A 43,885-nucleotide genomic window follows, 5' to 3' on the forward strand; every position below is an offset into this window, starting at 1 on the left:
GCAGCATGCAGTAGGTACACGTAGTGGCATAGGTAATTGGTATTAATACACCAGTGTTCATGTTGTTTAGTTATAATAATATTTTACCGCTGTGTTCTCTGTGATCTCAGTGGTAAAATATTACCTGAAAGGGCTTGAAACGTATTGCCTGAAGGGCATTGACATAACAGCACAGGCCGATGAATAAAATGAATACGGCCTGTTAAATTTAATAACACGCAATCATTAGGGCTGTAGGCCCGACATGTATTGCTGGAATTAGTGTATTACCCCCATCGCTTGTAGCACTTGCCAACATGTGTTTGTTTTTAATGGTATTAGCGTAACTACGTTTTCCCAGGGGTAGAATGATAAGCCGCTTGAAACCTATTGCCTGAAGGGCATTGACATAACAGCACAGGCCGATGAATAAAATGAATACGGCCTGTGATATAAGCAGTATATAAATCAGGGCTGTAAGCCCGACACATAACCAGAAAGATAAGAGGATTGATAAAATGGAAGAGTAGCACAAAACTTTAAAGTTTTATCAAAAAAGATACGCATCACTATTGAAGAGCTTACCTCGTTCTGCTAGCGTACTAAAAACAGATAGCCTTTCCCTCTCAAAGTCTGAATCTCAATATTATCATCTTCGCTAAAGTAATTTCGGAGTTTTTTAATGTACACATCCAGGTTACGAGAGTTAAAGAACGAGTCATCGCCCCATATTTTTAATAATAACTCTTTACGTTCAATGATCTGGCTGCCTTTTCCAGCCATCATTTTTAATAATTCCCCCTCTCGATTTGATAGTTTAATGTTTGCTGTTGGTGTTTGCAATTCAAAGCGTTGAGGGAAATAGGTGTATAAGCCAATCGCTATTTTTTTCTGTTGCGAAGCGCTGTCGGGCGCTGTTAGCTGTTTTAGCAGTAATTGATTCTTAATGCGAATAATGAGTTCTTCAATGCTAAAAGGTTTACGCATGTAATCGGTTCCCCCAGCTTCAAAGCCTTTAACAAGATCTTCTGTCGCCACTTTGGCGCTTAAAAAGATGATGGGCATAAGGGGATATTGCTCTTTTATACGCTCACACAGTTCATAACCATCGGTATTGGGCAGCATAATATCAAGCACACAAATGTGTGGTGTAAAATTACTAAAATGTCCCATCACTTGTGATCCGTCAGTTTCCCATACAACATCAAACCCTTGCAGGCGCAAGGTGTCATTGACAATCTTACCCAAACTGGGTTCATCCTCTACGTATAGTACTTTTGTTTTCATGGTTAATTTAGATTGTCACCGAGGACTAGTGAGTGTATGGTGTTAATTGCTTTCTGATACAAAGATAAGGGTTTTAGTCACGGCAATTGCATTTAAAAGTTGAATCCATTTAGGATTCTCGAAAAATCAGGCAGTAATCCACAGATTCTATCTGGCCATATTCATGTTAAACCACATTCGTGGTTATTAATTACAATCCTGAGAGGATTGAATACGATTAGCCCTGTACTATAAGTGCAGGGTAATGATAGATGCTGATTTGCAACAACCACAAGGTGGTTGAATTTTAAATGCAATTGTCATAGGGTTTTAGTTCACCAGTTTTGGGAACTTAAGAATGAACCGACATCCGCCTTCTTTTAGGTTATTGACTGTGATGGAGCCTTTGTGTTGTTTCATAAGTAAGGCTGCAAAGCTTAATCCTAAACCGTGGCCTTTAATGTTGTGTTTATTGCCTGTAGGCACCCTGAAAAACTTCTCAAATATTTTTTCAGTATACTCTTTTTTAATGCCTGGCCCGTCGTCACTCACTGTAATAAAGGTGCCATCTTTATCTTCTAATAATTGAATGTTAATGCTAACACCTTTGCCTCCGTATTTCAAACTGTTATCCACCAGGTTTTTAATAATGCCTTCAAGGTAAACCTTATCCACATAGTTTTTTATTGGTGCTGGGGGTGTGGTACATGTTATAGTGGCATTCTGACCCGCGTATAATATTTGAAGTGACTGGTTCGCCTCTGTAATAAAGGTATTCATATCTGTTTCTTCAAGTTTAATTTCTTGGCTTCCGCTTTCGAATACAGAATGGGTGAGCACTCGTTCGGTTAACTGATCCAGTCGTTCCATTTCACGTGATACCATGTTTAGATATTCTTCTGTAGTGGCGGCATCGCCTTGTAAACCGAACTTTTTTAGAGCCTCAAGTGCAACTTTAGCAGTAGCAACTGGAATTTTTAACTCATGCGTTATGTTATTAATAAAATCAGAACGAAGCGTGTTTAGTTTCATTTGTTTAACGTATCCACGATAAGTAAAAAACAAGGCAAAACCAGTGAGACATAAGAGAATGAGTGCAAAAAGTAGTTGAGGAGCAATAACACTTAGTAGATAGATATAGTAGTTAGTAAATAAAATCGCTATCTCCCGATGTTTTAACTCCTTGTTGTATCGCTCAAGGTAGATGGTCGATTCCTTGGGCATTAACACCTTGTTTTTAGGTAGATATTCGATGTTAATGTTGCTGTCTTTAATTTTAACACGCATCGTAAACATCGACTGGAACAGTTTTAGATCGGCCTTTTTTATTTTGTCGCTATTGCTATTTAGGTATGAGTAGTAGTTGGTACGAATGCCATAGCGGTGATGAAGCTTCAATGTGTTATTTATGATTAAGTCAATGTTTTCATCGGTTTTAGGGTAAGGGTATTCTTGTGTTATGTAATTGGTGTAATGCTTTACCTCTTCGGGGTACTCATTAATAAGCTGCACCATGTCTCTTACCAGTGCTCGTTTTTTGTCAGGATGAAAGCCTAAGTGACTCAAGTCTATTTTTTCGGGGTGTAAGGTGTCGGGGTTTAATAGTATGGGACCTATTTGGTTAATAAACATCTGTTTGTTATTGTAATCGTTCACGGTGGAGCGCCAAATCTGTATCAAGTCTTTTTGAAAAACTTGTTTCTCATTGTCGTACTGTGTGCTAAGCCAGTAGCCAACAAAAAGGGTTAGCACCACCTGGCTGGTGACCATTAAAAAAATATAACGCAACCTTTTATTATTCAAATACTTTTTTTGCATGCTATAGTTTTTTTTGTTCTTAATAGACTGAACAACAGTGTAAAGAAAAGGAAAAATACAGCAGTTATTTGAGTCTGTTAACCTTAATTAACCTTGATTGGGCAAGTATTAACCCATATATGGCTTGATAAATATTTCTTTTGTACTATTAGCCTTTTGCTACTATTTAAATAAATATAAAGTACCTGGTTGAAAAATCTTAAAAAAAGTATATGTACCGATTACTCTTCATACTCTTCGCAATTGCAGCAAGTACCTCTAGTTACTCACAAACAAGTGTTGTAACTGGTTTGGTCATCGATTCCAAAGAGCGCCTGCCTTTACCTGGCGCCACCGTATTACTAGATGCATTAAACGATTCGCTACCACCCCAAGGCACCATTACGTCTATCGATGGTGTTTATAACTTCAATGTAGCACCAGGAAAGCACATGCTTCAGGTATCATTTATGGGATTTAGAACATCCAAAATGAATATTACCGTTAACGATTCTGTCTTTCAGGTACCAACCATTACTTTAATTGAAGACCATGAGATGCTGGATGAGATACAAGTGGTCAGCAATCTGGCACCCACCTTTCAGCGGGGTGATACGCTTGTATACAACCCCGAAGCCTATAAAGTAAGTCTGGATGCCACTACTAGCGATTTACTATTGAAAATGCCCGGTTTTTATGCCGATGGCGATAAGATGATGGCCATGGGCGATACCATTAAAGAAATATTGGTGGATGGCAAACGTTTTTTTGGCAACAATGTGAAAGAGGCCCTGGAGAACATACCGCCCGATATGATTAAAAAAATTGATGTGTTTCAGTACAAGAGTGACGAAGCCAAATACTCGGGCTTCGAAGACATGAACGGGGGACAAACCATCAACATCATCACCAAAAATCAAAAGAACTCCATGTTGGTGGGTGAGGTGGCTGCCGGCTACGGTAAAGACGACCGTTACGTGGGCGAGGGAAAGCTCAACCGTTACAGCGAAACCCACCGTTTTAACCTCAATGGTCGCCATAACAATGTCAATGCCCCGGTAAAGATAAATCGTGGAGGTGGAGGAGGAACCATATCTGGAAACGAGAGAGAACAAACACAGTTGGGTGCTAATTATGGTTATACCGGAGAGCAGGATTTTAACGTGCGTTATAATTTTAACGATAATCAAAGTGAAAACTACAGTAGTAATTCACGTGAGTTTGTAGCAGGAGCCTTGGCTGGTCAATACAACAGCAACGAGCGACGCAGTAATTCAAGTTTGCAGGGACATAATGCGGGTTTGCAATGGACCAATCATGCCAGTGAAGCTTTTAAGTTGACGGTGTCGGCTAATATGGGTCAGAACACCAATGAGAACCAAAGCCTCAACTTGTCAGAAACCTATCAGAATGATGTCTTACTGAATAAAAACACAGGTGTCAATAGTAACTTGGGAGAATCCAATACTTTTGGTGGACAGGTCAATGTCATCCGTCGCCTCAATGAAAAAGGCAGTGCTTTTTCGGCTAATGCCGGTGTGAACGTATCTCAAAGCACGGGGCGAGGGAAACAATGGTCGGAGACCATTAATAGTGCTGGGGAAACAGTGCAAGCCATTAATCGGCAGGCGGAGAGTAACAACGATGGCAGTACCTTCAAAGCCGGTTTGACTTATAACCATGCTATAAGTGAGTACAGTCAATTGAACATGGGCTATAGCATCAGTCAGCGCCAGGGACAGTCACAAAAACAAAGCTTCGATTATGATGAAGACAGCCAGAGCTATAGTCGCTTGGATAGCTTAACTTCCAGTGATTTTAACAATGTGAGCACATCACAACGCGCCCGCCTGGCTTTTAAAACAGGTGGGGAGAAAACAAAGCTATACCTGGGACTAGCCCTTTCGCAAAATATGATTCAAAGTGAAGAGGTGTTTCCCGAAGTGGAACAGCTTAAGGAGACCTTTCGCTTTATTGAGCCACAGGTGAAATATTCGTATAAACAAAGTAAAAAAATCAATTGGCAGGCCAGTTATGGCATGTCGAGCAGTAACCCATCCTTACGAAGCCTGCAGGATGTGGTGGATGTCAGCAATCCACTTAATATATCTACTGGTAATCCCAACTTGAAATCATCGAGCAGGCACCGGGCTCGGGTATCCATGCGCCGTTCGAGTCCTCAAAAAGGAGTATTTACCTCAGTGAATTTTACAGCAAGCCTCACCAACGATATGGTGGCGCAAAATCGTGTGGTGGCGCAAAACGATACAATCGTACTGGGCGAGTACTTCTTACCTGCAGGTGGGCAATTCAGCCAGCCGGTTAATCTGGATGGTAATTACCGCCTGGGGCTTGATTTTACAGCAGGCCTTCCGGTTAATAAGCTAAAGTCTAAACTAAATATGCGCTCAGGGGTGAACTACAGTCGCATGCCGAACCTGATCAATGGAGTAGTGGATTATTCCAAACGCCTGAATCTGAGCCAGAGCTTTACCTTAGGTTCCAATATCAACGAAAAGATTGATTTTACTATTCGTACCTCCAGTAACTATTCCATGGTAGATAATCGGGGAGGTGGCAGTTCACAATCCAACTATTTTACGCAAAACAGTGGACTTAACCTCTATTATAATTTTTACAAGAAGTTTATCTTCAAAACCAATACCAGCCATAGTTACACGGGTGCATCAGGTAGTCTGGCCAGTAATAACCGTTTCAATCTGAATGTGGCACTCAGCTCCAAGTTGTTCAAAAACAACAAAGGCGAAATCATCTTTACAGCTTACGATCTGACCAATAATCAGGATGAGCTGAGAAGGACTGTGGATGAATTCTCTATAACGGAGTCATACAGTCCTACCTTGAATCAGTTTTACATGTTTAGTTTTGTATATCGGATATAATTGTTCTATCGCACGTGTCGCCCCTTCAGGGCTAATAGGTAATATATGTTTATAGATAGGCCTTCGACCTATTATGTTGCATATCACACCTTCGGCGCTGTTTATTTGAAAAGTTGTATTGCCCTTTTTGCCTGTAGGGCAAACACGTATTAGCACAGGTTGTTGAGCCATGCGAAACGACCTGTGTGCATCCATGCAACATCAATCACAGGGCTGAAGGCCCGACACATGAGTACACGTGACGGATCGTTTTATAATGAAACGTGACGCTCCTACAGAGCTAAATGTTATTGAAATGTATTTCCGATAGGCCTTCGACCTATCCTTTTACGTGTCGCTCCGTTGGAGCTACTTACTCTCAACGTGTGTATAAATTGATTAATGTAATACAGCCTATTGCCTGAAAAGCCTGTGCGCTACCAACGAATGGACCGTAGGGCTGTAAGCCCGTCACATAATGTTGAATATATTGTGATATCAATCCCAAACATAGTCCTCATCATATTCAACATGGTATTGTTTAAAAAATTCCCTTAGTTCATCTTTAAAGTGTGATTCTTGATGATGTGCTTTCTGATTTTCTATGTATTTTTTTACAATAGGTACTTTGGATGAGCTAACAGAGAAAATTCCATAGCCATCTTGCCAAAAGAAATTTGGAGTTCCATTGGTTTTCATCCATTTTGATGAGGATGACTTTATATTAGATACCAATGAAGCTATGCTGATAATCCGTGGCAAAGTGCACAGAATATGTAAATGATCAGGATTGGCATAAATGGCCTCAGTATACGATTTTAATTCAGATAGAGTACCAACAATGTATGCCTGTAGTTTAGTTCTTACCCTTTCAGTAATCAATGGTTCAATATGTTTGGTAGAGAAAATTAGATGGATATATACTTTAGATAGTGATTGTGACATAATAATAGATTGTTAATATGAGAAGAAAAGTTATGAAATTGTGTTGAAGTTGTCATGTATTATTTACATTTCGTGGTTTTAATTTGTAAGGGATGTTAACGCTAAATGAAGCGTTACTTCTTAAAAGTGTCCCCCCTTCAGGGCTAATCGGTAATATATGTTTATAGATAGGCCTTCGACCTATCCTGATACGTATCGCTCCGTTGGAGCTGCTAATGCACAATTCAGCATATTAAATTGATTGATGAGTCCACCCTGTTGCCTGAATGGCAATCACATATTAGCACAGGTTATTGAACGCAGAGAAAATGGTCTGTGTTAATCGGTATAATTTAAATCCTAAGGCTGAATGCCCGACACATGAATATACGTGATGTTGTTTTGTGATGAAATGTGTTGCTCCTACAGAGCTAAATATTTTTGTAATGTATTTCTGATAGGCCTTCGACCTATCCTGTTACATGTCACACCTTCGGCGCTGTTTATTTGAAATAGTTGTATTTCCCTTTTTGCCTGTAGGGCAAACACGTATTAGCACAGGTTGTTGAGCCATGCGAAACGACCTGTGTGCATCCATGCAACATCAATCATAGGGCTGAAGGCCCGACACATCCATTTAAATATTTTATACCTGCAATCCGAATGGTGTAGCTGGTGTGAATTTTAAAAGAGGCTGTCCGAAAAATTAGCTGCACCATAAGAACTTCGTTTTATGTTTTGTAAGAAGTAAATATCTCTAGATGCTCTTTTACTGGCCATCCATAACGAGATTGGTTCAATAAAGGGAAACTATATAATTGGCTCTACAATTGCGAATTTATATTCGTTAGTAAGTTTGTTCGTCGTCTAATTGTATACCTGTAATTATATCATTTTCATCAATGTAATTTTACTTACTAATGAGGTGAACTTGAGAAAAAGTGAGGTAAAAGTGAGGTGTTTCCAAGCGCACATATCTGGTGTAAATGTGATAAAAATAGTATCCTTGTATATCATAAATCGCTAACACATCCTTATGTATATTGTTGAAAATTATCTGACTGCAGTTATCTTCTGTGTGATAACAATGATTTGTTGGGGCTCCTGGGCCAATACACAAAAACTGGCATCTAAAACATGGAGTTTCACCCTTTTTTACTGGGATTATTCAATAGGAATTGTATTACTGAGTTTGTTATTTGGGATTACTTTGGGTTCTCAGGGCGTGGACGGTCAGGGCTTCTTTGAAAACCTGCTGCAAAGCTTTCCAAAGATTTTAATGTATGCTTTAATTGGAGGCATCATATTCAATCTGGCCAATTTGTTATTAGTGGCTGCCATCGATTTGGCGGGTATGGCCATCGCTTTTCCTATTGGTATTGGTTTGGCACTGGTGCTGGGCGTATTCATTAACTACTTGCCGCAACCCGAAGCTTACAATTCCTTTTTCTTATTTGCAGGTGTTGGATTGGTAACCATTGCAATTATTATAAACGCGATTGCCTATAAACGTATTTCAAAGGGAGGAAAGTCCACCAAAGGAATTGTACTTTCCCTGGTAGCTGGTTTGCTGATGTCATTCTTTTACCGTTTTGTGGCTGATTCGATGTCGCCATCCTTTGCCAATATAGAAGCAGGTACTTTAAGTCCTTATACGGCTGTGTTTGTTTTTTCTATTGGCATCTTCTTATCAAGTTTTGTGTTTAACTATTTCTTTATGAAAAGGCCAATTAGTGGGGATGTCGTTTCATTTGCCGATTATTTTAAACAAGGTAATGCCAAACTACATTTAACTGGTGTATTGGGAGGTGTGATCTGGTGCTTGGGTATGCTGCTGAGTATCATGTCTGGCGAAAAAGCCGGTTATGCTATTTCATATGGATTAGGTCAGGGAGCTACACTTGTTGCAGCAATATGGGGTGTTTTTGTCTGGAAAGAATTTAAGACTAGCCCAAAGGGAACGAATGTGTTGTTAGTCTTTATGTTTTTGAGTTTCATTCTTGGATTAACATTAATCATCATTGCCAAAAACAGTTGATATGGGAAAAATAGTCGTTATAGGAAGTAGTAATACTGATATGGTGGCCACGGCGTCTTCAATGCCTTTGCCCGGACAAACTGTTCATGGAAACAGCTTCACTGTCATACAAGGAGGTAAAGGCGCTAATCAGGCAGTGGCAGCAGCACGAGCTGGAGCACATGTTACTTTTATAGCTAAAGTGGGAGATGATGATTTTGGGAAACAAGCCATTGCAGCCTATGAAACGGAAGGCATTGATACTTGTCAGATAGAAATTCAAAAGGGCTGCTCAACCGGAGTGGCTGTTATTACTGTTGATGAGTCTAGCGGTGAGAATTCAATTGTGGTGATAGGTGGTGCCAATGCCACATTTCAGGCAGAAGAGCTGGATGAGATTGAGGCTGATATTGAAGAGGCTGATATTCTGCTGGTTCAGCTGGAAATACCCCTTGCTGTTGTTGAAAAGGCCTTGAGAATGGCTCATAAATACAAGGTGCAAACAGTATTAAATCCGGCGCCAGCCATTGAGTTAAGTGATGAGTTGCTTGGTTTGGTTGATATTCTGATACCTAATGAAACAGAAGCAGCATTGCTCTCAGGGATTACTGCTGAGAGTGAAGAATCCTTAAACTTAGTTTTGGATAAGTTATTACAGCACGTCAATGAAGCGGTTATATTAACACTCGGAAGCCAGGGTGTTGTTTATCGTTCCAAAGGAGGTGCTCCTATTCATATTAAAGCTAACCAGGTAAAAGCCATAGACACAACAGCTGCCGGAGATGTATTCTGTGGCTACCTGGTGAGTTTTTTGTCGGAAAACAATGCCATTGACGAGGCAATTAAGCTGGCCAATAATGCGGCCGCCATTTCAGTCACCAGAAAAGGGGCACAACCATCTATTCCATTTATTAAAGAATTAAAATAATGCTATGATTCGATTGTTATTTATAATATCGCTGACCTTCGTTTTTGCTGGATGTGCTTACCAAGAGGCGAGAGAAAATTATCAGTATTTAAAAGTCAAAGATTACCAAGATGCCGTTTATGCCTCCTGGATTGGACAGATAATAGGTAATACCTACGGATTAGGCTATGAGTTTAAATTCATCGATGAGCCGGGACCAGATATATTTCCATATGGTTATGATTTTACACTGGAGGACTTACGAAAACACAATGGAGCTTATTCTGATGATGATACAGATATTGAATACATGTATCTGACACAAATGGAGAAGAATGGTATTGAACCATCTTATTATCATTTAGCTGAGGCATGGAAAGCACATGTAAAGGAACGCATTTGGTTTGCCAATCGTATGGCAGTCACTTTGATGCATGCCGGGCATTATCCACCTGTTACTGGTCATAAAGATTTTAATTCGGAGTGGTTTCAGATTGATCCGCAACTGGTTAATGAAATATGGGCCATTGCAGCACCTGGTATGGTTGATTATGCCGTGGCCAAATCAAAATTTGCAGCACGTATCACCAGTGATGATTTTGGTCTTGAGCCAACATTGCACTATGCTGGCATGTATAGTGCTGCATTTTTTGAAAAAGATATTAATCGTCTTATTGAAATAGGAAATGAATCTCTGGCGCCTAAAAGTCATTTTGTACAAGCTGTTGAATTTGTAAAAGAGCAATACGCTTTATATCCAAACAACTGGCAAGAAGCACGCAAAAATATTTGCGATAGATACTATGTAGTAGAAGATTACAACCGTCACTCATGGGCAGCTGTAGATGCAACGCTAAATGGGGCATTGGGTATTATGGCTTTGCTGTATGGGCAGGGTGATTTTCAAATGACTTTGGATTATTCATGTGCCTTTGGTATGGATGCAGATAACCAGGCAGCTACCATGTGTGGTTTGTTAGGGGTGCTTAATGGGTTTGAAAGCATACCTAAAGACTTGATGTTTCCATTGGATGATGTTGATTGGGAACTTCCATTCAATGATTCATATAAGATGATAACGCGCGAAGGCCTAGATGATGCCGGAATCATTGAACTGGCTGAACGAACAGCTGTACAGGGCGAAAAAACAATATTAGCACATGGAGGTGAAGTAATTGAAAGGAATGGAGAGGCCTATTATAAAATTCCCGTCAATGCAATGTTTGTTGCACCATTTGAATTAAATACCATTCCAATGCAAGCATTAAAAGTAGGTGAAAATTTTGCCTACCCTATTTATATCGGCGGAAATACAGGTGAAATAAGTTTGACTATAAGTGGTGATTTGCCTAAAGGAATAAGCTTAATAAATAAAGAGTTGCAGGGTGTCCCACAGGAAGCAGGAAGCTATTCCTTTGCTGTGATGGCAGATGATGGAAATGAACAAAAGTCAATAGAGGTTAAGCTTGAGGTTTTTGATGGTAACAAGGCTCTAAGTGCACAAACGATTCTGTTTAGTGAACAAGCTGTTGAGCATTCGATCGAAATAATTCGAGATGGTCAGGTGAAAACCAGTTACATGAGTCTAAAAGGGAATGATGGGCAAGAAACAGATTTTTATGGCTATATGTGGTCTGAAGCACAGGAGATTTCAACAGTCATTTATAACACTGGAAAGCCTCATGAGTTTTATGGATGGTTTACCTCCTTTGCAGTGGAGTATCTCGTTGAAGGAAAGTGGAGAGTCATTGAAAATGCTATTGTTGAACCATCTCTTAATCTGGATAATTCACAATGGTTAAAACCGGCATTTCAGGATTATATCATCTCTTTTGAGCCTGTTAAAACCAAAGGTATCCGTATAGTTGGTTTATCAGGTGGTATCGAAAAGGATGCTAACAATGCGCATCTGGGAATGGAGTATGCCACCAGTATTGGTGAGCTAGAGGTTTATTAGCCTGAGTTCGATTTAAATTTCAGAATTCAGATTATCATAAAGAATTGATATACAGGGCTAGCTTTGCAGGGCTAGCGAGCTAGCTCTAAAAATTTAACGCAGTAGATTAGTTTTTTATGACAAAGCATAGATGTTTCCCTTATATACAGAGATTTTCTTCCCCAAAAAAATATTCAAAATAGCCCTCTATTCTTTCATGATTTTCGGTTGAAACTCACAATTTATAGGCGATCTGAAACAGAAATTTTACGTCGAACTCAGGTTATTAGTCTGTGGTTTTTTTATATCTTGGTCAAAGCCAATGAAACCAAGCGCATGAATCGTATAGTTAGCATCTTATTATTAATATCATCTGTTTCTGTATTGTATGCTCAAAAACTGGGTATTCCCGAAATAGAATATTTCAACCGAAGACAGTATGGCGGAGCTACACAAAATTGGAAAGTATCTCAGAGTGAGAATGATTTGATGTATTTTGCCAATAATAATGGATTGGTAGAATATGATGGGGTTAAGTGGCAATTGCATCGTCAGGTAGGAGGTGTTATTCGCAGTGTCAAATGCATCAATGAATACATCTACATCGGTACACCAAATGATTTTGGTTATTTTAAATACGATTCATTACATCACTTGTCTTATACATCATTAGCCAATAGTGAAGAATTAAGAGGACTAAGGGATGTTTGGACAATCAATGAATGGAATGATAAGGTAATTATTCATGCCGAAGGTGGACTTATTATTATTGAAAATAATGAAGTCTTAAAGGTTGTTCCGAGTATATCCCGTTTTGTTTCCTGTTTTGTGGTTAACGATATGTTATTGGTGCACGATGAGCAAGAAGGTTTAATGGAGCTTCGGGGTGATGATATTTATCCTATTTCAGGCGGTGGTTTCTTTGCCGAAATGAATGTTTCTTCCATAATGTCATTATCTCGTCGTGAATTGCTTATCGGCACAATGAATAATGGTGTTTTTAAATGGGACATGAACAAGGTTACTCCTTGGGACGGTTCTAGTAATGAGTTGTTAATTGATGCCAGTATTTTTTGCGGAACGCGGTATAATGAAGAATTATTGCTTTTTGGAACCATACAGAATGGTGTGGTGATCACTGATAATAAGGGTGAGCTGGTGATGGAGATAGATAAGGATAAAGGACTGGCAAATAATACGGTTCTTGGTATTTTTGTCGATAAGGAAGGTGGTGTTTGGTGTGGTTTGGATAATGGTATTGCCCGAATTAGTCTGAATAATAATGTATCATTTTTAACCGGTTACTATAATTTAGGAACAGGGTATGTGCAAGAGCAATATGAGGGTGAGTGGTTTTTTGGTACCAATCAGGCATTGTATAAAATAACAGATGAGGGCTTTAGAAATCCATTAAAAGATAGAGATGATTTCATTAAAATAAATGGAACAGATGGGCAGGTTTGGAATTTATATAAAGAAGATGGCAATCTTTTGTGCGGACATAATTTAGGCGTGTTTGAGATTGTTAATAACCAAAGTAAACTTATTACCCCCTCATCAGTCAATGGGGTGTGGAATTTTCTTAAAGTGCCAGGGCATTCTGATTTAATGATTTCTGGTACGTATAATGGCTTAATTTTAATGCAAAAGATAAATGGCAGATGGACTTTTAAACGTCACCTCGAGGGGTTTAGTGAGTCGTCGCGCTATATAGAATGGGATGATTTAGGTCGATTATGGGTTTCTCATGGTAATCAGGGAATTTTTTGTTTAAGCTTATCGGACGATTATAATGTTGAGAAAGTTAGGATGTATACGGCTGATGATTTCCCAGGTAATAGCTCATTGGTTGTGACACGGATAAACAATCGAACAACACTAATTGGAAATAATGGCTTGTTTATCGTCGGAAAAAATGGTGAAGTAAAAGATTACGATGAATTGGATCATTTTTTTGCGCCTCATCAATACCCATCGATTATAAAAGAAGATCGCTTTAATAATTTGTGGTTGTTTTATCGCGACTATGTTGAGGTGCTGCGCTATCTGGAGGATGGAACATACACGAAAATTTCTTTACCATTTATTCCGCTTGAAAGAAAATTGGTCACCAATTTTGAATCGGTTTATATTGCTGACCATGAAAATGTGTTTTTTGGAGTTGAAGATGGTTATGCTCATTATGTGATGCAGGACCACTATAATTATAGAATACCCTTTAATGTGCACTTGCGTTCTTTTACAGGCCGTAAGGATAGTATTCCCTATGTTCTTTTGCAAAAAGAGAATGGCAGCAATGAGCAATTGCAAGTGCCGGTTTATTCATTCAAACAGAATCATTTTGAGTTTAAATATGCGGCCAGCTTTTATGGTGATAAAGCTGTAGAATATTCAACATTCCTGTCTGGGGTTGATAATGCACCCGCAGGTTGGACAAGTTCAAGCTCTCGTCAATTCACAAAGCTGCGCGAAGGAGATTATGTTTTTACTGTTAAAGCGCGTAACCGCTTTGGAGTACAATCCATACCATTGTCCTTTAAGTTTACAGTGTTACCACCTTGGCATCGGCATGTCTATGCCAAGGTTGCCTACCTAGTTTTCATTCTGATAATTGCATTTGTTGTCACTTATATATTTAATCGACGCATTGAGGTAAGTAAACAGAACGAGAAGTTGAAAGCTCGTGAGCGTTATAAGGAAAAAGAAGAGCACTTGACTAATGAGGCATTAAGGGCTGAGAAAGAAATGATAAAAATGCGCAATGATAAGCTCAGAGGTGAAATGAAATTCAAAGAAAAGGAACTGGCTGGTTTAACAGTGCATATCATTCAAAAAAACAATTTATTATCGGAACTGCAAGGGCAGCTGAAACGTATCAAACGGATCAAATCAAACGATGAATCGGATCGTAAAATCGATAACCTGATAAAGAAAATTGATAAGGATATTGATAATGAAACTAACTGGCAGATGTTCGAAGGCCAGTTTGAACAAGTGCACCAGTCCTTTTTAAATCGTTTGGTTGAGAAATTTCCAGATTTAAGTGATAAAGAAAAGAAATTATGTGCCTATATTAAAATGGGTATGGCATCAAAAGAAATTGCTTCGCTTATGAATATCAGTACGCGATCGGTCGAAAATAACCGTTACAAGCTACGTCAAAAGCTAGGCTTACAATCTGGAGATGATCTATCGGAGATTATAACCTCAATTTAATTATTTAATGCGATAGAAAACAGAAAATACAGAACGGTTAAAGTCAACCGTAATACCTGTCATTTTCATTAAATCTTTTTCAAGTTCATAAGTGTATTCAAGTCCAACTCGTTTATAGTTTACGCCAGCTGACGCAAAAAAACTTGCAGCACCTTTGATATTATAGCTTTTCAATTCAGCACCATCTATTATTCTCTTAGTAATTTTGGCATTAACAGGTATTTCATAGGCAGCACCTCCTTGAATGTATGCCGACCAATTAGGTCTTGATATTATGTAATTACGCATGGCAATTGGCATTTGTATGGTATAATAATCAATGATGCTTTCAATATGTGAGTTGGTCTCGCCATCTCCGTATATAACACGTTCGTTAGCTGCTAATAACATTGGTGCACAACTAACAGACCATATATTCCTTTTGCCGAATACAACCTCCATGTCAACACCTGCTTGATAGCCTACCCCATTAATCGTTTGTTCCTCATACGTAATAAACCTACTGGGGAGAAGCATGCTGTATATGTTAATTCCCACTTTAGATCTAAATCTGAAATTTGATTTGTGTCTGACACAAACCACATATTCTGTGTGAGTTTCAGAAACACGTTTGTTATAGGCATTAAATAAGTCAATAAGATCTGTAGCTGTATATTGTAGGTTTTGAAAGTAACTAATGTCTAATTTAGCCTTGTTTAAGGCGTTGATAAGTTGAGAGCGAAATGTAAAGTCATTTTTGGTGGTCTTATTCGATGTTGTAATTGTTGGATCGAACATGGTTCCCGAATGTAACTGATCTTGCTTCTTCATATACATTAGGTATGCTACTTTACTATTATCCACCGAATAAAAGAATTTATCACCTTGAGTTGAAGGTAGCATATATAAGTTGGCATCTCCTTCAATGAGTTGCTGCATCAATACAGAGTTAGTTTCAAATCTTAGCAGAGACTGATCTTTTTCTTTATAGATTGAATCTATGAATACGGGTGCGCGATAGAATTTAATGGTATTAAAAACAACAAGCTCACTAATTTGATCGGCTTCTATTTTATTTATTTCCCCATCGGGTTTTAGGCGATATTCAAAGAAGTCTGGAATGGTATTCCATTTTCGTAATAGAAACTGACAGTTTGTTTTTTGGTTTAATCTGTTTGTAAAATAGCCATCCAATAATTGCTCTTGTGCCAACATTCTTAAGCTAAAGGCAAGGTATAGGATTAAAAATAGCGTTTTTTTCATAAGTGTGCGGTCCTAAAATGTATATTATAAAGAAATAACTATAGAATTAATTAACAAAAGGTGAAAGCTTATTTCTTTCGTTTTGATACAAAACAATGTTAAAAAGTGTAATCCTAGCATCTAAGTGTAATAAATACAATAATGAGTGTTTGTAGGGTTGTTTTTGAGATGGATGAAATATTCTAAATGGCATAAAAAGAGATATATGGAATTTTAGAAGTGAGGTAAAAATGAGGTGTATAGTGTAGTAGTATGAGTTCTTTGTGAGGCCTGTTAATTAGCATTCGTTAACAAATGGCTTTAGGTTTGTTCCATCAAATAATTTAAAATCCATTTATTATGAAACATGTATTAGGGATTTTTCTCTTTCTGCTGGCGATAACAAGTCAGGCTCAAAATTTAACTGTTACTGGTACAGTAACAGATGCCTCTGATGGCTTGCCTCTTCCAGGCGTAAGTGTAGTTATCAAAGGTACGACCACTGGAACAGTGACGAATGTTGACGGTCAGTATCAATTAATGGCTAATCAAGGCGATGTTTTGGTTTTCTCATTTATAGGAATGACTGCTCAGGAAGCGACAATTACTTCTGCGACAATAGATATTGCTCTTGAAGAAGATGCTACCGATTTAGATGAAGTAGTGGTTGTTGGTTACGGTGTTCAAAAGAAAGCTCTCGTAACGGGTGCAAATGCCAATGTAAAAGGGGAAGCATTAGCTGAACTAAATACAGGTAATGCTATGGAAGCACTACAGGGGTTAGCTCCTGGTGTGAACATTACCCGTAACAATGGTTCACCTGGTGCAGGTACCAAAGTGACCATTCGTGGTATTGGTACAATTGGCAATGCGAATCCACTTTACATTGTTGATGGAGTGGCAGTAGGTAATATTGATTACCTGAATCCATCAGATATTGAAGCCATTGATGTATTGAAAGATGCTGCGTCAGCAGCCATCTATGGTTCTCGTGCGGCTAATGGGGTTATTCTGGTGACTACCAAGAAAGGTAAAAAAGGTGCTAAGCCTCAAATAACCTACGATGGTTACTATGGTGTGCAGAATATTTACAAGACGCTACCAGTGTTAAATGCTCAAGAATATATGTATATTTTTGATGAAGCACGTTCTAATGAAGGATTGACGCCATTTGATTGGGAAAATAAGATTGTAAATGGTAATGTGTACATGGGAAATAATTTCCCTGGTGACTTGGGAACAGAGTATGGTCAGGAAGTTTGGGATAACTTGGAAAACGGTTGGGAAGGAACCAACTGGATTGATGAAATGACGCAAGCTGATGCCCCTATGTCAAGCCATTCTGTTAATATTACAGGTGCTGCTGAGGGGGTTATTTACTCAGGAGGTTTCTCGTATTTTGATCAAACAGGTATTATTGGTGGTGATATTACTGATGCTGGGTACAAACGTATGACCGGACGTTTAAATACTGAATTTGTGGTACTGAAAAATAATCAGGGCGATTTACTAACTGTCGGTGAGAACTTTACCTATACGAATACCGAGAATCGTTCAGTGGCAACAGGTAATATTTATTGGAATGACCTACATAATGCATTGGTTACTAATCCGTTAATGCCTGCTTACTGGTCCAATGAAAATATAGATCACAGAACAGGTGGTTTTGGACCTACATTAGAAGGTGTCTCGACAGGACAGCATAACCCAATTGCCAACATGTATTATAGAAGTAATTTCAATTGGGGTAAAGGAAATACTGTAGTTGGAAATGTATATGCTATTTTACAACCGATTAAAGGTTTAAAAATACGTTCTTCTTTTGGCATTGATGCCTGGTTTGGAAATAGCCGCTCTTATTCACCGACCTATGAGTTGGCAGAGCGTTATCAGAATACTGTTGATGGTGCGCAGCAAGATATGTACCAGGGTGTTAACCATACGTGGACCAATACTGCTACTTATGATTTCAGTATCAATAATCATCGTTTTTCAGTTTTAGCTGGTACTGAAATGCTAAAGAATGAATTGAACTTTAATGTAGGTGGTCAAAAGCGCAATTTAGCCTATGATGACCCAAAGTACGCCTACCTTGATAATACAAACAATCCGACTGAAGTAAGTGAAATTGGTACATGGGGTGCTGATTATGCTGCTCAGGGTGGTGGTTTAATGTCTTATATGGGACGTGTGTCATATAACTTTAATGAAAAGTATATGGCTGATTTTACCATGCGTGCTGATGGTTCATCGAACTTTGCAGAAGGTAATCGCTGGGGCTATTTCCCATCTATTTCTGCCGGTTGGAACTTTACTGAAGAGTCGTTTATGCAAGATTTCGACTTCTTAACTTATGGTAAGTTAAGAGTTAGTTGGGGGCAAAATGGTAATCAGGCAATTGATAATTTCCATTATACATCTAATATTTCGTATGTGGCGCAGGGGTATTATTTTGGACCAAATAAAGACATACCGCAGCAAGCAGCGAATCCTGCTAACGTGCCAAATCCTGATGTTACTTGGGAGACCTCGGAACAGATCAATATTGGTTTAGATACGCGATGGTTAGATTCACGTTTAGGGCTGACTTTTGACTGGTATAAGAAAACAACTGTAGACTGGTTAGTACAAGCTCCAATTCTTGGTACTTTCGGAGCAGGTGCGCCTTGGATTAATGGTGGTGATATTGAAAATACTGGTTTTGAATTGGTCTTGTCATGGAATGATAACATTGGCGATTTCAAATATGGAGCAACAGTTACAGGTGCTTACAACAAGAATGAAGTCACAAAACTTGCCAATGCTGAAGGTATTATTTATGGAGCAGGTTCTGTTTTATCCCAAGGAACGTCTGATATTGCTCGTGTAGAGGTTGGACATCCAATTGGTTATTTTTATGGTTATGAAACGAAGGGGATTTTCCAAAACCAGGATGATGTAGATAATTATGTAACGGCTGATGGAACAGCTATCGTAGTTGAAACAGAAAAAGATACACCACGAAAGCCTGGTGATGTTCATTTTGTTGACCAAAATGGAGATGGCGTGATTAACGACGACGATAGGGTAGAGCTTGGGTCTCCGCTTCCTGATTTTGAGTTAGGGCTTCAGTTAAATGCTGAGTACAAAGGTGTTTTCGTGAATACAACATTAACAGGTAAATTTGGTCATCAGATCATGCAATCCTACCGTTCGTTTGCCGATCAATTGGATCAGAATTATACCACGCAAATTTTTGGTCGCTGGCATGGTGAAGGTACATCAAATAGATTACCTCGTTTAACTTACAATAGTAATGCGAATACGCAGTTAATCTCTGATATTTATATGCATGATGCAGACTACTTGCGAATCAATAATTTAACGGTTGGTTATAAGTTCGATCGTATGTTGCGTGATATAGAATGGATGAGTGCTGCCAAAGTATATATATCGGTTAATAACCTGTACACATTCACAGGTTATGACGGAATGGACCCAGAAGTAGGTTACGGAGCTGATTCATGGTCGAGTGGAGTTGATTTGGGTCTTTATCCATTGCCTCGAACAGTGATGTTCGGTGTGAATGTAACTTTCTAATTAAGTCACTTTTGTTAGTATTTTAAAAAAGAATAGAATTATGAAAAAGATAATATATTCAATGGTAATTGGGGCGATGGTGCTGCTAAGTGGCTGCGAAGATCACCTGGATACCGAAAATTTATTTGATAAGAACCTTTCGACGTTCTATAAGACACCAACAGATATTGAAGAGGCGATGAATGGTGTTTACAATGCCTTATTTGTTAATAGTCCACATAGTAACGAGCACTTGGCAGCTAACTTGTTAAGTGATTTGATGCTTGGTGGTGGCGGTCCTGATGATAAATCGGCCAAAGATGTTGATAAATTTGTTGATCCACAGGAAGATACTTATAAGGATTTATGGGTGGAAACTTATAATGGCGTAGGTAGAGCGAATGCGGTGATTGAAGCTGTTGCAGATGGTGATTTTACTCGTTATTTTGAAACAGCTGAAGAAGCCGAGGAATTTAAGAATAATACCCTGGGTGAAGCTTATTTTATGCGAGGCTTTTTAATGTTTCGTGCAGCTCGTTTCTTTGGTGGTATGCCTTTGATTCCAACTACAGAATCTGATCGTTTGGTACCACGTTCAAGTTTTTCAGAAACATGGGCTTTTATTGCAGCTGATTTCAAAACAGCTGCCGAAACTTTACCTAAGAAAAAAGCAAATGAATATACACTAAATACCTATGGCCATGCCAATGTTTGGGTAGCCAAGGCATACATTGCACGTGCTTATCTATACTATACGGGGTATATGACAAATATAGAAAAACAGACAGCAGATGCATTACCTTTACCAGAAGGTGGAAGTATTTCAAAAGCTGATGTGATTGCACACCTGGAAGAAGTACGCGATGATAGTGGTTATGAATTGGCAAGTGATTATAGGAATTTATGGCCATATTCATATGTTAATCAAAATGCAAAAGACTATGATCCCGAAGGAACACACCCTGTATTACCATGGGCTGAAACAGAAGGATTAGAATGGGTCGGTCAGGATGGACCTAATTCTACAATTGGTACAGGTAATAGTGAGGTGATGTTTGCGATGCGTTTCGGTTTGGCAGATTGGAGTTTTGGACAGAAATTTAATAACCGTGTTCCTTTATTCTTTGGAATTCGCGATCACTCAATGGTACCTTTTGGACAAGGCTGGGGATGGGGACCAGTACACAACGTATTCTATGGTAATTGGCCAGATGAAGATGTCCGTAAACAAGGTTCAGTTTTAGATCTTAATTCAAAAGATCCTAATTTAGGAATTGATAGCTGGAATATCGGTAAAGGCGATCATAATACAGGATTAATGAACAAGAAGTATACTACCCTTCAGCATTCTGGTCCTGATGGAGTAAAGGGTATGTTCTACTACCTGTTTAATATGGTGCATGGTGATCCATTCCAGTTGTGGGCTGCTCAAGACTTCTATTATTTACGATTCTCAGATGTGTTATTGATGCACTCTGAATTAACCGAAACAGCCGATGGTTTAAATGACGTGCGCTCACGAGCCGGATTGGAAGATGTCGCATACTCATTAGATGTACTTAAGCGCGAGCGTTCATTTGAATTTGCTTTTGAAGGTGTTCGCTGGTTTGATTTGGTACGCTGGGGGGATGTTGAAACAACAGGTAACTATTACGGGATTGAAGCCGCTGTTAACAACTCAGGAACGGATGCTACCTATAGTGTTCAGTACCGTGCTGAGACTAAAGGGCTGGTGCCTGTTCCAGAATCAGAAGTAAGATTATCTAACGGGGTCTATAACCAAAACCCAGGATGGTAAACGATTGTAAATTTTAAAATCTAGTCAAATGAAAATTAGCAAAATATTAGGTTTGATAACAATGGCAATCCTGTTGGTCTTTTCAGCATGTGAGCCCATTGAGGATAGAGATGTTCTAAAGAATAGCTTTGATCCTTCCAATATTGACTTAGCTGTTGTGCAAGCTACCAATGGAGGTAATAAGCTGTCGATTCAAATGAACACAGAAGGTGTTACAGGCTATTGGGATTATATCCTTGATAAAAAATACACCGATCGTGTGGAAGTCGTATTTCCTTTTACAGGAACACATGAATTTACATATTATGCGACTACCCCGTATATGCCAAACAATGATCCATCTGAGACAGAATATGTTTCTAAAACCGTTTCTGTTGAAATTACCCAATTAGATGAACCTTTGCCACAGGCTTACTATGATTTAGTGGGTGAAGATTTAGCTGGTAAGACATGGGTATTCGATGGCGGACCTACTCCTGATGGTCGTCTATGGTGGTTTATGTCAGATCCTACTAACCCTTGGGGTATCTGGTGGAACGCAGGTGGAGACTGCTGTCCTCCGGCAGATGCGGCTGGTAAAATGGTTTTCGATCTCGATGGAGGTCCTAATTATACTTATTATGCGGATGCTGCAGGAGCACCAGTTACAGGAAGTACTTTTAAATTTAATGGAGACTATTCTAAGATAACCATTGAAGGAGCAGCAAATCTGCTTGGTTCCATGGAAGGTGGAGGTAATGGCGGTGTTTTTGATATTGTTGAATTCACTGCTGATAAAATGGTATTACACGTACCTAATGCAGCCTGGTCAACAGGATGGACATGGGTGTTTGTGCCAGAACAATAGTTTTAGTTAACAAATAATTGCTGATAAAGGGGCTTTACAGCAAAAGTAAAGCCCCTTTTCTTTTACCTCTATCTGTTTTTAATGTTTCGACTAATAGCAATAGTATTCTTAAACTGTACATTTCTAAATGGCGGGCTAAGCCAGGGATTCTTGCGAGTTAATGATAAAGATATCGTCAACGATGATGGTCCTATTATTATCCGTAGCATTGGAACAGGCAACTGGATGATTCAGGAAGGTTACATGATGCAGTCGACCGATGCTGGCATCAATACCCACACACAGTTTCGAAACAAACTCAATGAAGCCATGGGGGTGGAGAGAACCAATGAATTCTATGATTATTGGTTACAACATCATTTTACCAAAGCCGATGTTGATTCAATGAAGGCATGGGGCTTTAATGCTGTACGCCCGGCTTTACATTATAAGTGGCTTACATTGCCTATTGAAGAAGAAGAGACTACCAATGGCACCATTAGAAATACATGGCTCAATAAAGGATTTGACATGCTGGATGAGTTGGTTTCATGGTGTGAGCAGAATGAAATGTATGTCATTTTTGATATGCACGGTACTCCCGGAGGTCAGGGAAAAAATGCAGATATAAGTGATTATGATTCAGCTTTACCATCCTTATGGGAGAGCAAAGATAATCAGGATAAATTAATTGTTTTATGGAAAAAAATAGCTGAACGTTATAAAAACAATCCATGGGTTGGTGGTTATGATATTATTAATGAGCCCAACTGGAATGTTGATGGAACTGGTAATCCTAATGGATGTGGATGCGAAAGCAACAAAGCGATATGGGATTTGCATCAACGACTAACCGAGGCTATTCGCGCAGTTGATGATAAACATATCATCTTTATATCTGGCAACTGCTGGGGAAATAACTACAATGGATTCGATAATCACATCTTAAACGGTTATGATGATAATACCGTTTTAACCTTTCATAAGTACTGGAATAGTAATCATCAAAATGCCATACAATGGGCAATTGACATGCGTGAGCAATACAATATGCCTTTATGGATGAGTGAATCAGGTGAGAACTCAAATCACTGGTTTGCCGAAGCAATAGAATTATTTGAAAAAAATAACATTGGTTGGTCATGGTGGCCTGTTAAAAAAAGCCGGCTGAACAATGTATTAAAGGTGACCACCAATGACAATTACCATGAATTAATTAATTCGTGGAAAGATGGCCAAACACCATTGTCAGCTGATGAAACATACAAAGCTATTATGGAATATGCTATGGCTCACGAAATTGATAACTGTACAGTTGCTCCTGACGTTATTTTTGCCATGAGTAATGGAAGTAATAGTACAGCTACCCAAGCTTATGCTCAACACTCAACAGGAGAGTGGATTCAGTGTGTCAACTATGATCTTGGAAAAGACGGCTTTGCATATCACGATGCTTTATCGGAGAATATTCATGAAGGTGATAATAAATGGGCCAAGTGGAATACAGGTAATTACTACCGAAATGATGGTGTTGATATAGGAAAACACGGTGGCGACTACTATGTTGGATGGACCGAGGCCGGCGAATGGTTACAATATACGATACGGGTTGATGAGGCCGGCCAATACAATTTAGAATTAATAAGTGCTGCTGCTATTCAAGGAAGTCTGGTTAGTATCACTGTTAATGGTGTAGAACAAGCGTCAAATATTGAATTGCCAAGCACTGGAGCCAAAGAAAATTGGCATAATTCTGTAATTACAAAACTAGAATTACTAGCAGGAGAACAAAAAGTGAGAATTAAATTCAACTCTGGGGGGACTGACATAAAGGCTTTTAAACTTATTAAGATATAAAAATGCAACAAGCGATTTTCAGATTAATTATACTGTTCTTCACTTTATCAATCCTGGGATGTTCCGAGGACGAAACAAAGTCGGCATACGTGCCTGATTTTTCCATTTCACCGCATCCAACAGATGGTAATGTGTTTGTTTTTGAAAATACCACTGAGGGAGATCACTTTTACTGGCGATGGAACTTTGGAAATGGCGACCGTACTGATCGCGAGCCGATTGATGAAAATACAATCAATAGTTTTTACCCTGAAAAAGGAACTTTTGACGTCACTTTAACCATCTGGGGTGATCAAACAGACCTAGCCAATAATAAAAGTGTCACTAAGCAGGTAACAGTTGATGAAGATGTGTTTAGTGCAGATTTTAGCATTGAAAGTGTGGCAGGAAAAACGAATTCATACCAATTGGTAAATACTACAACAGGAAGTTTTGAAAGTGCTGTCTGGTTGGTGCAGGGCAAAGAAATTGAGGATAATGGGCAAGCCTATGAAGCTTATTTTCCTTTTGAGGGAAAGTATGATGTACAATTAAGAATAGCAAGTAACACATACGAGAATGCGCTTACTAAAGAAATAATAATAAATGCAGATGATGACGAGTACCGGTCGCATTATGAACTTGTATGGAACGATGAGTTTGAAGGTACAAACATCGATGTGGACAAATGGAAATTTGAAACAGGACAGCATGGCTGGGGTAACAATGAATGGCAAAACTACACCGATGGTGCAAATGTGGAAGTTGCTGATGGGACCCTTAAAATTATTGCTAAACGTATTGGAGAAGGACAAAAAGTGGGTGATTATACGTCCACAAGGATAAATGCAAAGGCGTCGCATACTTATGGGATTTTTGAGGTACGTGCGATGATGCCTGAAGATAAAGGGCCAGGTCATTGGCCGGCTATCTGGATGTTAGGTGAATCCATTCAAAATGGTACCTCCTGGCCGCTATGTGGTGAAATGGACATCATGGAGTACGTAAGTTGGGATCCCAATACAACGTCTAGTAGTATTCATATTCAAAGTAATAACCATGCCAATGGAAATCCCATTGGTTCTGGGCATTTGCCTTTAGAAACAGCTGAAGAGGCCTTTCACATTTATGGGCTTATATGGACAGATAGTTTTGTACGTTTTTATCGTGATGATATTGAAAATACCATTTTAACCTATAATAAGCCTGATGAAGCGACGAAGGATAACTGGCCTTTTGACGATCCGTTTTATTTCCTCCTTAATATAGCCGTAGGTGGCGATTATGGAGGTGTTCAGGGAGTTGATGATGCTATTTTTCCAGCTACCATGGAGGTGGATTATGTAAGGGTTTATCAAATGAATTAAAAAAATACGAATGGGCTTTTCAAAACAGAGTATTACTCTGCCAAAGCCAAAGGTTCTTTAATGTAGTTAGCTTGGTTAAACGATAGGCTGCAGAACTTCTTAACGAAGGAGCTATGTTGTCAGAAAAGCTCATTCGAAAGGCTAACATTTCATTATTGATCTAAAGTACATTGAGCCTTTGGTGATTTTTAAAGAAAGAGAATCATTAAATTGTTTATGCCAAAATCAAGTGATATGAAACTTTTTTACTTCGTTCTTCTGATGATTTTTTTAGTCAGTTGTAGCTCTAAATCAGGCTATCAACTTGTTTGGAGTGATGAGTTTGATTATGCAGGATTACCTGATTCAAGCAAATGGAGTTACGATGTCGAAGGCAATGCCTGGCAGTGGGGTAATAATGAGTTACAACACTATACAGCCAATCGTTTAGAAAATGCCGTGGTTAAGGATGGACAGCTTCATATCATTGCACATAAGGAGGATGGGTTTAATCGTTCCTATACCTCTGCTCGCTTAGTAACGAAAGGGAAAGGAGACTGGCTCTATGGTCGCATTGAAGTAAGGGCAAAAGTAGCAAGTGGGAAAGGAACCTGGCCCGCCATCTGGATGTTGCCAAGCGATTGGGAATATGGGGGTTGGCCTGACAGTGGAGAGATTGACATAATGGAATATGTGGGATATGCTCCCGATTCCTTGTTTTTTACAGTACACACGGGTGCCTATAACCATGTTAAAGGAACCCACAAAGCTAATGGTGTTCTGGTGCCTGATGCAGAACATGATTATCATGTTTATGCACTTGAGTGGACTGCCAGTAAGTGTCTTTTTTTCCTGGATGACGAAAAGGTTTTTGAGTTTAAAAAAGAAGAAAGAGCCACGTCTGCTGAATGGCCTTTCGATAAGCGCTTTCACCTAATAGTAAACCTTGCTGTAGGTGGAAACTGGGGAGGGAAGCATGGTGTTGATGAAACCATTTTTCCTTGTGAAATGCTGGTTGATTATGTGCGTGTATATCAAAAAGATAAATAAATATTCAGTAAATATAGAACGATGAACAACAAACTGTTTTTTACGCTAATTGTTTCAGGTCTGATTCTTTTTCAGGCATGCAATACACCTGCTGGGCAGGGTGACGAAATAGATGACAAGGTAGAAGCTCTTTTGGCTCAGATGACACTGGAAGAGAAAGTGGGACAGATGAATCAATACAATGGTTTCTATGATGTAACAGGACCTGCACCTGCTGAGGGTGATGCGAAACATAAATATGAACACATAAAAAATGGTTGGGTTGGTTCCATGTTAAATGTACGTGGTGCTGCTGAAGTACGTAAAATGCAAGCTTTGGCTGTTGATAGCTCGCGATTGGGTATTCCAATGATATTTGGCTTTGACGTCATTCATGGGCACAAAACCTTATCTCCTATTCCATTGGCTGAGGCAGCCAGTTGGGATTTAGCAGCCATTGAGAAGTCAGCACGTATTGCTGCTATTGAGGCATCGGCCGAAGGTATTAACTGGACTTTTGCACCCATGGTTGATATCTCACGTGATGCCCGCTGGGGGCGTGTGATGGAAGGCGCTGGTGAAGACACCTATCTGGGTTCTAAAATTGGTGTGGCGCGTGTTAATGGTTTTCAGGGCGATGACTTGAGTGCCAATAATACCATCGCGGCTTGTGCCAAGCATTTTGCTGGTTATGGTTTTGCCGAGGCAGGTATGGATTATAATACGGTTGATGTAGGTATGGCGACCTATTACAATGTGATATTCCCACCATTTAAAGCAGCTGTTGATGAGGCTGATGTAAAAACGTTTATGAACTCATTTAACATTGTTAATGCTATTCCGGCAACAGCCAATAAACATATTCAGCGCGATATCTTAAAAGGCGATTGGGGTTTTAAGGGTTATGTTATTTCTGACTGGAGTAGTGGTCGTGAAATGATTGACCACGGTTATGCACGCGATTTAAAGCATGTAGCCGAGTTGGCCGCCAATGCAGGTTCTGATATGGATATGGAATCATATGCTTACGTTAATCATTTGGCAGATTTAGTGCGTGAAGGTAAAGTTAATGAGGGTGTTGTTGATGATGCTGTTCGTCGTATTCTTCGTGTTAAATATGAGTTAGGCTTATTCGATGATCCGTTTAAATATTGTGATGAAAAGCGCGAGAAAGAGTTGATTTATCATGCTGATCATATGGAAGCTGCTTTGGATATGGCGAAGCGCTCAATTGTGCTGCTTAAAAATGAAAATAATATTCTGCCGCTAAATAAAGACAAAAAGATTGCTGTTATTGGTGCTTTGGCCGATGATAAAGATAGTCCGCTAGGTAACTGGCGTATGGCTGGCGAGGATAATACGGCCATTTCTGTATTAGAAGGTTTAGATAACTATGGTGTAAAATACAAGTATGCCGAAGGTGGTAAGTTAATTACCGGTCCAACGGCCTTTCCTTTCGAGTTGGAAGTAAATACAACTGATAAATCGGGTATTAAGGAAGCGGTCAATTTAGCCAAACAGTCTGAAGTTGTAGTAATGGTGCTTGGTGAGCATGGTTTGCACAGTGGCGAAGGAAGAGGACGCGCTAATCTTGGTTTACCGGGTGTTCAGCAAGAGTTGTTGGAAGCGGTTTATAAAGTGAATAAAAACATTGTTTTAGTATTAATGAATGGTCGCCCATTAACCATAACCTGGGCTGATGAGCATGTGCCGGCAATTGTAGAAGCATGGCAACTGGGAACACAAACCGGTAATGCTGTTACGCAGGTATTGTATGGCGAATATAATCCTTCGGGTAAATTGCCAATGACCTTCCCTCGTCATGTTGGTCAGGTGCCGATTTATTACAATCAGTTCCGTACGGGGCGTCCAGGACCAAAACATGAAGTATTCTGGCCGCATTATATGGATGAAAGTGAAAAGCCATTGTATCCGTTTGGTTATGGTTTGAGTTATACTGAGTTTGATTATACGAATCTTAAGGTAAATCTTAAGGCTAAAAACCAGGTTGAAGTTTCAGTTTCGGTTACAAATATCGGAAGTAAAGCAGGCGAAGAAGTGGTTCAGCTTTATATAAATGATAAGGTAGCAAGTATTGTTCGACCAGTAAAAGAGTTAAAAGGTTTTGAGAAGATAAAACTAGAGCCTTCACAAACAACAACAGTAACATTTATGCTGACTGATAAAGAGCTGGGTTTTTATAATAATCAGGGAGAATATCTGGTTGAAGCAGGTGATTTTGAGGTGATGGTTGGCACCAGTTCTGTTTCAGGTCTTAAAGATAAATTCACACTAGAATAATACACTTAGAGAGTCCGGTAAATGCTTATTTAGACGTAAATAGGAAAAATGAAAACAATGAATAATCGCAGATTCTAATTCATACCGGACTCGTTTCTAATGCATTTGTATTTAGGGTATAATAAGTTGTAAAAGCTTTGTTAATCAGGAAATGTTATCAATCGTTATTCTAATTGGTAACATTTCGTGCATAATGACAATTGGTCTTTGAGTTATTTTTGGTGTACAATAATAAAACGATAGCGTGATGAAATATTGGCTAGTATTAAGCATTTTGTTTTTGGGGATAGTTGTTTCTGCCCAAAATCAAGGTGAGATTGAAAAGCAAATTGATGAGATTATTAAGGAGCTGACACTGGAAGAGAAAGTAAAGATGTGCCATGCACAATCGAAGTTTAGCTCACCAGGAGTGGAGCGTTTAGGTATACCTGAAATATGGATGTCTGACGGTCCGCATGGAGTACGTGCCGAAATCGAATGGGATAGCTGGAGCTACGCTGGCTGGACCAATGACTCATGCACGGCTTTCCCGGCATTAACATGTTTAGCATCTACTTTTAATCCTGATTTAGCATACAAATATGGTGTTGCTATAGGTGAAGAGGCAAGATATCGTAAGAAGGATATACTGCTTGGGCCAGGTGTTAATATTTATCGAACACCGCTTAATGGACGTAATTTCGAATACATGGGTGAAGATCCTTATCTGGCTTCAGTGATGTGTGTGCCCTATATAAAAGGGGTTCAAACAAACGGGGTTGCTGCTTGTGTTAAACATTATGCCTTAAATAACCAGGAGGTGTGGCGAGGACATATCAATGTGAAAATAAGCGATCGTGCTTTACATGAAATCTATTTGCCGGCCTATAAAGCTGCCGTGCGGGAAGGTGGAGTTTGGTCGATTATGGGAGCCTACAATAAATACAATGGCCAGCATACCAGTCATCACGAAGTTTTAATCAACGGTATACTTAAAGGGGCCTGGGCATTTGATGGAGTTGTGGTTACCGATTGGGGAAGTGCACACGATACGCGTGAAGCTGCATTAAATGGATTGGATATTGAAATGGGTACCGGAACTGACGGACTAACTTCTTCAACAGAAAATGCCTATGACCACTATTATCTGGCCAAACCATTTTTGGAATTATTAAAAAGTGGTGAAATTGATGAAAGTGTAGTGGATGATAAAGTGCGTCGAATTCTGCGCTTGATGTATCGCACCAACATGGATAAAAATCGCCCCTTCGGTCGTAAAGCCAATCAGTTGCATTTTAATGTAGCACGCGAAGTAGCTCAGGAAGGAATTGTTCTGTTGAAGAATAATAAAAGTTTCTTACCCTTAAATCCTGAAACCACTCAAACCATTGCTGTAATCGGTGAGAATGCTACCCGAATGATGACTGTTGGTGGTGGCTCATCTGAATTAAAAACCGTGCATGAGATTTCACCTTTACATGGTATTCAACAGCGTTTCACCAATGCCAATATTATTCATTCAATGGGATATGCATCAGGCCCATCACAATATGGTCGTGTGATACCTTCTGATTTAGATCAGGATTCGTTAAAACAAGCAGCCATTGAAACCGCTAAGAAGGCTGATGTTGTGTTGTTTGTTGGCGGACTGAATAAGAACCATGAGCAGGATTGCGAAAATGGCGATCGAAAAAGCTTAAATCTACCTTTTGGTCAAGATGAGTTGTTAGATGAAATCGTGGCCGTAAATAAGAATGTAGTCGTTGTTTTGGTAAGCGGTAATGCTGTGGCAATGCCATGGCAGGCGAAAGCTAAAGCTATTGTGCAGGCTTGGTATCTGGGAAGTGAATCGGGGTATGCCATTGCTGATGTATTATCGGGAGATGTGAATCCATCAGGTAAATTGCCATTTAGCTTCCCTGTTAAGCTGGAAGACAATGGCGCTCACGCTTTTGATGAACTATCTTATCCGGGCGATGGAACCGACCAGGTTTATAAGGAAGACATATTGGTTGGATACCGTTGGCACGATACAAAAAAGATAAAGCCACTTTATGCTTTTGGTTACGGCTTGTCGTATACCACGTTTAAAATTAATTCTGCCTCAGTTAATGCTGAGGAATTTAAAGCTGGGGATGAAATAAGTCTATCAGTTGAACTGAGTAATGTAGGTCAAATGGCAGGTTCTGAGGTTCTACAAGTATATGTACGTGATGAAAAATCATCGGTGATGAGACCGCATAAAGAGCTTAAAGGATTTAAAAAAGTACAACTGGCAGCTGGTCAAACACAAACAATCGAACTATCTGTAGCTGTTGACTCGTTTGCTTTTTATGATGAGAACAACAATGATTGGAAGCTGGAAAAAGGTAACTACCAGTTATTAATTGGAACAGCTTCGAATAATATTAAGAAAACCATAAAAGTAGCAGTTAAGTAACAATTAACTACTTTTATTAATGCGGCAAATATTACTTGTAACCTGTTGTAAGAGGTAAAGTTGGAATGAGAAGATAGCGTGGAGAGGAGACAGATGTTCAAAATGCTCATATAAAATAAGCATTTGATCGAATAGTATTTGTTGGCATTGGATTATCTATTATTTTTTGAAAAATAAATTTAGAAATCGAATATATAATGAATTTACCTCAACAACTTAACACTTCCCAGCTTTATTCTCTTGTAGTAGTCCGGGTGCTCCTTGGCTGGTACCTTCTCTATGAAGGATTGGCCAAATTATTCAGCCCTTACTGGTCTGCTTTTGGTTATTTAAAAAGCTCGCAAGGATTCTTAAGTGATTTTTTCACAAGCCTTGCCGACAATTCACAGGCCATTGAAGTCATCAATTTTCTTAATATATGGGGCTTAATTGCCATTGGCCTGGCATTAATTTTAGGTATTCTCGGTAGATTTTCTACACTCATGGGAGTGCTTCTTCTCTCATTGTATTACCTGGCGCATCCGCCTCTGCTTCATGTTAATGAAGTGCTTGTTACCAATGAAAACACATTGTGGGTCGATAAAAATCTGATCTTCATAGCAGTATTGCTTGTGTTGTATTTATTCCCGACAAGTAAAGAAGTAGGGTTCGATCGTTTTATCTACCGTAAAAAGGCTTAATAATGAGTGATGTAAAGAAGTTTTCAAGAAGAGATGTTGTGAAAACCCTGGCAACGATTCCTGTATTAGGGGCCTTGGGGTATGGAGTTTTAAAAAAGATAGATTCCCAAAAGAAAAAAGTATATAACATAGCTGACGACTTGGGTTTAAACCTATACGATGAACCTGAATTAATCAGTTCTAAAGGCGGGCAAACCATCAGACTTGGAATAATTGGCACAGGAGGGCGTGGTAAATATTTACTTGAGGCTGCCGGTTTTGCTCACCCTGATACTGTTAAGCATTGGCGCGATCAATTTCAAATTAATAAGTCAGATACGCGTTATGGCGATTACATGGGCCAGGATGATTTAAATATTGAAATACGCGGGGTTTGCGATATTTTTGATGTGCATGCCGAGCAAGCTTTATTGTCGGCCAGTAATGCTGCAAAAGCTACGTCTTTGGACGAAGTATCGCCAGGGGTAACGCGTTACCGCAATTATCGTGATTTGTTGAAGGCACCAGATATTGATGCAGTTATTATTGCGACGCCCGATCATTGGCATGCACAAATGGGTATTGATGCGGCTAAGGCAGGTAAACATATCTACATCGAAAAGGGTCTGACACGAACGGTTGAGGAAGCTTTTGCTCTTCGGGAAACCGTTAAAGAAACAGGCGTGGTGTTTCAATTAGGTCACCAGGGGCGTCAAACGGCTAGTTTTAATAAGGCCAAGCAGCTGATTGATAAAAACATCTTAGGTAAAATATCTCTTATTGAGGTTTGTACCAATCGCAACGATCCAAATGGAGCCTGGGTATATCCCATTCATCCCGAGGCCAATGAAAATACCATTGACTGGAAGCAATTTACCGAACCAACAAAACATCATCCGTTTAGTGCTGAACGGTTTTTCCGTTGGCGTTGTTGGTGGGACTATGGTACGGGCTTAGGTGGCGATTTGCTAACACATGAATATGATGCCATCAATCAGGTATTACAATTGGGTATTCCACATTCGGCGGTGGCGTCTGGAGGAATCTATTTCTTTAAAGACGGACGCGAAGTACCTGATGTTTTTCAGTCTGTATTTGAATATCCGGAGCGTGATTTAACAATGGTGTACAGCGCTTCATTGGCTAATGAACATTATCGTGGAAAAGTAATTATGGGGCACGATGCTACAATGAGAATGGAAAATAAGCTGGAGATTTTTCCCGATAATCGTTCAACGCAATACCGAAAGCAGTTGGATGCTGGTTTAATATCTTCCAATCAAGCAATGATTACCTACGAGCCAGGACGAAATACGCTGGATGGAACAACATCAGCAACAGAACAATACTTTGCCAGTCGTGGCTTATTGTACACACATGTGCAAGGTAAGCGAGTCAATACTGCTCATCTACACATTAAAGAGTGGCTCGAATGTATCAGGCAAAATAAACAGCCAAGTTGCAACATAGATCAGGCTTTTGAAGAAGCCATTACAGCCCATATGGCGACCATTGCTTACCGTGAGAACAGGAAAGTATATTGGGATGCTGACAAAGAAGAGATAATATAAGTACCCAATAAACCCGATTATTAATCACCCTTAATATTATAACATGAACAATAACAAGAAACGGCTTGAAATGGATCGACGTCAATTTTTAGCCAACGCAGGAATAGCTACAGCCGGTTTGGTAATGATGCCATCAATGGCAGCGGCTCAAAGGCGTCGTAAATCGAAAAATGGAAAACTAAATATTGCTGGTGTTGGAGTTGGCGGTAGAGGTTTTGGAGTGCTCAAGGCAATGGAAAGTGAAAATATTATAGCCTTATGTGATGTGGATTGGAAATATGCCAAAGGTTGTTTTGAATATTTTCCTGAAGCAAAACAATACTGGGATTGGCGTAAGATGCTCGATGAGATGGGTGATGAGATTGATAGTCTAGTGGTGGCTACTGCCGACCATACGCATGCCATCATCGCAGCAACTGCTATTACAATGGGTAAGCATGTATATGTCGAAAAGCCATTGACTCATACGGTATACGAATCACGATTGTTAACCAAGTTAGCGGCCAAACATCAGGTGGCTACTCAAATGGGTAATCAGGGAGCATCAGGCGAAGGTGTTGCATTAACCACTGAGTGGATTCAGAATGGTGAGATTGGTGAAATACGCAAGGTAGAAGCCTTTACCGACCGTCCTATTTGGCCTCAGGGTTTAAATAGACCAATAGAAGAACAAGCAGTACCAGATACCTTTAATTGGGATTTATTTGTTGGACCGGCAAAAATGCGCCCATACAATGAAATATATACACCATGGAATTTCCGCGGTTGGTGGGACTTTGGTACAGGTGCCCTGGGTGATATGGCTTGCCATATTCTACATCCAGTTTTTAAGGGTTTAAAGTTAGGTTATCCTACCAAAGCACAAGGTAGTTCATCATTATTGTTAACCGATGCAGCTCCTGTTGCTCAAAAAGTTCGTTTAGTATTTCCTGAGCGAAAAAGTTTGGCTAAAGTGGCCATGCCTGAAGTGGAAGTGCATTGGTACGATGGCGGTTTACAGCCGCTTAAGCCCGATGGTTGGCCTGCAGGTAAGGACATGAATAATCAGGGTGGTGGCGTTCTTTTCCATGGCTCTAAAGATACTTTAGTATGTGGTTGCTATGGTCGCGATCCTTGGTTGTTATCAGGACGTGTGCCTGATGTGCCAAAAACAGAGCCTCGTATTTCTCTTAGCCATGAAATGGACTGGGTACGTGCTTGTAAAGAGAGCCCAAAGAATAGGGTAGAGACATTATCGCCTTTTAGTGAAGCAGGACCTTTTAACGAAATGGTGGTAATGGGAGTATTGGCTGTTCGATTACAATCGCTTAATAAAGAGTTGAAATGGGATGGCGAAAACATGCGTTTTACCAATATTGGTGATGATGAAACCATTCGAACCGTTATTAGCGATGGATTTAAAATTCACGATGGCCATCCAACTTTTGACAAAGAATGGACCAAGCCGAAGAATGCCAATGCTTTTGCTCAGGAGCTGATCAAACACAATTATCGTGATGGTTGGACTTTACCTGAGATGCCTGTATAATAAACTAAGTAACCATCTCCCCTCGCATTAGGAGAAGTATCATAATTCCCCTCTTCTGAAAGGAGGTACGACAGGGGAGTGGTTCAATTTTGTTAATATGAACTTTAAAAACTATAAAATGAAATACCTATTAATATTCGGATTGATAATGGCAATGTTTTCATCATGCTGTGATAAATCACAAGAAATAAATACTTTAACTAAGGAAGAAAAAGCTGATGGCTGGCAACTGTTGTTTGATGGTAAAACATCAGATGGCTGGCGCAACTATGGTAAAACAACTTTCCCTAATGGCTGGGAAATCACAGAAGATGGCACGATTCATTGTCCTGGCTCAGGGCGTGGTGAAGCTGGTGGTAAAGACCGTGGTGATATCTTATATGGCGATAAAATGTTTGGGAATTTCCATTTGAAATTAGAATGGAAAATTTCGAAAGGTGGTAATTCAGGTATTTTCTATCTGGGACAAGAAAACGATTCCTTAGATTATATCTGGAAAACAGCTCCTGAAATGCAAGTTTTGGATAATATTAACCACCCTGATGCCAATGCAGGTATCGCAGGTAACCGTCAGGCTGGCTCTCTTTATGATTTGTACCCGGCTGTGCCACAAAATGCCAAGCCTGTAGGCGAATGGAACCAAGTTGAAATTAAGGTTTACAAAGGGGCTGTTTGGCATATTCAAAATGGCGAAACAGTGGTTGAATATCATTTGTGGACACCTGAGTGGAACGATTTAGTAGCAGGTAGTAAGTTTCCTGCATTGAATCCAGCCTGGGCCGATGTGGCTTCTGAAGGTTATATTGGTCTTCAGGATCATGGCGACGATGTATGGTTTCGTAACATTAAAATTAAAGAATTATGATGCGTTTAACACTCATACTTGCAATCACTCTTTATTTTTTGCCTCATGTAAATGCTAAAAAAGTGGAAAAGAACATAGGTATTCAACTATGGTCGGTGCGCGATGATATGAAGGCAGATGCCGAAGGTACCATCATGAAGTTAGGAGAAATAGGTTACTCATTTGTTGAAGCAGCTGGTTATGGCGATGGTAAATTCTATGGAATGGAACCACTCGCTTTTAAGAAGTTGTTGAATGATAATGGACTTCAATTTACTGCATCGCATTGTGGTCAGGCATTGCCTGATGAAGCCAATTGGGAAAAGGTGATGCAATGGTGGGATCAATGTATTGATGCGCATGCTGAAGCTGGTGTTCAATATATTGTTCAGCCTTTTATGGATAAAAAGGGCTATGGTTCACTGGAAGATTTAAAGCGTTATTGCGACTACTTTAATGTTATTGGTGAAAAGTGTAACGCAAAGGGTATTCGATTTGGTTATCACAATCACGATAAGGAATTTGAAGAAGTAGATGGTATCATCCGATACGATTATATGTTACAAAATACTGATCCGGAGAAAGTCATGTTTCAGTTAGATTTGTATTGGATAATGGTAGGTGAGAAAGATGCCTTAAGCTATTTCAAAAAATACCCTAAGCGCTTTGAGCTTTGGCATGTGAAAGATGAAAAAGAACTGGGCGAAAGTGGTAAAATGGATTTTGAGCCTATCTTTAAGAAGGCCTCAAAGTCGGGTATGAAAGAGATTATCGTTGAAGTGGAGCGTTACAATTATGAACCATTGAAAAGCGTTGAAAAAAGCCTTGAATTCTTAATGAATGCCAGGTATGTAAAATAGTCTGTCTTAAAATTTAGTTTGTATGAAGAGGTTGCCTGATTTAGGCAGCCTCTTTGTATTGAATCTTCTATTTGGTTTATTCCTAAACAGGGATAAGATTACTATAGAATATTAAAGCTATTTGCTTTTTTTTAGCTGTCCCGAAGGGACTTAAAGTAAATAACCACCGGTAAAACCGGTGGATAATAACAAGCCAGAATACTTTCAGCCCTGAAAGGGTTAAATTTAAATATTACTTCAAAAAATAACGCTCCTCAATTTCAATTCCATGCTCCATCAATAAACTTCTGTATTCTTCTTCGAAAGACTCATTCCGATGATGTTCCTGCTGGTTTTTAATGTAGTTAATAAGCTTATTTTTATCATTATATGAATAGGTTAATGCTGCATAGCCATCAGCCCACCCTTTGAAATAAGGAAAAGAGGTAGAGCTTTTTAGCCAAATTGAAGTAGCAGTCTTTAAGTCTCTAACGATGTCGGCTAAGGCAATACTTGGATGAAGACCAAATAGTATGTGAATATGCTCTTCCATACCATTTATTCGATACAAATGACAGTTCTTATTTTTAATAATACCCCAAATGTATTTGAAGAGCTTATCATTTTCGTCTAATGAAAGAGTCTTTTGACTGTATTTAGTTCTAATGACAATTTGATAGATTATCTGTCGATAACTTGACATGCTGTTAGTTAATGGTTTATAAAAGACAATTTAGCGTATATTCTGGTACTAATCAATTTGGTTCAACCCATTCAGGGCTGATTTGTGTGGTTTAAGTTCCCACTGGTTTCACCAGTGGTTATTAATAATTGTGTCCCTTCAGGACATAAGTCCTCTTGAAATTTTATCTTAATTGGGAGTTTCTGTTTTATCGTCATTCTAATGGTATGAGGCATTTTTTAAACTCAACAATCGCTCATGCAAGTGGTTGTAAAGAAAGAATAGTTCTTTAAGTCGCTCATGCAAGTGTACAGGACTGACAACTGGTTCTGAACCACCTTCTCGCAAATGATCTGAATGGATGATCGGTTCTTTAAATCCTTCTCGCAAGTGGTCAGAACAGATAAACGGTTCTGAGTAACCTTCTCGCAAGTGAACGGAATGGATGAATGGTTCTTTAAGTTGTTCTCGCAAGTGGTCGAGTACGTTTATTCGTTCCTTAATACGCTCCTGCAAGTAGTCAAGTCGATCAGGCAGTTCTGTTCATCGCTCTAGCAAACGGTCAGAGTGGTTCTGGAGTTTTTAATTTTCAAATCATCAAATAAGCCATTCACCAAATCAACATTTAAAAACTATCTTTGCAAAAAAAACAGCATATGACAACTCGTAAAGTACGTGTGCGCTTTGCACCAAGTCCAACCGGACCATTACACATTGGTGGTGTTCGTACCGCATTGTTTAACTACTTGTTTGCCAAAAAGCATGGTGGTGATTTCATCCTTCGTATTGAGGATACTGATTCTACTCGTTTTGTTGAGGGGGCTGAAGAGTACATCAACGAAAGTATGGAATGGTTAGGTATGACCATTGATGAAGGCGTGAAGCAAGGTGGAGAATATGGACCATACAAGCAAAGTGAGCGTCGCGAGATTTATAAGAAATATGCCGACCAACTGGTAGAAACCGGCTGGGCTTATTATGCTTTTGATACCCCGGAGGAGTTGGATGCCTTACGTGCTCAGGCAGAAGCAGAGAAAAAGACTTTTGCTTACGATATGCATTCGCGAAGCAACATGAAAAACTCATTATCATTATCTGAAGATGAGGTGAAGCAACGCATGGAAGCAGGTGAGCCTTGGGTTATCCGCTTTAAAATGCCTGAAGATACTGATGTGCAGACTAATGACATGGTGCGTGGTTCTGTTACTTTTAATACCAATACTTTAGATGATAAAGTACTTTACAAAAGTGCCGATAAGTTACCAACATATCACCTGGCAAATATTGTGGATGACCATTTGATGGATATCTCACATGTTATTCGTGGTGAAGAGTGGTTGCCATCGGTGCCATTGCATATCATGTTGTATCGTGCCCTTAAGTGGGAAGAAACCATGCCACAATTTGCTCACTTACCATTAATCCTTAAACCAACTGGTAAAGGTAAATTATCGAAACGTGATGGTGATAAAGGTGGTTTTCCGGTTTTTCCATTAAACTGGCAGTTGGAAGATGGCATAGCCATGGGCTACCGTGAAAGTGGCTATTTTCCTGAGGCAATGGTTAACTTGTTAGCATTGTTGGGATGGAATCCAGGTACTGAGCAGGAGTTGTTTTCAATGGATGAATTAGTTGAATTGTTTTCCATTGAGCGAGTTAATAAATCAGGTGCGCGCTTCGACCCTGATAAAGCCAAATGGTTTAATCAGCAACATCTGGTTCGTAAAGATGATGCCGAGTTGGCTGAGCTTTTTCAATGCGAACTATCAGAAAAGGGAATGAAGGCAGAGCCTGGCTTTGTAGCACAAGTAGTTGGTTTGGTAAAAGAGCGTGTCAACTTCGTGAGTGAGTTATGGGAGCAAACAGCCTTCTTTTTTGAAGCGCCGGTCGAGTATGATCCGAAGGTGGTTAAGAAACGTTGGAAAGGCGATGTGCCTGCTTTTATGACTGAATTAACTGTTGAGCTTGAAAAGGTAAGCAGTTGGAAGGCTGATGATATAAAAACGGCTATTTCAGGGCAAATAGAAGCTAAAGGACTGGGTTTTGGTTTGGTAATGAATGCTTTTCGTTTGGCACTTGTTGGTGGTGGTTTTGGGCCTGATTTAATGACGATCGCAGAGATGATTGGTCAGGATGAAACAATTAAACGTGTGAACGCTGCTGTAGAAAACTTACAATAATATAGGGCCGTCAATCAGGCATCCGTTTGGTTGACGGCTTATTCAGTCTCTATGCACATTGAAATATCTGATAAACGGTGGTCCTTAAGAGAAATAAGGAATAAGGTTCGGCGTCGAACCGGGTATTTCAAACGTCAATATCTAAAACAGTATCCTGATATAAAGGATGTTGTTTACATCAGAATTCCGAAAACAGGGAGTACTAGTTTGGTCAATGTTTTAAAGGGCCAGGGCTTGTTATACCTGAATAATGAGAAGGCCATTAATTTCTATTTCCCTCAAAAAGGTTTTGTATCGTTCGGCCCGTTAAGTTATGAGTACTTGCTTAATAAAGGAATGATATCTCAGTCGTATCATGAAAATATGCATGTGTTTACTACCGTGCGGAATCCATTTGCGCGTACAGTCTCAACCTTTTTCTACTATAAAAAGATAGGTTGGCTCAATCAGAACATGAGTTTTGACGCGTATACAGACTATATAAAACGCATAGAACTAAACGAACTGGATAACTTCTATGATTCTTTTCGCGGACACATCTTTCCACAATACAAGTTTTTATTCTGTAATGGTGAACGATTTGTTCATCACACCATGAGGTTGGAGTCGATTAATACTGATATTAGGGAGTTAGAGTCAATGATGAACTTTAACCTACATCTTCCTCACTTGAATAAATCAGTGTTCGAAGATTATCGTAATCTTTACTCCTCACAAAGTATTTCTAATGTACTCTCTGTTTATGAAAAAGACTTTGAACTATTAGGGTATAGTAAGGAACTTTAGAAAAAATCATAAAAAAATTCCGCATCCTATTCAGGTACGGAATTTTTTTAGTCTTACTTCTTATGTCTTTTATCTTCTGTCTAACATTACTTTTTCTTCTTCGCCCACGAATCTTTCAAAGTAACGGTCCTGTTAAAAATCACTTTATCTTCCGTCGAATCTTTATCAACACAGAAATAGCCTAAACGCTGAAACTGGTATCTGTCAATGCCATCAGTAAATTTGGTACTGGCATCTTTGTAGTTTGGCTCAATGTAGCAAGTGTTGATTACCGATAGAGAATTCGGGTTTAAGAAATCCAAAAACTCTTTGTCTTTGTGTCCATCAGGTGATTCATCCATAAACAAACGATCGTACTGCTTTACCTGAATGGCTTTGGCATGTTCAACGCTTACCCAATGAAGAGTACCTTTTACTTTGCGGTTACTTCCTTCCATGCCACTTTTGGTATCAGGATCGTAAGTACAGTAAATCTCAGAAATCTCACCATTCTCATCTTTCTTGATGCTTTCACATTTTACGATATAGGCATTTTTCAGGCGTACTTCGCGGCCCACATCCATTCGGAAAAATTTACGAGGTGCATTTTCCATAAAGTCATCACGCTCTATGTAAATCTCACGGCTAAAAGGCAGTTTACGGCTACCCATGCCTTCATCTTCAGGGTTGTTGATGGCTTCCATCCACTCCACTTCTCCTTCAGGATAGTTGGTGATAATTACCTTAACCGGGTTTAAGACAGCATACACACGCGGTGTTTTTTTATTCAAGTCTTCACGAATGCAGTGCTCCAGTAGAGCCACGTCAATAACATTCTCGCGCTTGGCAACACCAATTTGATCAGCAAACTTTCGAATAGACTCAGGTGTGTAACCTCTTCGACGATATCCTGAGATCGTTGGCATACGAGGATCATCCCATCCGGCCACATAGTTATCATTTACTAATTGAAGCAGCTTGCGCTTACTCATAACTGTGTAGTTGAGGTTTAAGCGGGCAAATTCAATTTGTCGTGGTTTTGGCAATGCTTTTAACTCTGGTTGAAATTCAAGAATTTGTTCCAGAAACCAGTTGTATAATGGGCGGTGTACTTCAAATTCAAGCGTACATATTGAATGTGTAATACCTTCTTTAAAGTCGCCTTGTCCGTGTGCAAAATCATACATTGGGTAAATACACCAATCATTGCCTGTGCGATGATGATGCGCATGAATGATACGATACATCAATGGATCGCGCATGTGCATATTAGGTGATGCCATATCAATTTTGGCGCGTAGTACACGTTCACCATTCTGAAACTCACCTTTTCGCATACGCTCAAACAGGTCAAGGTTTTCTTCAACACTATTGTTGCGATTCGGGCTTTCCTTGCCAGGTGTTGTTGGAGTTCCTTTCTGCTCTGCAATTTCTTCAGCACTTTGGTCATCAACGTATGCTTTGCCGTTTTTTATAAATAGCACAGCCCATTGATACAGTTGCTCAAAGTAATCAGATGTAAACTTTGGCTCATCATTCCATTGGAAACCTAACCAATTAACATCTTCCTTGATAGAATCTACGTATTCAGTATCTTCTTTGGTTGGGTTGGTGTCATCAAAGCGCAAATTTGTACCACCCTTATAATGTTTTCCTAAGCCAAAGTTCAGGCAGATAGACTTGGCATGACCAATATGTAAGTAACCATTAGGCTCAGGAGGGAAACGCGTTAGTACAGCACCTCCGTTTTTATTTTCACTTAAATCATTATCAATCTCCTGATGAATGAAATTCGTTTTTGGCGTTTCGTTCAATTCCATCTGCTCTCTATTTTGTCTTAATTATAGTATTTACAATAATTGATGTGTGTACATCTTGTACAAAAGTAATTGTTTTTCGACTTAAAAATCTGATGATTCGGCGATAAAAGGTTATTTTCGCCAAAAAAATAGTGCAACAATGGAAGAGAAGCAATTGATTGGCGTGATTGAGTTGGAAGAAATGGAGTTTTATGCGTATCACGGTTGTTTTAAAGAGGAGCAAGTTGTTGGTAATCGATTTTTGGTTAAGGTGACTTTAGAAACGGATTGTTCGACAGCTGCTGAAAGTGATAACATCAACGACGCCCTTAATTATGTGACTGTATACGAAATTGTGCGTGAACAGATAATGCAAAACTCCCATTTGCTTGAGCATTTGAATAGACGTATTATTGATGGTATTTATGAGCGTTTCCCGGAGTTATTAAAGGCATCGGTAAAAGTGTCAAAGATGAATCCACCAATGGGCGGACAAATGAAATGTGTAAGTGTAACTTTTAGCCGATAGTGATGACCGACGGAATAAAAAAGAAAGAGTGCCCACGTTGCGGAACCGAGTTTTTTTGTCACGCCGATAGTGACGCACCATGTTGGTGCATGAGTTATGATATAAATCCTGAAAATCTTAAAGTGTTGGGCATTAAATATAAAGGCTGTATTTGTCCCGAATGCTTAAAATTATATGGACAAAAGAGGAAATAAAAATTTGCTCAGCAAATAATTTATTGCTTATTTTGCATCCCGAAACACAACGGTTCCTTGGCCGAGTGGCTAGGCACTGGTCTGCAAAACCAGCTACGGCGGTTCGAGTCCGCCAGGAACCTCTATTAAAGATGGTAAAAAGGTGATTTTCAGTCAAATGAAAATCACCTTTTTTCGTATTGGAAATATTTTGGAAACAACCTCATGTTTTTGAATTATTTATTTAAGCAATATATTTCCTCCCTTATGCCCTTTTGAAGGTGTAAGTCAAATAAAGGATTTAATTGCGTGCTAGGCATAAGGGAAAGATAAACCGTTTAGTTTTTATAATCTTTATGGATGAATCATTAAATTACCATTTGCTGAGACGATCTTGTCTTCTGTATTCAGGAGTAGTATTGACGGTCTCATAAACTGGTTTTATAAATGTGTTTCGAGGTTTAACCTAAAAAGAAACAGTTATGAAAATCGGTTATGCAAGGGTATCTACCAAAGATCAGAATTTGGAGATGCAAATTGAGGCGTTGGGAAAAAATGGTTGTACTAAAAATTTTCAGGAAACGAAAAGTGCCATAAAGGAACGGCCAGAATTAGAAAAGATGTTAGAACATACCAGAGAAGGTGATGTTGTGGTTGTTTGTAAATTAAATTGGCTAGTACGTTCTCTAAAGGACCTTATCGATATGGTATCTTCCTTCCGCGAAAATGGTGTTGAATTTATTAGTTTGAATGATTGTATAGACACTACTGCAGTACAGGGTCGTTTGACCTTTAATATTTTTGCAAGCTTTGCAGAGTGCGAAAGGAACTTATTCGTAAAAGAACACTTACAGGGTTTGAAGCAGCCAGATTGCGTGGTAGGATTGGTGGACGTAAGAAAGGTCTAACTCTTGAAGCAATGAAAACTGCTTATGCTTGCTACCAACTTTGACAAGATAAGAATCGTTCCATAACTGATGTTCTTAAGGGGACTTCTATAAATTAAAACTTTGACATACAGATGTGTATTAGTATTTTCAGGCGATAAAATCAGCCGA

At 39.3% G+C, this 43,885-nt stretch carries 30 protein-coding genes and 1 tRNA gene; 24 read left to right on the forward strand and 7 right to left on the reverse strand.

The window, feature by feature from the left end:
• Positions 1 to 573: 573 nt before the first annotated feature.
• Both JIV24_RS15680 and JIV24_RS15685 read right to left on the reverse strand, forming a co-directional pair.
• Positions 574 to 1,266 carry a response regulator transcription factor gene (locus tag JIV24_RS15680; RefSeq protein WP_143304033.1) on the reverse strand — a complete coding sequence of 231 codons (693 nt, stop codon included), beginning with the start codon at positions 1,264 to 1,266 and terminating at the stop codon, positions 574 to 576.
• 309 nt (positions 1,267 to 1,575) lie between these two features.
• Positions 1,576 to 3,063, reverse strand: coding sequence for a sensor histidine kinase (locus tag JIV24_RS15685; RefSeq protein WP_200466010.1), 1,488 nt, complete (start codon positions 3,061 to 3,063; stop codon positions 1,576 to 1,578).
• Positions 3,064 to 3,275: 212 nt separating this feature from the next.
• On the opposite strand from JIV24_RS15685, the gene JIV24_RS15690 reads away from it, so the two are divergent.
• Positions 3,276 to 5,945, forward strand: coding sequence for an outer membrane beta-barrel protein (locus JIV24_RS15690; protein ID WP_200466011.1), 2,670 nt, complete (start codon positions 3,276 to 3,278; stop codon positions 5,943 to 5,945).
• A gap of 477 nt (positions 5,946 to 6,422) precedes the next feature.
• On the opposite strand, the gene tnpA (JIV24_RS15695) is transcribed toward JIV24_RS15690, so the two are convergent.
• Complete coding sequence (tnpA, locus tag JIV24_RS15695) at positions 6,423 to 6,869, reverse strand: IS200/IS605 family transposase (RefSeq protein ID WP_200466012.1); 447 nt, start codon at positions 6,867 to 6,869, stop codon at positions 6,423 to 6,425.
• 1,015 nt (positions 6,870 to 7,884) lie between these two features.
• Between tnpA (JIV24_RS15695) and JIV24_RS15700 the strand changes: the two genes are divergently transcribed.
• The 4 genes from JIV24_RS15700 to JIV24_RS15715 all read left to right on the forward strand — a co-directional run bounded on the left by JIV24_RS15700 (position 7,885) and on the right by JIV24_RS15715 (position 14,924).
• A complete protein-coding gene (locus tag JIV24_RS15700; RefSeq protein WP_200466013.1) occupies positions 7,885 to 8,886 on the forward strand; it encodes a GRP family sugar transporter in 1,002 nt (333 codons plus the stop codon).
• 1 nt (position 8,887) lies between these two features.
• Complete coding sequence (gene rbsK, locus JIV24_RS15705; protein ID WP_200466014.1) at positions 8,888 to 9,793, forward strand: ribokinase; 906 nt, start codon at positions 8,888 to 8,890, stop codon at positions 9,791 to 9,793.
• Between the two features lie 4 nt (positions 9,794 to 9,797).
• Positions 9,798 to 11,729, forward strand: a complete 1,932-nt coding sequence (locus JIV24_RS15710) for an ADP-ribosylglycohydrolase family protein (protein WP_200466015.1) — start codon at positions 9,798 to 9,800, stop codon at positions 11,727 to 11,729.
• Positions 11,730 to 12,044: 315 nt separating this feature from the next.
• Entirely contained in the window at positions 12,045 to 14,924 is a 2,880-nt protein-coding gene (locus JIV24_RS15715; protein WP_200466016.1) for a LuxR C-terminal-related transcriptional regulator, read from the forward strand.
• Here the strand turns inward: JIV24_RS15715 and JIV24_RS15720 are convergent, their stop codons facing one another.
• Entirely contained in the window at positions 14,925 to 16,166 is a 1,242-nt protein-coding gene (locus JIV24_RS15720) for a hypothetical protein (RefSeq protein WP_200466017.1), read from the reverse strand. It lies immediately after the preceding gene.
• Between the two features lie 339 nt (positions 16,167 to 16,505).
• On the opposite strand from JIV24_RS15720, the gene JIV24_RS15725 reads away from it, so the two are divergent.
• The 13 genes from JIV24_RS15725 (at position 16,506) to JIV24_RS15785 (ending at position 36,720) form a co-directional block, all read left to right on the forward strand.
• Positions 16,506 to 19,724, forward strand: a complete 3,219-nt coding sequence (locus JIV24_RS15725; RefSeq protein ID WP_200466018.1) for a SusC/RagA family TonB-linked outer membrane protein — start codon at positions 16,506 to 16,508, stop codon at positions 19,722 to 19,724.
• Positions 19,725 to 19,764: 40 nt separating this feature from the next.
• Entirely contained in the window at positions 19,765 to 21,501 is a 1,737-nt protein-coding gene (locus JIV24_RS15730) for a RagB/SusD family nutrient uptake outer membrane protein (RefSeq protein ID WP_200466019.1), read from the forward strand.
• 28 nt (positions 21,502 to 21,529) lie between these two features.
• A complete protein-coding gene (locus JIV24_RS15735; protein ID WP_200466020.1) occupies positions 21,530 to 22,348 on the forward strand; it encodes a hypothetical protein in 819 nt (272 codons plus the stop codon).
• A gap of 81 nt (positions 22,349 to 22,429) precedes the next feature.
• Positions 22,430 to 24,184 carry a cellulase family glycosylhydrolase gene (locus JIV24_RS15740; protein WP_200466021.1) on the forward strand — a complete coding sequence of 585 codons (1,755 nt, stop codon included), beginning with the start codon at positions 22,430 to 22,432 and terminating at the stop codon, positions 24,182 to 24,184.
• 2 nt (positions 24,185 to 24,186) lie between these two features.
• Positions 24,187 to 25,530 (forward strand): family 16 glycosylhydrolase, encoded by a 1,344-nt coding sequence (locus JIV24_RS15745; protein ID WP_200466022.1) that lies wholly within the window; start codon positions 24,187 to 24,189, stop codon positions 25,528 to 25,530.
• Between the two features lie 234 nt (positions 25,531 to 25,764).
• Positions 25,765 to 26,559: a glycoside hydrolase family 16 protein gene (locus tag JIV24_RS15750; protein WP_200466023.1), complete on the forward strand. Its 795-nt coding sequence runs from the start codon at positions 25,765 to 25,767 to the stop codon at positions 26,557 to 26,559.
• A gap of 21 nt (positions 26,560 to 26,580) precedes the next feature.
• A complete protein-coding gene (gene bglX / locus JIV24_RS15755) occupies positions 26,581 to 28,839 on the forward strand; it encodes a beta-glucosidase BglX (protein ID WP_200466024.1) in 2,259 nt (752 codons plus the stop codon).
• Positions 28,840 to 29,086: 247 nt separating this feature from the next.
• Positions 29,087 to 31,258, forward strand: a complete 2,172-nt coding sequence (locus tag JIV24_RS15760) for a beta-glucosidase (RefSeq protein ID WP_200466025.1) — start codon at positions 29,087 to 29,089, stop codon at positions 31,256 to 31,258.
• A 197-nt stretch (positions 31,259 to 31,455) separates the two neighbouring features.
• Positions 31,456 to 31,938 carry a DoxX family membrane protein gene (locus JIV24_RS15765; protein WP_200466026.1) on the forward strand — a complete coding sequence of 161 codons (483 nt, stop codon included), beginning with the start codon at positions 31,456 to 31,458 and terminating at the stop codon, positions 31,936 to 31,938.
• Positions 31,939 to 31,940: 2 nt separating this feature from the next.
• Positions 31,941 to 33,488 (forward strand): Gfo/Idh/MocA family protein, encoded by a 1,548-nt coding sequence (locus JIV24_RS15770; RefSeq protein WP_200466027.1) that lies wholly within the window; start codon positions 31,941 to 31,943, stop codon positions 33,486 to 33,488.
• A gap of 43 nt (positions 33,489 to 33,531) precedes the next feature.
• Positions 33,532 to 35,016 carry a Gfo/Idh/MocA family oxidoreductase gene (locus JIV24_RS15775; protein ID WP_200466028.1) on the forward strand — a complete coding sequence of 495 codons (1,485 nt, stop codon included), beginning with the start codon at positions 33,532 to 33,534 and terminating at the stop codon, positions 35,014 to 35,016.
• A 118-nt stretch (positions 35,017 to 35,134) separates the two neighbouring features.
• Entirely contained in the window at positions 35,135 to 35,881 is a 747-nt protein-coding gene (locus JIV24_RS15780) for a 3-keto-disaccharide hydrolase (RefSeq protein WP_200466029.1), read from the forward strand.
• Between the two features lie 62 nt (positions 35,882 to 35,943).
• On the forward strand, positions 35,944 to 36,720 hold the full coding sequence (locus tag JIV24_RS15785) for a sugar phosphate isomerase/epimerase family protein (RefSeq protein ID WP_289048450.1): 777 nt from the start codon (positions 35,944 to 35,946) through the stop codon (positions 36,718 to 36,720).
• 232 nt (positions 36,721 to 36,952) lie between these two features.
• Here the strand turns inward: JIV24_RS15785 and tnpA (JIV24_RS15790) are convergent, their stop codons facing one another.
• Positions 36,953 to 37,402, reverse strand: coding sequence for an IS200/IS605 family transposase (gene tnpA, locus JIV24_RS15790; protein ID WP_200466030.1), 450 nt, complete (start codon positions 37,400 to 37,402; stop codon positions 36,953 to 36,955).
• A 198-nt stretch (positions 37,403 to 37,600) separates the two neighbouring features.
• Positions 37,601 to 37,897: a hypothetical protein gene (locus JIV24_RS15795; RefSeq protein ID WP_200466031.1), complete on the reverse strand. Its 297-nt coding sequence runs from the start codon at positions 37,895 to 37,897 to the stop codon at positions 37,601 to 37,603.
• A gap of 140 nt (positions 37,898 to 38,037) precedes the next feature.
• On the opposite strand from JIV24_RS15795, the gene gltX reads away from it, so the two are divergent.
• Together gltX and JIV24_RS15805 are read left to right on the forward strand one after the other, a co-directional pair.
• Positions 38,038 to 39,561 carry a glutamate--tRNA ligase gene (gene gltX, locus JIV24_RS15800; protein ID WP_200466032.1) on the forward strand — a complete coding sequence of 508 codons (1,524 nt, stop codon included), beginning with the start codon at positions 38,038 to 38,040 and terminating at the stop codon, positions 39,559 to 39,561.
• Between the two features lie 51 nt (positions 39,562 to 39,612).
• Positions 39,613 to 40,347: a sulfotransferase family 2 domain-containing protein gene (locus JIV24_RS15805; RefSeq protein WP_200466033.1), complete on the forward strand. Its 735-nt coding sequence runs from the start codon at positions 39,613 to 39,615 to the stop codon at positions 40,345 to 40,347.
• 86 nt (positions 40,348 to 40,433) lie between these two features.
• On the opposite strand, the gene JIV24_RS15810 is transcribed toward JIV24_RS15805, so the two are convergent.
• On the reverse strand, positions 40,434 to 42,146 hold the full coding sequence (locus JIV24_RS15810) for a glutamine--tRNA ligase/YqeY domain fusion protein (RefSeq protein WP_200466034.1): 1,713 nt from the start codon (positions 42,144 to 42,146) through the stop codon (positions 40,434 to 40,436).
• Between the two features lie 139 nt (positions 42,147 to 42,285).
• Here JIV24_RS15810 and folB point away from each other — a divergent pair, with 139 nt between their 5' ends.
• The 4 genes from folB to JIV24_RS15830 all read left to right on the forward strand — a co-directional run bounded on the left by folB (position 42,286) and on the right by JIV24_RS15830 (position 43,735).
• Positions 42,286 to 42,654 carry a dihydroneopterin aldolase gene (folB, locus tag JIV24_RS15815; RefSeq protein ID WP_200466035.1) on the forward strand — a complete coding sequence of 123 codons (369 nt, stop codon included), beginning with the start codon at positions 42,286 to 42,288 and terminating at the stop codon, positions 42,652 to 42,654.
• A gap of 2 nt (positions 42,655 to 42,656) precedes the next feature.
• Positions 42,657 to 42,848 (forward strand): cysteine-rich CWC family protein, encoded by a 192-nt coding sequence (locus tag JIV24_RS22880; protein ID WP_200466036.1) that lies wholly within the window; start codon positions 42,657 to 42,659, stop codon positions 42,846 to 42,848.
• Between the two features lie 51 nt (positions 42,849 to 42,899).
• A tRNA-Cys gene (locus tag JIV24_RS15825) sits at positions 42,900 to 42,970 on the forward strand.
• A 339-nt stretch (positions 42,971 to 43,309) separates the two neighbouring features.
• Positions 43,310 to 43,735: a recombinase family protein gene (locus tag JIV24_RS15830; RefSeq protein ID WP_200466037.1), complete on the forward strand. Its 426-nt coding sequence runs from the start codon at positions 43,310 to 43,312 to the stop codon at positions 43,733 to 43,735.
• Positions 43,736 to 43,885: the final 150 nt, after the last annotated feature.

Origin of the sequence: Carboxylicivirga marina (genome assembly GCF_016612505.1) — a bacterium.
In the GTDB taxonomy this organism is placed as follows: domain Bacteria; phylum Bacteroidota; class Bacteroidia; order Bacteroidales; family Marinilabiliaceae; genus Carboxylicivirga; species Carboxylicivirga marina.

Bases quoted from the DNA above. Each gene is read 5' to 3' on its own strand.
- JIV24_RS15730 (WP_200466019.1), top strand. From the start codon at position 19,765: ATGAAAAAGATAATATATTCAATGGTAATTGGGGCGATGGTGCTGCTA.
- rbsK (WP_200466014.1), top strand. From the start codon at position 8,888: ATGGGAAAAATAGTCGTTATAGGAAGTAGTAATACTGATATGGTGGCC.
- JIV24_RS15750 (WP_200466023.1), top strand. From the start codon at position 25,765: ATGAAACTTTTTTACTTCGTTCTTCTGATGATTTTTTTAGTCAGTTGT.
- tnpA (WP_200466012.1), bottom strand. From the start codon at position 6,869: ATGTCACAATCACTATCTAAAGTATATATCCATCTAATTTTCTCTACC.
- JIV24_RS15715 (WP_200466016.1), top strand. From the start codon at position 12,045: ATGAATCGTATAGTTAGCATCTTATTATTAATATCATCTGTTTCTGTA.
- JIV24_RS15740 (WP_200466021.1), top strand. From the start codon at position 22,430: ATGTTTCGACTAATAGCAATAGTATTCTTAAACTGTACATTTCTAAAT.
- JIV24_RS15780 (WP_200466029.1), top strand. From the start codon at position 35,135: ATGAAATACCTATTAATATTCGGATTGATAATGGCAATGTTTTCATCA.
- JIV24_RS15745 (WP_200466022.1), top strand. From the start codon at position 24,187: ATGCAACAAGCGATTTTCAGATTAATTATACTGTTCTTCACTTTATCA.
- JIV24_RS15775 (WP_200466028.1), top strand. From the start codon at position 33,532: ATGAACAATAACAAGAAACGGCTTGAAATGGATCGACGTCAATTTTTA.
- JIV24_RS15720 (WP_200466017.1), bottom strand. From the start codon at position 16,166: ATGAAAAAAACGCTATTTTTAATCCTATACCTTGCCTTTAGCTTAAGA.
- bglX (WP_200466024.1), top strand. From the start codon at position 26,581: ATGAACAACAAACTGTTTTTTACGCTAATTGTTTCAGGTCTGATTCTT.
- JIV24_RS15710 (WP_200466015.1), top strand. From the start codon at position 9,798: ATGATTCGATTGTTATTTATAATATCGCTGACCTTCGTTTTTGCTGGA.
- JIV24_RS15725 (WP_200466018.1), top strand. From the start codon at position 16,506: ATGAAACATGTATTAGGGATTTTTCTCTTTCTGCTGGCGATAACAAGT.
- tnpA (WP_200466030.1), bottom strand. From the start codon at position 37,402: ATGTCAAGTTATCGACAGATAATCTATCAAATTGTCATTAGAACTAAA.
- gltX (WP_200466032.1), top strand. From the start codon at position 38,038: ATGACAACTCGTAAAGTACGTGTGCGCTTTGCACCAAGTCCAACCGGA.
- JIV24_RS15770 (WP_200466027.1), top strand. From the start codon at position 31,941: ATGAGTGATGTAAAGAAGTTTTCAAGAAGAGATGTTGTGAAAACCCTG.
- JIV24_RS15735 (WP_200466020.1), top strand. From the start codon at position 21,530: ATGAAAATTAGCAAAATATTAGGTTTGATAACAATGGCAATCCTGTTG.
- JIV24_RS15805 (WP_200466033.1), top strand. From the start codon at position 39,613: ATGCACATTGAAATATCTGATAAACGGTGGTCCTTAAGAGAAATAAGG.
- folB (WP_200466035.1), top strand. From the start codon at position 42,286: ATGGAAGAGAAGCAATTGATTGGCGTGATTGAGTTGGAAGAAATGGAG.
- JIV24_RS15810 (WP_200466034.1), bottom strand. From the start codon at position 42,146: ATGGAATTGAACGAAACGCCAAAAACGAATTTCATTCATCAGGAGATT.
- JIV24_RS15765 (WP_200466026.1), top strand. From the start codon at position 31,456: ATGAATTTACCTCAACAACTTAACACTTCCCAGCTTTATTCTCTTGTA.
- JIV24_RS22880 (WP_200466036.1), top strand. From the start codon at position 42,657: ATGACCGACGGAATAAAAAAGAAAGAGTGCCCACGTTGCGGAACCGAG.
- JIV24_RS15690 (WP_200466011.1), top strand. From the start codon at position 3,276: ATGTACCGATTACTCTTCATACTCTTCGCAATTGCAGCAAGTACCTCT.
- JIV24_RS15760 (WP_200466025.1), top strand. From the start codon at position 29,087: ATGAAATATTGGCTAGTATTAAGCATTTTGTTTTTGGGGATAGTTGTT.
- JIV24_RS15830 (WP_200466037.1), top strand. From the start codon at position 43,310: ATGAAAATCGGTTATGCAAGGGTATCTACCAAAGATCAGAATTTGGAG.
- JIV24_RS15680 (WP_143304033.1), bottom strand. From the start codon at position 1,266: ATGAAAACAAAAGTACTATACGTAGAGGATGAACCCAGTTTGGGTAAG.
- JIV24_RS15685 (WP_200466010.1), bottom strand. From the start codon at position 3,063: ATGCAAAAAAAGTATTTGAATAATAAAAGGTTGCGTTATATTTTTTTA.
- JIV24_RS15700 (WP_200466013.1), top strand. From the start codon at position 7,885: ATGTATATTGTTGAAAATTATCTGACTGCAGTTATCTTCTGTGTGATA.